The following is a 49,020-nucleotide window of genomic DNA, read 5'->3' as shown; positions in this document are numbered from 1 at the left end:
ACGCGATCGGCAAGGCGGCCCCGGTGGGCCTGTTCGTGGAGACGTTCGGCACCGAGCACGTCGACCCGCTGAAGATCCAGGCCGCCATCACCGAGGTGTTCGACCTGCGCCCGGCGGCGATCATCCGCGACCTCGACCTCCTGCGGCCGATCTACGCGCAGACCTCGGCGTACGGGCACTTCGGCCGTCCCGAGCTCGACCTCCCGTGGGAGCGCACCGACCGCGCGGACGCCCTCCGGAGCGCCGTGGGCGCCTGACCCGGTGCCCGCCCCGGTGGTCGGCTACTGACGGGTTTCCTTTAGGCTTCCGATCTCGTGGTGGACACTCAGGACGTCGCGGCGTCGCCAAGGGCCGGGGAACAGACCGCCGGGGCGGCGAAGCCCAAGAGCACGCGGCACATCAGCTGGGATGCCATCCGTGTCCTGGGAATCGTGGCCGTGCTGGCCTTCCACGCGACGTTCCTCGCGCCGCACACCCTGCCCGGCTTCGACATGCCGCCGGGGTCGCTGCAGATGGACTTCCCGTTCGGCGCGTCCATCCTGATCGTCATCTCCGGCTACTTCGCGGCGATGACGATCGGCAGGGGGACGCCGCTGCGCTGGTGGCTGCGGCGGCTCGCCCGCCTGCTGCCCGCGTTCTGGGTAGCCGTCGTGGTGATCTTCCTGGTCAGCATCGTGCTGCATCCCGAGGGCTTCCCCCGCCCGTCCTACGGCGACCTGGTCGGCAACCTGGCGCTCGTGCACACGCTGCTGCCGTCGGTCGAGTACATCGACCTGTCGCACTGGACCGTGCCGGTGCAGGTGTGCGGGTTCACCGCCATCGCGCTGCTCGCCTGGAAAGGCAAGGTGCGGGGACGGAACGCGACCCTGGTGATGTGGGCGGTGCTGCTGGTCCCGCTCGCCGTGCGATACCTGTTCATGCGGCCCGGCGAGGTCGCGCCGTGGGCGAGCATGATGATGGACGGCACCGGGCTCAACCGTGCGCACCTGCTGATCGCCGGCGTGGCGATCTACCGCTGGTCCAAGGGGCGCATGAGCTTCGCGCAGCTGTACTGCATGCTCGGCGTGGTCATCGTCGCGCACGACAAGCACCCGCCGCCCGGCGACTCGGTGATCGCGTTCGCGGTGGCGCTCGTGCTGATCTGCGTGGCCGCCTACCAGCCCGCGTGGGACCTGCCCGGCCTCAACCGGCTCGCGAAGCCCATCAGCTGGCTCGCCGGGATCTCCTACGGCGTGTACCTCATGCACTACGTGATCGGCACGATCGTCGCCAGGCACCTCGCCGACCTCGGCGTGCCGTGGTGGGGCTGGGTGCCCGCGTTCGTCGTCACCGCGATCCTGCTGGGCTGGGCGCTGACGCGGTGGGTCGAGCAGCCCATGTTCACGTTGCTCACCCGGTGCCTCGACGCGAAGCAGCCCCGCTGAACCGCTCTGGTAGAGAAGACGGCGTGAGCCGTCCCGAGACCACCCCGCTGTGGGAGCTGCCGCAGCCCAAGCCCGCCAAGGGCAAGCGCGCGGCGGCCTCGCGCAAGGGCCGCCGGGAGCCCGCGGAGACCGCGCCGGTCGCGAGGGTGATCGTCGACGTGCCGCTAGCGCACCTCGACCGGACCTTCGACTACCACGTGCCCAAGGAGCTCGACGAGGCCGCCGTGCCCGGCTGCCGGGTGCGCGTGCGGTTCGCCGGCCAGCTCGTCGACGGCTTCCTGCTCGAACGCGGCGACACCACCGAGCACCAGGGCCGGCTCGCGTTCCTCGAGCGCGTCACCTCCAGCGAGCGGGTACTGCCCCCGGAACTGGCCGCGCTGTGCCGGTCGGTGGCGGAGCGCTACGGCGGCACGCTCATCGACGTGCTGCGGCTGGCCCTGCCGCCCCGGCACGCCAAGGTCGAGGCGGAACCGCCGCGGGAGCCCGCGCCCGCGCCCGAACCGCCGGACGTCGCGGGCTGGCGGCGTTACCCGTGGGGCCCCGGGTTCACCGGCGCGCTGAGCGCGGGCCGGGTCGGCCACGCCGTGTGGCAGGCGCTGCCGGGCGAGGACTGGCCGGCGCGGCTGGCGGAGCTGGCGGCCACCGTCGCCGCGCGGGGCAGGGGCGCCGTGCTGGTGGTGCCCGACCACCGCGACGTCGCCCGGCTGCGGGCGGCCTGTGCCGCGCTCGCCGGGGAGGACGCCGTCGTCGCGCTGTCGGCCGACCTCGGCCCGGCCGAGCGCTACCGCCGCTGGCTCGCCGTGCTGCGCGGCGCGGTGCGCATCGTCGTGGGCACGCGTGCAGCGATGTTCGCCCCGGTCACCGATCCGGGGCTGTTCGTGGTGTGGGACGACGGCGACGACCTGCACGCCGACCCGCACATGCCCTACCCGCAGGTGCGGGACGTGCTGATCCTGCGCGCCCACGCGAGCAGGGCGTCGTTCCTCGCCGCCGGGTACGCGAGGACCGCAGAGGCGCAGCTGCTGGTGGAGTCCGGGTGGGCGCACCCGATCGTCGCCGCGCGGGAGGAGCTGCGGGCGTGCGCCCCGCGCGTGACGCCCACGGGTGAGGACTTCGACGTCGCCCGCGACGAGGCGGCCCGCGCCGCCCGGTTGCCCGCCGTCGCGTTCGAGGCCGCTCGCGCGGGCCTGGCGGCAGGCGCGCCCGTGCTCGTGCAGGTACCGAGGCGGGGCTACGTGCCCGGCCTGGCGTGCGGGCACTGCCGCTCGCCGGCGCGGTGCCGCCGCTGTGCGGGGCCGCTCATGCTCCCGGGCGGCGGCGAGGCCGGGACGCCCCGTTGCCGGTGGTGCGGGGTGGCCGACGCGAGCTTCCGCTGCGCGACGTGCGGTTCCGGGCGGCTGCGGGCCGTCGTGGTGGGCGCCAAGCGGACCGCCGAGGAGCTGGGCAGGGCGTTTCCCGGCGTGCCGGTGCGGACCTCCGGCGCGGGCGAGGTGCTGCCCGAGGTGCCCGGTGAGCCCTCGCTCGTGGTCGCGACGCCCGGCGCCGAGCCGGTGGCCGAGGGCGGCTACGGCGCCGCGCTGCTGCTCGACGGCTGGGCGTTGCTGGGCAGGCAGGACCTGCGCGCGGCGGAGGAGACGCTGCGGCGGTGGATGACGGCCGCAGCGCTCGTGCGGTCCGCCCGTGAGGGCGGCCGGGTGGTGGTGGGCGCCGACGCCGGGATCGCTCCGGTGCAGGCGCTCGTGCGCTGGGACCCCGGCTGGCACGCGGAGCTGGAGCTGGCCGAGCGCAAGGAGCTGGGCTTCCCGCCAGCGGTGCGGATGGCGAGCTTCGAGGGCACCCCGGAGGCGGTCGCGGCGCTGCTCGACGAGATCACCCTGCCCGAGCAGGCCGAGGTGCTCGGCCCGGTGCCGGTGGGGGAGGTCGACGAGGACGGCCGCGCCGAGCGGGAACGGGCGCTCGTGCGGGTGCCGCGCGCCCACGGCCGGGGACTCGCCGCGGCGGCGCACGCCGTGAACGCGCTGCGCAACGCCCGCAAGGAAGCCGACCCCGTCCGCATCCAGCTGGACCCGCTGACCCTGATCTGACCGGAACCGGCGTTCGCGAGTCGTGCACTCCCGCTCGCGCGAGTCCCCCGCTCGAGCCTGCGAGTTCCCCGCTCGAGCCTGCGAGTTCCCCGCTCGAGCCTGCGAGTTCCCCGTTCGAGCCTGCGAGTTCCCCGTTCGAGCCTGCGAGTTGCCCGTTCGAGCCTGCGAGTCCCCGCTTTTTGACCGCGAGTTGCCCGTTCGGCACCGCTGAGCGCGCAACTCGCGTGCGGGAGCGGGGGACTCGCGTGCGGGAGTGGGGGACTCGCGTGTGGGAGTGGGGGACTCGCGTGTGGGAGTGGGGGACTCGCGTGCGGGAGCGGGGGACTCGCGCGTCGCGGCAATGTCCTAGTGCGGTCGGGCGCGGGGACGTGCGGGTGTGCGGCTTAGACTGGCCGGCGATGTTGTTCTCGCTCACCGCCCCGGATCGCCGATGAGGCTCGTGTTCGCGGGCACCCCCGAACCCGCCGTGCCGTCGCTCCGCGCACTGCTGGAGTCCCCTCGGCACGAGGTGGTCGCCGTCGTCACGCGCCCCGACGCCCCCGCTGGGCGGGGCCGCAGGCTCGTGCGCTCACCCGTCGGCGCGCTCGCCGACGAACACGGCATCGAGGTGCTCACGCCGGCGAAGGCCGGCGATCCCGGGTTCCTCGCGCGCCTGACCGAGCTGGCGCCCGACGCGTGCCCCGTCGTGGCCTACGGCGCGCTGCTGCCCCAGCGCGCGCTGGACATCCCGCGCCACGGCTGGGTCAACCTGCACTTCTCGCTGCTGCCCGCGTGGCGGGGCGCCGCGCCCGTGCAGGCGGCCATCCGGGCGGGGGACGAGATCACCGGCGCGTCGACGTTCCGCATCGTCAAGGAGCTCGACGCGGGGCCGGTCTACGGCGTGGTCACCGAGAAGATCGGCCGCACCGACACCGCGGGCGAGCTGCTCGGCAGGCTGGCGGTCTCCGGGGCCACGCTGCTGACCTCCACGATGGACGGCATCGAGGACGGTTCCCTGCGACCCGTGGCCCAGCCCGCCGACGGGATCACCTACGCGCCCAAGGTGACCGTCGACGACGCGAAGGTCTCCTTCACCGACCCGGCCGCGGCGATCGACCGGCACATCCGCGCGGTGACGCCCGACCCCGGCGCCTGGGCGCTGTTCCGCGGCGAGCGGTTCAAGCTCGGCCCCGTGACGCCGGTCGAGGGACCCGGACTGGAGCCGGGCGTGGTGCTCGCCGAGCGCAAGCGGGTGCTCGTGGGCACCGCTACCACGCCGGTGCAGCTGGGCGAGGTCCAGGCACAGGGCAAGAAACGCATGGCGGCGACCGACTGGGCGCGCGGCACGAGGATCGACAACGAGGAGCGCCTGACATGAACCCCGGCAGGCAACGCAAGCCGGACCGGAACCGGCGGCCCGCGCCGCGTAAGCAGGGTCCGCGCAAACCACCCGTGGAGGACCCGGCCCGGCGGGTCGCGTTCGACGCACTGCGCGCGGTCAGCGAACGCGACGCGTACGTGAACCTCGTCCTGCCCGAGATGCTGCGCGAGCGCAGGATCACCGGCCGCGACGCCGCGCTGGCCACGGAGCTCACCTACGGCACCGCGCGGGCGCAGGGCCTGCTCGACGAGGTCATCGCCGCGTGCCTCGACCGGGAGCTGTCCAAGGTGGACAAGGCGGTGCTCGACGCGCTGCGGCTCGGCGCGTACCAGCTGCTGCGCACCCGGATCCCCGCGCACGCCGCGGTGGCGTCCACAGTGGACCTCGTGCGCGAGGAGGCGGGCTCGCACGTCGGCGGGTTCGCCAACGCCGTGCTGCGCAACGTGTCCGAGAAGGACGAGGCGGCGTGGCTCGAACAGCTCACGCCCGACCGCGACAGCGACCCCATCGGCTACCTCGCTCTGCACACGGCGCACCCGAGGTGGGTCGCGCGCTCGTTCGCGGAGGCGCTGGGCGACAAGGGCGCCGAGCTGGAGGCGGCGCTGCGCGCCGACGACGCCAGGCCGGCCGTGCACCTGCTCGCCAAGCCCGGCGAGATCAGCGCCGAGGAGCTGGCCGCCATCACCGGCGGCGACGAGGCGCCCTACTCGCCGTACGGCGTGCACCTGCCAACCGGGACCGGCGACCTCGCCGAGTCCGAGCCGATCCGCGAGCGCCTTGCGGTGGTGCAGGACGAGGGCAGCCAGCTCGTGGCGCTCGCCGCCGTCAACGCACCCGTCGACGGCGAGGACAGCCGCTGGCTCGACCTGTGCGCGGGCCCCGGCGGCAAGGCCGTGCTGCTCGGCTCGCTGGCCGCGATCTCGGGGGCGACGCTCGACGCCGTCGAGGTCACCCCGCACCGCGCGAAGCTGGTGAAGCAGGCGATCGACGGGCTGCCCGTGACGGTGCACACCGTCGACGGCCGCGACCCCGGGCTGGAGGGCGGCTACGACCGGGTGCTGCTCGACGCGCCCTGCAGCGGCCTCGGCTCACTGCGCAGGCGGCCCGAATCGCGGTGGCGCAGGCAGCCATCGGACGTGCCGGGCCTGACGAAGCTGCAGAGTGAGCTGCTCGCCTCGGCGTTCCGGCTCGTGCGGCCCGGCGGGATCGTGGCGTACGTGGTGTGCTCGCCGCACCTGGCCGAGACCGAGGGTGTGTTCGGTGACGGCGTGCGCAGGGCGAAGGCCGAGGTGCTGGACGCGCGGGAGCTCTTCCCCGGTGTTCCGGACCTGGGCGACGGGCCGTACGTGCAGCTGTGGCCGCACCGGCACGGCACCGACGCCATGTTCTGCGCGCTCGCCAGGGCGCGGTGAGCCGGGTTCTTGGGCTCGTCGCCGGCTCGTGCGGCGGCGTGGAGACCCGGTTGCGCGCCGAGCTCGCCCTTCCGGCCACGGAGCGTGGCTGGCGGCTGGCGGTCACGCTCACGCCCACGGCCGAGCGCTGGCTCGCCGCGAGCGGTGAGCTGGACCGGCTGCGGGAGCTCACCGACCTGGAGGTCCGCAGCGGCTCGCGGCTGCCGGGCGAGCCGCGCCCCCATCCCGATCCCGAGGTGTTCCTCTTCGCGCCCGCGACGGCGGGTTCGGTGGCCAAGCTCGCACTGGGCATCGCCGACAACCAGGCACTGACCGTCCTCGGTGACGCGCTGGGCGACCCGGCCGTGTCGATCGTGGTCGGCTACCAGGTGCGCGACACCCGCTCCGGCCATCCGGCCTGGCAGGGCCACCTCGACGCGCTCGCCTCCGCGGGTGTGCGCACCCACCGGCTGGACTGGACCGCGCCGTGGACGGACGTGCTCGACCTCCTGCCGTGACCGCCAGGGGAGGGTGCGCACCGATCGGGGCCGCGCGCGCCCCTCTACACTCGCGCGCGTGGCCCATCAACCGCTGATCGCACCAAGCATCCTGTCCGCCGACTTCGCCCGGCTCGGCGAAGAGATCGACGCCGTCGCGAAAGCCGGGGACACCCGCGCCGACTGGGTACACGTGGACGTGATGGACGCCCACTTCGTCCCCAACCTGACGCTGGGCCTTCCCGTGGTGCAGTCACTGCTCAAGGCCACCGACATCCCGCTCGACTGCCACCTGATGATCGAGGACCCGGACCGGTGGGCCCCCGGGTACGCCGAAGCGGGCGCCTACAACGTCACCGTGCACGTCGAGGCCGCCAACGACCCCGTGATGCTCGCCAAGAACCTGCGCGCCGCCGGAGCGAAGGCCGGCCTCTCGATCAAGCCGGGCACGCCGCTCGAGGACCACCTCGACACGCTCAGGCACTACGACACGTTGCTGGTGATGTCGGTGGAGCCGGGCTTCGGCGGCCAGTCGTTCATCCCCGAGGTGCTGGAGAAGGTCCGCACCGCCCGCCGCCTCGTCGACACCGGCCACTTGCAGGTGCTGGTGGAGATCGACGGCGGCATCAACGCCGACACCATCGAGCAGGCCGCCGAGGCGGGCGTCGACTGCTTCGTCGCGGGCTCCGCCGTCTACGGCGCGCAGGACCCCGGACAGGCCGTCGCCGCGCTGCGCGCGCAGGCCGCGGCCGCCAGGGTGGCGCACTGAGGTGACCTTCCCCGCACGCGAGCACGACACCATGGCGGTGGCGCTCGCGCTGAGCGAGACCGTGCGCGGCACCACGAGCCCGAACCCGCCGGTCGGCGCGGTCGTCCTCGACGCCGAAGGCAACGTCGCGGGCCAGGGCGCCACCCAGCCGCCCGGCGGGCCGCACGCCGAGGTCATGGCACTGCGCGAGGCGGGGGAGCGGGCCAGGGGCGGCACGGCGTTCGTGACACTGGAGCCGTGCTCGCACCACGGCCGCACGCCTCCGTGCACGGGCGCGCTGCTGGCCGCCGGGGTCACGACCGTGCGCTACGCGGTGGCCGACCCGCATCCGCTCGGCGGCGGGGGCGCCGACGTGCTCAGGGCCGCCGGGGTGGACGTCGAGGGCGGGCTGCTGGCCGCCGAGGTCGCGAGCGGTCCGCTGCGGGCGTGGCTGCACTTCGTGCGCACCGGACGCCCGCACGTGACGTGGAAGTACGCGGCCACGCTCGACGGCAGGGTCGCCGCCGCCGACCGGACGAGCCGGTGGATCTCCGGCCCCGTCTCGCGCGCTGAGGTCCACGCCATCCGGTCCGCGGCCGACGCGATCGTGGTGGGCACGGGCACGGTGCGCGCCGACGACGCGTGGCTCACCGTGCGCGACGCCGACGGCGTGCTCGCGCCCCGCCAGCCGCTGCGCGTGGTGGTGGGCACGGGCGGCATACCGGAGGGCGCGCGGGTGTTGGACGATTCGGCGGAGACGCTGCTCGCCAGGACCCGCGAGCCCGACGAGGTGCTCATGGCACTGGCCGAGCGCGGCGTGGTGGACGTGTTGCTCGAGGGCGGGCCGACGCTCGCGGGCGCGTTCGTGCGTGCCGGCCGGGTCGACCGCATCCTGGCCTACGTCGCGCCGATGCTCCTGGGTGCCGGGCCCGCCGCGCTCGGGCCTTCCGGAGTGTCAACCATCACCGAAGCACACCGTTGGCGGGTCGAAGGGGTCACCATGAGCGGTGACGACGTGCGGGTCGCCGCCGTCCCGCTCACCGGCGAGGGAGGCAGCTAGTGTTCACCGGGATTGTCGAGGAGCTCGGCGAGATCGCGCGCGTCGAGCCGTTGTCCGACGCGGCGCGCCTCACGGTGCGTGGTCCGCTGGTGACCAGCGACGCGCGGCACGGTGACTCGATCGCGGTGAACGGCGTGTGCCTGACCGTCGTCGAGGTCTCCGGCGACGAGTTCACCGTGGACGTCGTGCACGAGACGCTGAAGCGGTCGAGCCTCGGCCGGGCCGAGGCGGGCCGGCAGGTGAACCTCGAGCGCGCGATGCCCGCGAACGGCCGCTTCGGCGGGCACGTCATGCAGGGCCACGTCGACGGCACCGCCACGTTCCTGTCCCGGGACCCGGACGGGCTCACGCACTTCGCCTTCCCGGCCCCGCTCGGCCGCTACATCGTGGAGAAGGGTTCGATCGCGGTCGACGGCATCTCGCTCACCGTGGCCGCCGTGTCCAGGGAGGAGTTCTCGATCGCGCTCATCCCCACGACGCTGGAGCTGACCACGCTCGGCCGCACCGAGCCTGGCGACGTGGTGAACATCGAGGTCGACGTCCTCGCCAAGTACGTCGAGAAGCTGACTGCCGTCCACCTGCCCGGCGCCGGGGTGGACAATGGCAAGGGCAAGGAGGACGCGTGACCATGACAGATGCCAGTCCCTCGCTGGACGTCGAGACCATCGAGCGGGCGATCCAGGACATCGCCGACGGCCGGCCGGTCGTCGTGGTCGACGACGAGGACAGGGAGAACGAGGGCGACCTGATCTTCGCGGCCGAGAAGGCCACCCCGGAACTGCTGGCCTTCATGGTCCGCTACACCTCCGGCTACGTGTGCGTGCCGCTCACCGAGCAGGACTGCGACCGGCTCGATCTGCCGCCGATGTACCACACGAACCAGGACATGCGCGGCACCGCGTACACGGTGACCGTCGACGCGTCGGAGGGCGTGAGCACCGGCATCTCGGCCGCCGACCGCGCACACACCATCCGGCTGCTCGCCGATCCGAACTCCCAGCCGGGCGACTTCCGCAGGCCGGGCCATGTGGTGCCGCTGCGCGCCAAGGAGGGCGGCGTGCTGCGCAGGCCCGGCCACACCGAGGCCGCCGTGGACCTGGCGCGGATGGCCGGGCTCGCCCCGGCCGGCGTGCTCTGCGAGATCGTGTCGCAGAAGAACGAGGGCGACATGGCACGGCGTGACGAGCTCGAGGTGTTCGCCGCCGACCACGACCTGCGGCTGATCACGATCGCCGACCTGATCGCCTACCGCAGGCGCAAGGAGAAGCAGGTCGAGCGCGTCGCCGAGGCCCGCATCCCGCTCGCGGCGGGAACGTTCCGCGCGATCGGCTACGACAGCCTGATCGACGGCATCGAGCATGTCGCCTTCGTCTACGGCGAGATCGGTGACGGCGAGGACATCCTCGTGCGCGTGCACTCGGAATGCCTCACCGGCGACGTCTTCGGCTCGCTGCGCTGCGACTGCGGCCCGCAGCTGCAGGCGGCGCTCGAGACGGTGGCCGGCGAGGGCAGGGGCGTCGTGCTCTACGTCCGGGGCCACGAGGGCAGGGGCATCGGGCTGCTGCACAAGCTGCAGGCGTACCAGCTCCAGGACGCCGGGGCCGACACCGTCGACGCGAACCTCGCGCTCGGCGTGCCCGCCGACGCCCGCGACTACGGCACCGGCGCGCAGATCCTGGGCGACCTCGGGGTGCGCTCGATGCGGCTGCTCACCAACAACCCGGCCAAGCGGGTCGGCCTCGAGGGCTACGGGCTGCGCGTCACCGGGCGCGTTCCGCTGCCGATCTCGCCGAACCCGGAGAACCTGCGCTACCTGCGCACCAAGCGCGACCGGATGGGCCACGACCTGTCGCAGCTGGAGCATTTCGACGAGGTGGGAGCGGAGGTCGGCGACGTCCGCAACGGTGGAGGACAGGCGTGAGCGGAGAGGGACGGCCCGACGACGCAGGGCTGGAGCTGGCGGAGTGCGAGAATCTGAGGCTCGCTATCGTCGCGACGCGCTGGCACACGAAGATCACCGACAGCCTGCTGGAGAACGCGCTCAAGGCGGCGGGCGAGGTCAAGCTCGCCGACGAGCCGACGGTGGTGCGCGTGGCGGGCGCGGTCGAGCTGCCGGTGGTGGCGCAGGAGCTCGCGCGCAGGCACGACGCCGTGGTGGCCCTCGGCGTGGTGATCAGGGGCGGCACGCCCCACTTCGACTACGTGTGCGACGCGGTGACCGCGGGGCTGACGCGGGTCGCGCTCGACGAGAGCACCCCCGTGGGCAACGGCGTGCTGACGTGTGACACCGAGGAACAGGCGCTGGACCGGGCCGGGCTGCCCGGCTCCGCGGAGGACAAGGGCAGGGAGGCGACGGTCGCGGCGCTCACCGCGGCGCACGCCCTGCGTGGCCTGCGCCAGCCGTGGACGGAACGAGGATTCGGGTGAGTAGTGGCACCGTGACCGAACAGACGACCGTGCTGATCCGGCCGAGGCGGGCCGCGTGGATGGCCGGCGCCCTCGCCCTGCTGCTGCTCGTGGTGTTCACGGTGGTCGCCGTGCTGCTGCGCAGTTCGGACACGGGCGTGATCTTCCAGGTGAGCGACCAGGTCGCGATGATCGGCGTCGGCGTGCTGCTGGCGGGGGCCTCGCTGCTGTTCGCCATGCCGAGGGTGAAGGCCGACACCGAGGGCATCGAGGTGCGCAACGTGGTGGTGAGCCGCCGCTTCGCGTGGGGCGAGGTGCTGTCGGTGAGCTTCCCGGACGGCGCGTCGTTCGCCCGCCTCGAGCTGCCCGACGACGAGTACTACTCGGTGCTCGCCATCCAGGCCGTCGACCGGGACCGCGCCGTCGAGGCCGTGCGCGCCCTCCGCAAGCTCCACAAGGCCGCCCGCGGCGAGTAGACCCAACCAACTGCAGTGAAGGCCACCTTCAGTGCGTTCAACGCAGTGAAGGTGGCCTTCACTGCGGTCGGCGAGGGCGCTAGACGGTCAGGTCGACCACTACCGGGGCGTGGTCGCTCGCGCCCTTGCCCTTGCGTTCCTCACGGTCGACGTAGGCGTCGCTCACGGCGTCCGCGAACGCCGGGTTGGCGTAGACCAGGTCGATGCGCATGCCGTTGTTCTTCGGGAACGCGAGCTGCCGGTAGTCCCAGTACGTGTACGGGCGGTCGTACTTGAGCGCCCTCGGCACCACGTCGGTCAGCCCGGTCTCCCGCAGCATCGCGAGCGCCTTTCGCTCGGGCTCGGTGACGTGGGTCGACTCGGTGAACAGCGAGATGTCCCAGACGTCGTCGTCGGCCGGCGCGATGTTGAAGTCGCCCAGCACCGCGAACGGGCGGTCGGCGCCGGACTCGGCGAGCACCGTCGTCTGCAGGGCCTCCAGCCAGCGCAGCTTGTAGGCGTAGTGCGCGTGGCCGGGCTCGCGGCCGTTGGGCACGTACACGGACCACACCCGCACCCCGCCGCACGTGGCGCCGATCGCCCTGGGTTCGGTGACGTCCTCGTACGCCGGCTGGTCGACGAGCCCGCGCGTGACGTCGTCGAGGCCCACCTTCGACAGCACCGCCACGCCGTTCCACCGGCCCGTGCCGTGGCACGCCACGTCGTAGCCGAGCTCGGCGATCTCGGCTCGGGGGAACGCCTCGTCGGCGCACTTCAGCTCCTGCACGCACAGCACGTCGGGCTGCGCCGACGTCAGCCAGCCGAGCAGCCGCGGCAGGCGAGCGGTGACCGAGTTGACGTTCCACGTGGCGATCCGCATGCGGAAACCTTCGCACACATGTTCTGCGTATAACGACCTATACAGCGTGGCCCTGCGCCGTACCCTTGGCTCATGGCACGCGCGACGGCGAGGAAGCCCGAGGTGGTCCTGTTCGACGTGTTCGAGACACTCGTGCGCCTCGACCCGCTGCGGGAACGGTTCCTCGAGGCGGGCAGGCCAGGCCACGAGCTGGAGCTGTTCTTCGCCCGCACGCTGCGGGACGGCATGGCGTTCACGCTCGCCGGCGAGGCGCCTCCCTTTCGTGAGGTCGCGCGGGCGCAGCTGGCCGCCACGAGCGGCTACACCCTCAGCGACGCGTGGCTCACCCACATCCTCGACGGGTTCGCCGAGCTGCCGCTGCACCCGGACGCCGAGCCCGCGTTCGACCTGCTGGCCGGCGCCGGGGTGCCCGCCTACGGCTTCACACACGGCTCCGCCGCGGTCCTCGAGTCCATTGCGGACAGACACGGGATCCGGCACAAGCTCAGGGAAGTCCTGTCGACGGAGGCGATCCGCTCGTTCAAACCACCCGCGAAGGTCTACGACTGGGCGTGCGGGCGGACCGGCTCGGCGCCAGGGGCGACCGCGCTCGTCGCCGTGCACTCCTGGGACACCCACGGCGCGGTGCGCGCGGGCCTGCTCGCCGGGTTCGCCACGCGGCTGGAGGGCCGCCTGCCCGAGGTGGTCGAGCGCCCGCACGTGGTGGCCGAGCGGGTCGACCAGGTGGTGGCCGGGTTACTGGCGCTCTAACGGGGCCCCGGCGGGATGTCGGAGGCTCGCCATAGGCTTGAAGCGTGGCTGACCCCTCGACCTACCGCCCCTCGCCCGGCAGCATCCCGGACGCACCCGGCGTCTACAAGTTCCGCGACGCCACCAAGCGGGTCATCTACGTCGGCAAGGCCAAGAGCCTGCGCAGCAGGCTGAACTCCTACTTCGCCGACCTCGCCGGCCTGCACCCCCGGACCAGGCAGATGGTCACCAACGCGGCGAGCGTCGAGTGGACGGTCGTGTCCACCGAGGTCGAGGCGCTGCAGCTCGAGTACAACTGGATCAAGGAGTTCGACCCCCGGTTCAACGTCCGCTACCGCGACGACAAGTCCTACCCCGTGCTGGCGGTGACGCTGCACGAGGAGTTCCCGCGCCTGCACGTCTACCGGGGCCCGCGCAAGAAGGGCGTGCGCTACTTCGGCCCGTACGCCCACGCCTGGGCGATCCGCGAGACGCTCGACCTGCTGCTGCGCGTGTTCCCCGCGCGGACGTGCTCAGCCGGTGTCTTCCGCAGGCACGGTCAGATAGGCAGGCCCTGCCTGCTCGGCTACATCGACAAGTGCTCGGCGCCGTGCGTCGGCCGGGTCACCGCCGAGGAGCACCGCGACATCGTCGACGACTTCTGCGACTTTCTCGCCGGCCGCACCGACACCATGATCCGCAGGCTGGAGAAGGAGATGGCGCAGGCGGCGGAGTCGCTGGAGTTCGAGCGGGCCGCCCGCCTCCGCGACGACCTCGGCGCGCTGCGCAGGGCCATGGAGAAGCAGGCCGTGGTGTTCGGCGACGGCACGGACGCCGACGTGATCGCCTTCGCCCACGACGAGCTGGAAGCCGCCGTGCAGATCTTCCACGTGCGCGGCGGGCGGGTGCGCGGCCAGCGCGGCTGGGTGATCGACAAGATCGAGGAGATGGACGTCCCGGCTCTGGTGGAGCAGTTCCTCAGCCAGTTCTACGCCGAGCAGGCCGAGCTGGCGCAGGACGCGCCGAACGGCGGCGGCGTGGTCGTACCCCGCGAGGTGCTGGTGCCCGAGCTGCCCGCCGACGCCGACGCGCTCGCCGAGTGGCTGAGCGGACTGCGCGGCGCCCGCGTGCAGCTGCGTGTCCCGCAGCGTGGTGACAAGCGGGCGCTGGCCGAGACCGTGGCGCGCAACGCGCAGGAGGCGTTCGCCCAGCACAAGCTGCGCAGGGCGGGCGACCTCACCGCCCGCTCGGCTGCGCTGTCGGAGCTGCAGGAGAACCTCGGGCTCGACACGGCGCCACTGCGCATCGAGTGCGTCGACATCAGTCACATCGCGGGCAGCGACGTCGTGGCCTCGCTCGTGGTGTTCGAGGACGGCGTGCCCCGCAAGTCCGAGTACCGCCGGTTCGCGCTGCGCGAGGCCGCCACCGAGGGCGACGTCGCCGCGATCGCGGAGGTCGTGCGCCGCCGGTTCGCCCGCTACCTCAAGGAGACCGAGGGCAGCGGCGAGCAGGAGCAGCCCGAGACCACGCCCGGCATCGACCCGGAGACGGGCAAGCCGCGCAAGTTCGCCTACCCGCCGAACCTGCTCGTCGTCGACGGCGCGGGGCCGCAGGCGACCGCCGCCGCGGACGTGCTCGGCGACCTCGGCATCACCGACGTCGCCGTGGTCGGGCTCGCCAAGCGCCTCGAGGAGGTATGGCTGCCCGCCGACCCGGACCCGGTCATCCTCCCGAGGACTTCCGACGCGCTGTACCTTCTCCAGCGGGTACGCGACGAGGCGCACCGCTTCGCCATCCGGTACCACCGGGAGAAGCGGTCCAAGCGCGTGCAGGCCTCGGCGCTCGACGGGGTGCCGGGGCTCGGGCAGGCGCGCAAGGCCGCGCTGATCAAGCACTTCGGCTCCGTGAAGAGACTGAGGCAGGCCAGCGTGGACGACATCGCGGGCGTACCCGGGTTCGGCAGGCGCACGGCGGAGGTCGTGCACGCCGCGCTCGCCGAGGGGGCAACAGTGAAGAACGAGGGGAGTCACGGACGTGACTGACGAAGACGCCAGGACCTCGGGCATCGAGGTCGCAGTGGTGAGCGGCCTGTCCGGAGCCGGCCGCAGCACGGCGGCCAAGTGCCTCGAGGACCTCGGCTGGTTCGTGGTGGACAACCTGCCGCCGGAGCTGATCTCCACCATGGTGGAGCTCGGCGCGCAGGCCCGCGGCGCGATCACCAAGGTGGCCGTGGTGATGGACGTGCGCTCGCGGGCGTTCACCGACGACCTCGCGTCCGTGATCAAGGATCTCGACGCGCGCGGCTACAAGCCGAGGGTGCTGTTCCTCGAGGCGACCGACGCGGTGCTGATCCGCCGCTTCGAGCAGGTCCGCCGGGGCCACCCGATGCAGGGTGACGGCAGGCTGGTCGACGGCATCGCCGCCGAGCGTGCGCTGCTGGCCCCGCTGCGTGAGGAGGCCGACCTGCTGCTCGACACGTCCGCGCTGTCGGTGCACGACCTGCGCGCCAAGATCGAGGACGCGTTCGGCACCGAGGCCAGCAGCCAGACGCGGGTCACGGTGCTCTCCTTCGGGTACAAGTACGGTCTCCCGATGGACTCCGACCTCGTGATGGACGTGCGCTTCCTGCCCAACCCGTTCTGGATCCCCGAGCTGCGCGACCACAGCGGGCTCGACGGCGACGTCCGCAACTACGTGCTCACACAGGAGGGCGCCGAGGAGTTCCTGGACCGCTACCACGAGCTGCTGCGGCTGATCGGCGCCGGGTACAAGCGCGAGGGCAAGCGGTACCTGACGCTCGCGGTGGGCTGCACGGGTGGAAAGCACCGCAGCGTAGCCATTTCCGAGGAGCTCGCCGCTCGTCTGTCCAAAGAGGACGGCATGGCCGTGAAGGTGGTGCACAGGGACCTGGGCAGGGAGTGAGCTCGGGCATGCGGGCCGTCGCACTCGGTGGTGGGCACGGACTGCACGCGACGCTGACGGCGTTGCGCCGCATCACGACGGACGTCACCGCCGTGGTCACCGTCGCCGACGACGGGGGCTCGTCGGGACGGCTGCGCCGCGAGCTGGGCCTGCTGCCGCCGGGCGACCTGCGGCAGGCGCTGGCGGCGCTGTCGGAGGCCGAGGACGGCGGCGCGCTGTGGGCCGAGGTGTTCCAGCACCGCTTCGGCGGCACCGGTGCGCTCACCGGGCACGCGGTGGGGAACCTGCTGCTGGCGGGACTCTTCGAGGTGCTCGGCGATCCGGTCGCGGGGCTCGACGAGGCGGGCAGGCTGCTCGGGCTGTCGGGCCGGGTGCTGCCCATGTCGGCCGATCCCCTCGACATCGAGGCCGAGGTCACCGGGCTGGAACCCGGCGGCGAGGTCAGCCGCATCCGCGGCCAGGTCGCCGTGGCCAGCACCCCCGGGCAGGTCCGGCGCATCACCCTGCACACGGCGGGCAGGCCGGGCAAACCGCCCATGGCGTGCCCTGAGGCGGTCGAGGCCGTGCTCGGAGCCGATGCGGTGTTCCTCGGTCCCGGTTCGTGGTTCACGAGCGTGCTGCCGCACCTGCTGGTGCCCGAGCTGCACGACGCTCTCGTGCGCACGCCCGCCACCAAGATCGTCATACTGAACCTCGTTCCGCAGCCGGGAGAGACGGCTGGCTTCTCACCCGAACGGCACTTGGACGTACTCTTCGAGCACGCTCCCCGGCTGCGGGTCGACGCGGTGATCGCCGACCGTGACTCCGTGCCGACGCCGGCGCGCCTTCGCCGCGCCGCGGCCGCGCTGGGCGGGCGTGCGCATCTGGCGTCGGTGGCTGACCCGAGCGTGGTGGGACGCCATGATCCGGATGCCCTGGCTGGCTGTGTGCGAGAGGCTCTCGGTCTGACCGAGAGCGAGAGGGAGGGGCAGTAATGGCCATGACGGCTGCGGTCAAGGACGAACTGAGCAGGCTGGAGATCACCAAGACCGCCCCGCGCCGCTCCGAGGTCGCGTCGATGCTGCGGTTCGCGGGCGGTCTGCACATCGTCGCGGGCCGGGTGGTCGTGGAGGCCGAGCTGGACACCGGCTCGGTGGCACGGCGGCTGCGCAAGGAGATCCACGACCTGTACGGCCACCAGGCCGACGTGCACATGATCACCTCCGGCGGGCTGCGCAAGGGGACGCGCTACGTCGTGCGGGTCGTCAAGGACGGCGAGGGCCTCGCCCGGCAGACCGGGCTCATCGACCAGCGGGGACGTCCGGTGCGCGGGTTGCCCGCCGCGGTGGTGTCCGGGGGCATCGCCGACGCGGAGGCCGCGTGGCGGGGCGCGTTCCTCGCGCACGGCTCGCTGACCGAACCGGGCCGGTCGTCGTCGCTCGAGGTGACCTGCCCCGGCCCCGAGGCCGCGCTCGCGCTCGTCGGCGCCGCGCGCCGCCTCGGCATCCAGGCGAAGTCCCGTGAGGTGCGTGGCGCCGACCGCGTCGTGGTGCGTGACGGCGACGCCATCGGCGCGCTGCTCACCCGGCTCGGCGCCCACGAGAGCGTGCTGGCGTGGGAGGAACGCCGGATGCGCCGCGAGGTGCGTGCCACCGCCAACCGGCTCGCCAACTTCGACGACGCGAACCTGCGCCGCTCCGCCCGCGCCGCCGTGGCCGCGGCCGCGAGGGTCGAGCGGGCGATGGACATCCTCGGCGACACCGCGCCCGATCATCTGCTGGCCGCGGGCAAGCTGCGGCTGACCAACCGGCAGGCGTCGCTGGAGGAGCTCGGGCAGCTCTCCGACCCGCCGATGACGAAGGACGCCGTGGCGGGCCGCATCCGGCGGCTGCTGGCGATGGCCGACAAGCGGGCGGGTGAGCTGGGCATCCCCGACACCGAGTCGGCGGTCACGCCGGACATGCTCGAGGAGGAGGCCTGAGGCCGGTGTGAACGCGGTCCGTTACGTGGGCCCGGCACTCCGGTGATCTCGTAACGCAGCGGTTTCACGCGCGCGCCCCGGCTCGAAACGCGGCGGGCCAACTCTCGATCTCGGCAGCACAGCCGGTTCGAAGAAAGGGGCCCTCGTGCACGCGACAGGGACTGGGGTGGACACCGCCGAGGACGCCGTACCGGCGACGATCGGCACCTGGCTGCGTCGGCGCTCCGCCCGCGCCGACGACTGGACGGCGGCCGAACTGGTGGCCGCCAAACGGGGGAGCACCGTGAGCGTGGTGATCCCGGCGCGGGACGAGCAGGAGACGGTGGGCGAGATCGTGCGGACCATCCGCACGGCGCTCGTCGAGGAACACCCGCTGGTGGACGAGGTGCTGGTGGTGGACTCGCACTCGTCCGACGCCACGGCCGAGGTCGCCGCGGCTGCCGGGGCGACCGTGGTCGCGCAGGATGCCGTGCTGTACCCGCTGCCGGGCGTGCGCGGCAAGGGGGAGGCGTTGTGGAAGGGCCTCGCGGCCACCACCGGCGACCTCGTTGTGTTCGTCGACGGCGACCTCTGCGACTTCACGGCGGGGTACGTGATCGGGCTGCTGGGGCCGTTGCTGACCGACCCGGGCGTGGACTACGTGAAGGGCTTCTATCACCGGCCGCTGGTCGGCGCGGGGCACACCGACGCCGACGGTGGCGGGCGGGTCACGGAGCTCGTGGCGAGGCCGCTGCTGAACATGTACTGGCCGCGGCTGGCCGGGTTCGTGCAGCCGCTGGCCGGCGAGTACGCGGGCAGGCGGGAGGTGCTGGAGGGCATCCCGTTCGTGACGCACTACGGCGTCGAGGTGGGTCACCTGATCGACCTGGTCGAGTGGCGGGGTCTCGACGCGCTCGCGCAGGTGGACCTCGGGATCCGCACCCACCGGCACCAGGGCACGCACGCGCTGGGACGGATGTCGGGCCAGATCATGCTGACGATCATGGACCGGCTCAGCGCACACGGGCGGCTGGTGTCGGCCGAGGCCCCTGGCACGCTGCTCGCCCAGTTCCGGCGCGGCGAGCCCACCCACGGCGTCGAACGAGAGCTGGTCCTGACCGATTTGGCACTCACCCAGCGCCCGCCGCTGTCGACCTTCCGCGACAGGGAGCCCCTCCGCGACACGGCGTAGCCCGACTGCCCCCAAGGCCACCTTTGTTGCGTTCAACGCAACAAAGGTGGCCTTGGGGAGCGATCAGGCGGCCATGTCGGCGATGGCGATCACCTTGGTGATCTTGGCGCGGACCAGTAGCTCGCCCTCGACGGCGTTGCGCCTGCCGAACGCCTCAGCCTGGTCCTCACCCATGTACCTGGCGCCGATCTTCGTGGACCACGGGAGCATCTCCTCGAGGTCCTCCGAGGTCCGCGCCTCGGCCGTGAACTGCACGAAGTGGTACGGCGGCCGCTGGTCGTCGACGGTCACCGAGATGCGCGGGTCCCGGCGCAGCGCCTGGCCCTTCACCGTGTCGGCGCCGGTGTTGAAGATCAGCTCGTCGCCGTCGGATCCCTCGTCGAGCACGAACCAGATCGGCGTGACGTGCGGGGAGCCGTCGGCCCGCACCACGGCGAGCTTGCCCGTGAGCGTGCCGGTGCCCGCGAACTTCCACCACTCGTCTCTCGTCATCTCGCGCATGAGCTGAAAGCTACCTTCCTCGCAGGCGAGCCCGGGACGCCTCACCGCCCAAGAGGACACGCTCCGCGTGGCTCGCCTACTCTTCTCCGCTGTGCGTGTTGACGAGATGGCCGGACTGGGGGAGCCCGACGAGGGGCTGGCCCGCAGGCTCAAGGCGCTCGCCTGCACCGCGCCCCTGCACGACCTCGACGCGCGCAAGTCGAAGCTGGACTGGGCCGACGCGACGGTCTACCAGATGGCCGAGATCGGATTGCACACGATCGACCAGGTCACCATCGCCATGGACTTCGACACCGGGGCGGACCACCAGCAGGTGGTCAACCGGCTCCTGCCGTTCATCGCGGCACAGGCACCCGGCCGGGGGCCCGCCGAGCACACCCGCGTCGCGCGCTGGGTGCTGGACAACCTGATCAACGTCGGCACCACCGACCGCGGCTTCCGGCGCGTGTACGGCTCGGTCGACGCCGACGGGCGGTACCGGCGCCGCGCGTTCGACTTCAAGCTCCTCGTCGAGCTGGCCGCCCCGGACGGCGAGGTGTACCTGCGCGCCACGGACGAGGCCATCAACGTGCTCGTCGGCGCGCTCGACACCGACGTGGAGTCCGCGCAGATCGCCGCCGAGGTGAAGCTGGAGAACCTGATCACCAGGGGCAGGCTCGCCGACGCGAAGCTCGCCGCCGAGCAGGCGCGCTACCGCACCGTGCAGTACGGCGAGACGCTGCGCGCCAAGCTCGACGCCACCCGCCGCGACGTGCGCTCCGTCGACTGGGAGCGGGAGGTGCCGGAGCTGCTGGACTCGGCGCTGTCGCACATCGAGTCCCGGTTCCGCGCCGAGACCGCGATCCTCAAGAACATCACCGCCGCCCGCGACGAGGCCGAGGACCCCGACCGCAAACGACGCGCGGCGGAGCTCGTCGAGATCGTCGGCGACTGCATCCGCAGGCACACCCAGCTCCAGTCGCGCCTGCAGGCCGCGGGCGCGGTGTTCCGGGCCGAGCAGGACCGCCAGCAGTTCTCCGGCCCGCCGCAGCGGGCCGCGATCGACGTGTTCGGGCAACTGCTCACGCCGACGCTGGAGCTGCCGCTGGCCGACGCGGTCACGCCGACGCAGGCGTTCTTCCACGCCGCCACGGGCATCGCGGTGCCCACGGTGCCGTCGCTGCCCTCGCTCGTGTCACTGCTGCTGCGACCCGCGCCGGAACGGGAGCAGCTCGTCGGTGAGATCCCGGAGCCCGAGCTGGCGCCCGCCGAGGTGACCGACAGCTACAGCGACGAGCAGTGGCGCCTGGCCGACGAGCTGCTCGACCTGCCCGAGGTGCCGCGCAGGCTCTCCGGGCTGCTCGCCGAGGCGCGGGAGACTGACGCCGGTGTGGCCCGGCTGGTGGCACTGCGCGCGCTGCACGCCTACGGTCCCGAGGTGGGTGCCGCGATCAGGCAGGGGGAGCGGCGGGTGCTGCTCGCGTTCGACGACGGCACCACGCTGGACGATCCGGAGTTCGGTGGTGCGGACCTCTTGCTGATGTCCGCGGGCGTCGAGGGCGGCGACGGCACGGAGACCGAGGAGGTGGCGTGAGCACAGGGCATTCGTCGGCGGACGCGGAGGCCGCGGCGCGGCTGGTGTCGTTCGGCATGCGGCCGAAGCTGCTGCCCGGCCGTGACGTGGTGTACGGCGAGCTCGTGCGCCGCTACGGCGAGGACAGCGCCTTCAAGCAGCTCACGCACGCGGTCGCCGCGGGGCTCGGCCTCATGGTGCTGGAGGTCAGCACCCAGGCGGGCGCGGTGCTCGCCGCCACCGACGAGTCGATCTTCGAGATCAAGATGGACAGCTACGCGCGGCAGAGCAAGATCCGCGAGCGGCGCGACACCGAGAAGGTGCTGCACGGGCTGATCCACCTCGCCACGGCCGCGCTCGGCTACCCGCGGCCCGACGACCTCGCCAACGACACCTACATCGGCCGCGTGAGCGTGGAGCAGGTCGACGGCGTGGTGCGTGAGGCGTGCCGGATCCTCGACGAGCGGGCCAGCGGCAACAAGGACCCGCTCGCCGACGCGCCCGAGCTGGAGCAGGCGTGGCGGGCTTACGCGCGCAGACCGGCCGCCGCCGCGACCAAGGACGGCAGGCTCGCCTCGGACACCACGCGGGGGATGGTGGCCAGAGCGTTGCGGTTCCTGTCCGAGCAGGGGTTCCTGGTGCACGTGAGCGGCGAACAGGGCGGCACCTACCGCACGACGCCGCGCTACCAGGTGCAGGTGCGCGAGCTGGCCGCCGACGCCGCGTTCGACGAGCTGCTGACACTGGGAGTCGTGTCGGTGCCCGGCGGCGAAGGCAGCCTGCGGGCGACCGCGTCGGACACGCTGTAGGGACGAGACGGATGAGGGACCAGGCGGCACCCGAGCGGGCCACCGAGCGCGCGCGGGGCCGCCGAAGGTAGGGGGAAGTACATGTACGAGCTGTCGCGGGTGCGGCTGCACTCCGTGGGGCCGAGCGGTGCCCGCTACCAGGATGTGGTGCTGGACTTCAGCGGCGTCGGCGAGGTGATCACCGCGCCGAAGCAGGACGCGCTGTTCGGCGCGGGCATTCACAGCGCCGAACAGGGCCTGCCACGCAGGCCGTCGCCCGCCAGCGTGCTGTTCCTGGAGAACGGCGGCGGCAAGTCGGTGCTGATCAAGCTGATCTTCTCCGTGATGCTGCCGGGCAGGCGGCAGGTGGTCGGTACCACCAACACGCGCGTGCTGGAGAAGTTCGTCGGCGCAAAGGATGTCGCCCATGTGGTGCTCGAGTGGCAGCACACCGAGACCGGCGAGCGCGTGATCACCGGCAAGGCGTCGGAGTGGCGCGGTCACGTCGCGTCCTCCGATCCGGCGAACCTGATCGACTCCTGGTACTGCTTCCGGCCCAGCACGTCGGTGGGCCTCGACACGCTGCCGCTGACGGCCGACGGCAGGCTGCTCACGATGTCCGGCTTCCACGACCGGCTGAACGAGCTGCACGCCGAAGTGCCCGAGCTGGAGCTGTTCTGGACGCGCAGGCACCACGAGTGGACCGAGCGCCTCGACCTGCTGGGCCTCGACACCGAGCTGTTCCGCTACCAGCGGGCGATGAACGCGGGGGAGGGCGAGGCCGCCGACGCGTTCGCGTTCAACACCGACGAGGCGTTCGTCGAGTTCCTGCTGCGGGCCGTGGTGACCGAGGACGAGCCGAAGGACCTCGCCGAGGTGGTGGCCACCTACGCGCACAATCTCGCCCAGCGCGGCGACCTGATGTCCGAACGCGACTTCGTGGCCGGGGCGCTGGACCTGCTGACGCCGCTGACCGACGAGGATCGCCTCGCCGCCGCCTCCCGCAAGCTCGCGGCCTCCGCGCGCGGCGAGCTGGAGACGCTCGCCGGGCGGATCGCCGCGCGGGACCGCATCGAGAACGAGCGGCTCGCGGGGCTGGAGGCGCACGTCGAGGAGGTCGGCGACGCGGAGAAGCTCGCCGAGGGCGACCACCGCCGCCTCTCCGCCGTGGTGACCGAGCTGCGGCGTACGGTCGCGAGCCTGCTGCTCGACGAGGCGCGGGCGAGCAAGGAGCGCGTCGACGCCGAGTTGGCCGAGGCGAAGACCCTCGCCGAGGCGTGGCGCGAGACCGGCACCGTGCTCACCCACCTCAACGCCACTCGCAGGGCCCGCGACATCCGTGAGCTCGTGGGCAGCCGTGAGCAGAAGGCCCAGCCCGCGCTGGAGGCCAAGAACGCCGCCGCTCTCGCGCTCGCCAGGGGACTGCTGGGCCTTGCTCGTGAGGCGCAGGCGCAGGCCGACGAGGCCGAGACCGCCGCCGAGGCGGCGCGGGCCGAGGCCGAGCAGGCGCAGCGCGAGCGGGACGAGGCGACCGGCACCGCGGCCAACCGGCGTGCCGAGGCCGACGGGCTCGCCGCCCGCATCGAGGAGGTCCGCGCCGAGATCGCCCGCGCGAGCAAGGACGGACTGCTGGCCTCCGGCGCCGACGTCGCCGAGGCCGCCAGGATCGCGAGCGCCGCCGCCGAGACCGCCACCGCGGAGCTGGCGCGCAGGGAGGCCGAGCTGGAGCGGGTCGCCGAGGAGTTCGGCGCCGCGCAGGCCGCCGTCAACGAGGCGCACCGCACGGCCGGGTCGGCGCGCGACCGCGCGGAGCGCGCCGCCGAGGAGCTGGAGCGCGCGCAACGGCGCACCGACAGCCTCGCCGCGGAGGCCCGGCTCGGCGAGCTGCTCGGCACCGGCGACGTCGCGCTGGAGACCGATACCCCGGCGCTGCTGGACCGGTTGCGCGAGGCCCGTGCCACCGCGGAGAGCGAGCAGACCGCCTTGCGCATCGAGGAGTCACTCGACGAGCGCGCGTTGGGCGCGCTCGGCTCGGGCGGCCTGCTGCCGCCGCCACAGGAGGTGCAGGCGGCGCTCGACGCGCTGGAGGCCGCGGGCATCACGGCGTGGTCCGGCTGGCGCTATCTGTCCAAACTGGACTCCGAGCGGCGGGCGGAGGCACTGCGCCTGGCGCCGCAGCTGGTGTCGGGCGTGCTGCTCAACGACGCCGGGCACCTGCCGAGGGCGCGTGAGGTGCTGACCGAGCAGCGGCTGCTGCCGAGCGCGGCGATCGCGGTCGGGGTCACGGCCGCGTTGGCGGACGCGGACCTGGACGCCGCGCCGGGCGTGGAGTTCCTCGTACCGCCCAACCCGGCGATGTACGACGAGGAGGCCGCCGACAGCGAACGCGAGGCCATCGCGCGCAGGCAGGCCGAGCGGCACCGGCGGCTCGCGCGGCTGGAGGAGTCGATCGGCGCCGACGCCGCGCTGTCGTGGAAGCTCACCACGTGGCGCGAGGACTACCCGCCCGGCAGCATCGCGGTGCTTGCCGAGCAGGCGCAGGCCGCCGTCGCCGCGCGTGACGCCGCGGACGCCGCCGTCGCCGAGGCCGAGGCACGGCTGGAGCGGCTGACGTCCATTCGCGACACGGCGCGCGAGCGCGTCCCGGCGCTGCGGGCAACCCTGCGGGAGGCCGAGGAGAAGGCCCGCAGGCTGGAGGAGCTCGCGGGCCGGGCGGCACGGGTTCCACAGTGGACCGAGGAGACCGGGCACGCGCGGGAGATCGCCGACCGCGCCGAGGCGAGGGCCCTGGAGGCGGGCGCCAAGGCCGCGCGGCTGCGTGAACGCGCCGCCGAGCATCAGCGCACCGCCGACGGTCACCGCAGGACCGCGAGCACCGCGAGGGCGGAGCTCGCCGAAGTGCCCGGCGGCGGCTCGGTGTCCGAAGAGGACGCCGCACCCGCCGAGCCGGTGGACGCGCTTCGCCGGGCCTTCGCCTCGGCCGCGGAGGCGTACGCGAAGGTGGAGGTGGGCAGCGACCTGCGCGCCGAGCTGGAACAGGCCGAGAGCGCGGAGTCCTCGGCGAGGGCCGCGCTGGAGAACCTGCCCGAGGCCGTGCGGGCACTGGCCGGGGAGCTGCTGGAGACCCCGGACGGCTCGGACGCCTCGGCGAGGGCCGCGGCGCAGGCGAGGACGGCTAGGACCGTGTCGGCTCTGGAGGACGAGCGCGCCGAGGTGATCGGCCTGCTCGCCACGCGAAGGGCCGAGCTGGACCAGTTGCCCCGGCAGCACGGACCGCTCGACTCCTTCGACAAGCCCCGCGACGTCGAGCACGGCCGGGAGCTGATCGACGCCGCGGCGGCCGAGGTCTCCGCCGCCGCCCGCAAGTGGGAGGAGCTGCGGGAGCAGCGGGCCGCCGCGCAGGCCTCGCTGGACTCGGCGCGCCACTCGGCGTCCGGTTTCCGGCTGCTCGCCGAGTCGCTGGCCCCGTATCTGCCCTCCGGCGAGCCGGACCAGGTCTACGACGCCGACGTGGACACCGCCCGTGCGCGCTATGGCGAGCTGAGCGCGAGCCTCGCGCGTGCGCAGGAGACCGTCGACGAGTCGGAGAGGCGGGTGCGCGCGGCGGCCGACACGCTAGCCCAGTACGCGACGGAGAAGCGGTTCGAGAAGCTCACGACGCCGGTGCGCCAGCAGGTGATCTCCGTGCGCCGCGACAACCTGCCGCAGCACGCGGAGGAGTGGGCGCGGGCGCTGCGGCCCCGGCTGCGCACGCTGACCGACGACCTGGCCCAGATCGACCGGCACCGTTCCGGGATCATCACCCGGCTGCAGAGCATGGTCGAGGGTGCGCTGCGCACCCTGCGCTCCGCGCAGCGCGTGTCGCGCCTGCCGGACGGGCTCGGCGACTGGTCGGGCCAGGAGTTCCTGCGGATCCGGTTCACCGAGCTGGAGGGCACCGAGCTCGCCGAGCGGCTCGGAGAGGTGGTGGACGAGGCCGCGGCCGGCAAGACCAGCGACGGCAGGGACGTCAAGCGCGACGGCATGTCCCTGCTGCTGCGTGGCGTGCAGGCCGCGGTGCCGAAGGGCTACCGCGTCGACATGCTCAAGCCGGACTCGGTGCTGCGGACCGAACGGCAGCGGGTGTCGGAGATCCGCGACGTCTTCTCGGGCGGCCAGCAGCTCACCGCGGCGATCATCCTGTACTGCACGCTCGCGGCGCTGCGGGCCAACAACCGGGGCAAGATGCGCAACCCGCACTCGGGAGTGCTCTTCCTGGACAACCCGATCGGCCGTGCCTCGGCGGGCTACCTGCTGGAACTGCAGCGGGCCGTCGCGAAGGCCCTCGGCGTGCAGCTGATCTACACGACTGGGCTGTTCGACGCCGGGGCGCTCAGCGAGTTCCCGCTCATCATCCGCCTGCGCAACGACGCCGACCTGCGGGCGGGCCGCAAGTACCTGTCCGTGGAGGCGACGCTGCGGCAGCAGCTCGACGAGCTGGCTGAGCCGGACGGCGTGGCCCGCCTCTCGGCGACCCGCCTCTACGCCAAGCCCGCCGCCACCGGCTGACCACACAGGTGCTGGTCAGTCCTTGCGGCCCGTGAAGGCGAGGGTGGCGCCGAGGCCGATCATCGTGAGGCCGCCCGCGCCGCCGACCAGCTCCAGCCTGCGCGGCGAGCGGGCGAACCAGTCCCGCGCCGTGCCCGCGACGAACGCCCACGCGCTGTCCGACAGCACCGCGATCACCGGCAGCAGGATGCCCAGCACCAGGATCTGGGCCGGCACAGACCCGGCCTGCTGGTTCACGAACTGCGGCAGCACGGCGGCCAGGAACACGATCGACTTCGGGTTGAGGAAACCCACCAGGAACCCGTCGCGCAGCACCCGCAGTGTGTGTCCCCGCGTGGCCTCGATCCCAGCGCGGAACACGTCGGCGAGCGAGCGGCGGTGCCGCCATGCCTGCACCCCCAGGTACACCAGGTAGGCCGCGCCGGCGAGCTTGACGATCGTGAACACCGTCGCCGAGCGCTCGACGAGCGTGCCCAGTCCGAAGGCCACGGCGACGACCTGCGCGTACACCCCGGTGGCGTTGCCGAGCACGGTGAGCAGCGCATCGCGCCGCCCGACGGTGAGCGCGCGGCTGATCGTGAACAGCACGCTCGGCCCGGGGACGACGACCATGACGAACGTGAGGGCGGCGAAGGCGGCCAGCTGGCTCGCGGAGACCATGCGTCAGAGGCTACGGCCATTGTCGGGGGGCGGTGGTAGGAAAGCGCCGTGACACGGAACGTGAGCGTCGCCGAGCGGCGGGCGCGGCTGGGCGTGCGGCACCGGCTCGCGCGATCGGCGCGCGCGGGCACTCCCGAGGACGTCGCGGAGAGCCTCCTCGCGCTGCACGCGACCGACCCGGCGAGCGTGTACCTCGCGGCGGCGGCGAGGATGGCCGAGCCGGAGGTGCGCGCGGTCGAGCACGCGCTGTACGAACGGCGCTCGCTGGTGCGGATGCTGGGCATGCGGCGCACGATGTTCGTCGTGCCCGCGGAGGTGGCTCCGCTGGTGCAGGCGGGCTGCGCCGTCGACATCGAGCGCAAGCAGCGGCGGCTGCTCCTGCAGCACCTCGAGCAGACGGGCATCCCCGGCCTCGACGCGTGGCTGCGCGACGTCGAGGACGCCACCGTGCGCGCCCTCGAGACGCGGGGCACCGCGCACGCCACGCAGCTGGCCGAGGACGAGCCGAGGCTGCGCACGGAGATCGTCATGGCACAGGGCAAGCCGTACGAGTCGCGGGGCTACGTCACGAACCGGGTGCTGTTCCTGCTCGCCGTGAGCGGGCGGATCGTGCGCGGGCGCCCGCGTGGCACGTGGCTGTCGACGCAGTACGAGTGGGCGCCGGCGGAGAAGTGGCTGCCGGGCGGGCTCGGCGACCTCGACCCCGCCGCGGCGCGGGTGGAACTGGTGCGGCGCTGGCTAGCGGTCTTCGGTCCCGCGCAGGTGAGCGACCTGGTGTGGTGGACGGGCTGGACGGCGCGACAGGCCAAGCAGGCGCTGGCCGCGCTGGACACCGTCGCCGTCGACATGGACGGCATCCCGGGCATCGTGCTGGCCGACGACGCCGGGCCGGTCCCGGAACCGGAGCCGTGGGTCGCGCTGCTGCCCGCGCTCGACCCCACCGCGATGGGCTGGGCCGAGCGCGGCTGGTTCGTCGGCGAGCACCGGGCGGCGCTGTTCGACCGCACCGGCAACATCGGGCCCACGGTGTGGAGCGACGGCCGGATCGTCGGCGGCTGGGCGCAACGCCCGGACGGCGAGGTCGTGGTCCGGCTGCTGGAGGATCCCGGAGCCGAGGCGGCCGCCGCGATCGAGGCCGAGGCGGCCCGGCTGACGGCGTGGCTCGGCGACGTCGTGGTGGTCCCGAGATTCCGCACACCGGTCGAGAAAGAGCTGTCTTCTTGATCGATTCGCTGAATGCTTCGAGGTGGGGGACGTCTCGGTCGGGGGATGAGGGTCCGCCCTGGCCAGGCACGCTAGGGTGGCGGTTGAACCCGAAGATGTGTAGCCCCGGCTGCGGCCGGGTCGAACCCTTGAGGAGAGAAGAGCAGTGACGGTTCGCGTAGGCGTCAACGGCTTCGGCCGCATCGGCCGCAACTTCTTCCGCGCGGTGCAGGCCAGCGGCCACGACATCGAGGTCGTCGCGTTCAACGACCTGGGCGACGTCGCCACGATGGCCCACCTGCTCAAGTACGACAGCGTCCTCGGCCGCTACCCGGAGGAGGTCAGCGTCTCCGACGAGGGCATCGTCGTCGGCGGCAAGACCATCAAGGCGCTCGCCGAGCGCGACCCGGCCAACCTCCCGTGGGGTGACCTCGGCGTGGACGTGGTCGTGGAGTCCACCGGCTTCTTCACCAACGCCGACGCCGCCAAGGCCCACATCGCGGGCGGCGCGAAGAAGGTCATCATCTCGGCGCCCGCCAAGGGCGAGGACCTGACCGTCGTGCTCGGCGCCAACGACAAGCTCTACGACGGCTCGCAGACGATCATCTCCAACGCTTCCTGCACCACCAACTGCCTGGCCCCGCTCGCCAAGGTGCTGCACGACACGTTCGGCATCGAAAAGGGCCTGATGACCACCATCCACGCCTACACGCAGGACCAGAACCTGCAGGACGGCCCGCACAAGGACCCGCGCCGCGCTCGCGCCGCCGCGCTGAACGTCGTGCCGACCTCCACCGGCGCCGCGAAGGCCATCGGCCTGGTGCTGCCGGAGCTCAACGGCAAGCTGGACGGCTACTCGCTGCGCGTCCCCGTGCCCACCGGCTCGATCACCGACCTCACGGTCAACCTGACCAAGAAGGCCACGGTCGAAGAGATCAACGAGGCCTACAAGGCAGCCGCGGAGGGCCCGCTCAAGGGCATCCTGCGCTACAGCGAGGACCCGATCGTCTCGTCCGACATCGTCAACGACCCGGCCTCGTGCATCTACGACGCGCCGCTGACGAAGGTCATCGACGACCAGGTCAAGGTGTTCGGCTGGTACGACAACGAGTGGGGCTACTCCAACCGCCTCGTGGACCTCGTCGGCCTCGTCGGCTCCAAGCTGTCCTGACCGATGGCGCTCAAGTCACTCGACGACCTGTTGTCCGAGGGTGTCTCCGGGCGGTACGTGCTGGTGCGTTCGGACCTGAACGTGCCGCTCGACGGCGCCACCATCACCGATGACGGCCGCGTGCGGGCCGCCCTGCCGACCATTGAGCGCCTCGCCGACGCGGGCGCGAAGGTGGTCGTCACGGCCCACCTCGGCAGGCCGAAGGGCGCACCCGACGAGAAGTACTCGCTGCGCCCGGTCGCCGCGCGGCTCGGTGAGCTGCTCAGGGCCGAGGTCCAGCTGGCCGGTGACGTCGTCGGCCAGCAGGCGAAGGCCGTCACCGGCTCGCTCGCCGACGGCCAGGTGGCCCTGCTGGAGAACGTGCGCTTCGACCCGCGCGAGACGAGCAAGGACGAGGGCGAGCGGGCCGGGCTGGCCCGCGAGCTCGCCGGGCTCGTCCCCGGCGCCGCGTTCGTCTCCGACGGCTTCGGCGTGGTGCACCGCAAGCAGGCCTCCGTCTATGACGTGGCCCGCGTGCTGCCCGCCTACGCGGGCGGCCTGGTGCTCGCCGAGCTGGAGGTGCTCGCGAAGCTCACGGGTGACCCGCGGCGGCCCTACGCGGTGGTACTCGGCGGCTCGAAGGTCTCCGACAAGCTCGCCGTGATCGAGGCGCTGCTGCCGAAGGTCGACCGGCTGCTCGTGGGCGGGGGCATGTGCTTCACGTTCCTCGCCGCGCAGGGCCACGGCGTCGGCAGCTCGCTGCTGGAGACCGACATGGTCGACACGTGCAAGCGGCTGCTGGCGGAGGCGGGCGGCAAGCTCGTGCTGCCGGTCGACGTCGTCGCCGCGGACAGGTTCGCCGCCGACGCCGCCACCCGCACCGTGGCCGCCACGGAGATCGAGGACGGCTGGATGGGCCTCGACATCGGCCCGGAGACCACCACCGCGTTCGCGGCCGCCATCACCGGAGCGGAGACGATCTTCTGGAACGGGCCCATGGGCGTGTTCGAGATGGCGCCCTTCGCCGAGGGCACCCGCGGGGTCGCGCAGGCGATCGCCGGCTCGTCGGCGTTCAGCGTCGTCGGCGGTGGCGACTCGGCCGCCGCGGTGCGCCTGCTGGGCCTGCCCGAGGACGGCTTCTCGCACATCTCCACCGGCGGCGGCGCGTCGCTGGAGTACCTCGAAGGCAAGGAGCTGCCCGGCGTGGCGGTCCTGAGTGAAGGAGCCTGATGGCGCGCAAGCCGCTGATCGCGGGCAACTGGAAGATGAACCTCAACCACCTCGAGGCCATCGCCCTGGTGCAGAAGATCGCCTTCTCGCTGCCCGAGAAGTACTACGCCAAGGTCGACGTCACCGTCCTCCCGCCGTTCACCGACATCCGCAGCGTGCAGACGCTGGTCGACGGCGACAAGCTCCTGCTCACCTACGGCGCGCAGGACCTCGCGCCGCAGGACTCCGGGGCCTACACCGGTGACGTGTCGGGCCCGATGCTCGCCAAGCTCGGCTGCACCTACGTCGTTGTCGGTCACTCCGAGCGGCGCGAGTACCACGCCGAGACCGACGAGATCGTGAACAAGAAGGTGCGGGCCGCCCACAAGCACGGGCTCTCGCCGATCCTCTGCGTCGGCGAGCAGCTGGAGGTGCGCGAGGCCGGCGGGCACATCGAGCACACGACCGCGCAGCTCATCGCCGGGTTGAAGGGGCTCAAGGCCGAGCAGGTGCAGAACACGGTCATCGCCTACGAACCCGTGTGGGCGATCGGCACCGGCCGTGTGGCGACCCCGGCGGACGCCGAGGAGGTGTGCGCGGCCCTGCGGACGGCGCTCACCGAGAAGTACGGCGCCGAGGTGGCCGAGCAGGTCCGCGTGCTCTACGGCGGTTCGGTGAAGTCGGGCAACATCGCCGACCTGATCAAGTGCGACAATGTCGACGGCGCGCTCGTGGGCGGCGCCAGCCTCGACGGTGAAGAGTTCACGAAACTGTGCGCTCTCGCCGCCGGAGGGCCTCTACCCTGATCTCAGTGGGGACCCGCTACTCTGGGTACCCCCGCCACCCGCAGTACACAGAGGATGACATGAAGCTTTTCCTGCAGATCCTGTTGATCGCGACCAGCGTGCTGCTGATCGTTGCGGTGTTGCTGCACCGTGGCCGCGGTGGCGGGCTGTCCTCCCTGTTCGGTGGTGGTATGCAGTCGAGCCTGGCCGGGTCGAGCGTGGCCGAGAAGAACCTCGACCGCATCACGCTCGGCCTCGGCGCCGTATGGATCATCTCCATCATCGGTCTCGGTCTGCTGCTGAAGATCTGATCGGAATCGGCGTGCCTGGCGGGGTACGTCAACTTCACTGGTGGGTGTGAGGAAGCATGGTTGGCGGTAACGCGATTCGAGGCACGAGAGTCGGGGCGGGTCCCTCCGGCGAGTCGGAGCGTGGGGAGGCCGCTCCGAGGCGCCGGGTGTCCTACTGGTGTGCCAACGGGCATGAATCCCGGCCGTCGTTCGCGATGGATGCCGAGGTTCCGGAGGAGTGGGACTGCCCTCGGTGCGGGCTGCCGGGCGGACAGGACGAGCAGAACCCGCCCGCGGCTCCGCGCACGGAGCCGTACAAGACTCACCTGGCGTACGTGAAGGAGCGGCGCAGCGACGCCGACGGTGAGGCCATCCTCGCCGAGGCGCTGGAGCGGCTGCGGCAGCGCCGCCAGATCTGAGAGTCGGCTCGACGACGGCCGCCGGGCACCCGCCCGGCGGCCGCCGTCGTGCCCAGAGTCAGAACGACACGGGGTACTTCGCGGCCACCCGCCAGCCGCCGTCCGGCGTCGGCGTGGTCTCGAAGGTGCCGCCGAGCAGGCGCGCCCGCTCCGCGAGGCCCGTGAGCCCGTAGCCGCCGGAGGGGAACTCGTCGGCGCCGCCGTGCGGCTCGTCCGGCCGGTCGTTGCTCACCTCGACCGAGAGGCCCTCCTGGTCGCCGCGCAGGCGCACGAACGCCGTCGCGCCCGGTGCGTGCTTGCGGACGTTCGTCAGGCACTCCTGCACGGTCCGGTACGCCGCCGCGGACACCTTCGGCGGCAGGTCCTCCGGCACCCGCTCGACGGCGAGCTGCACGGGCACGTCCGCGGCCCTGATGAGCTCCGAGAGGTCCGCGAGGTCGGGCTGTGGGCCGTCGTCCTCGGTGCCGGAGCGCAGCACGCCCACGAGCGCACGCAACTCCTCCAGAGTGCGCGTGGACAGCTGGCGGATCGTGCGGGCCGTGCGCTCCGCGTCGCCGCTCGGGCTGATGGCGGCCAGCGCGCCCGCCTGCATGGCGATGAGGGTGATGTCGTGGGAGACGACGTCGTGCATCTCCCTCGCCAGCCGGGCCCGCTCGTCCGCGCGCACGGTCTCGGCGTACAGCTTGCGTTCCCGGTCGCGGCTGGCCGCCAGTTCCGCGAGCCGGGCGGCCAACTCCTGCCGCGCCCCGATGAGCAGGCCGATCGCCACCGGCATCCCGGCGACGATCACGCCGTAGATGGCCGAGAGGGCGTGCTCGCGCCACGTGAGCGCGACGAAGTCCGGCAGCGGCCACAGCACGAACCTGGACAGCCACACGAGCCCCGCGCCGACCCAGGTCTGCCAGTGCATCTGCTTGCGGGTCGCCAGGTAGCCCAGCGCGATCATCGCGGCCAGCTGCGCCCACCCGGCGATGAACCCGGGGAACGTCAGCAGCACGACCGTGAACGGCAGCCAGCGGCGCGCCACCAGCGCCACGCAGCTCGCCGCGGAGAGCCAGACGGAGTACTTTTCGGCGCCTTCCGGGATCACCAGCCAGACGTCGAGTACGGCGATGAGGATGACGGCCGCGTCGACCGCGACCTTGCGCACGCCAGGGTGGTTCCACAGTGCTGTCGTCGCTCTCGGGACGGTCGTCCGGCGCGACCGCGCGCGGTCGGCGGCCCCCGCGCCTGGGCCGCCGACCGAAACCCCGGGGATGGTCATTCCCTCTGTGGTCATGGCTTGGACCTCTCGTCTTGTGGACTCGACAATGAGAGGTCATGAGGACGGGTTTGGGACGCGAAAACCTGAAAAAGTGTGCGGAAGTTAACGCCCCGCACACACGGTGTCACGCGTCCGTGTGTGCGGGGCCAGGGGAAACGGTGGCGTGTGCCGGTGAAAACCGCCTACACGCGAGGCGATGTCGGCACGTCGCCGAGCTTGCCCGCGGCGGCCTTGTCCAGCAGCCACAGCGTGCGGCGCCTGCCCCGCGCGCCCGCCACCGGCAGCTGCACCTCGCCCGCACCCGAGAGCGCCAGCGCCACGGCGTCGGCCTTGGCCTCGCCCGTGGTCACCAGCCACACTTCGGCCGCGCTGCGGATCGCCGGGAACGTCAGCGAGACGCGGGTGGGCGGCGGCTTCGGGCAGTTGCGCACCGCCACCACCGACCGCTCGTTCTCGTACGCGGCGGGCGACTCGGGGAAGATCGACGCCGTGTGGCCCTCACCGCCGAGGCCGAGCAGCATGACGTCGAACGTCGGCACCGGGCCGTGGTCCTCCGGCCGCGCGTTCGCGGCCAGCACGTCGGCGTAGGCGGCCGCCGCCGCGTCCGGGTCGTCGCCGAACTCGCCGTCTGACGGCGCCATCGCGTGCACCCGTGCCGGGTCCACCGGCACGTGGTCCAGCAGCGCCTCGCGCGCTTGCTTCTCGTTGCGCTCCGGGTCGTCCGCGGGCACGAACCGCTCGTCGCCCCAGTACAGGTCGAGCCGCGCCCAGTCGATCGCGTCCCGTGCGGGGGAGTGGCGCAGCTGCTCCAGGATCGCGATCCCGGTGCCCCCTCCGGTCAGCACGAGCGACGCCGACCCCCTGGCGGCCTGCAGGTCCACCAGCTTCGTCACCAGCCGGGCCGCGCACGCGGCCGCGAGCAGACCGGGGTTGGCGTAGACCACCACCTCCGAGGCCGGGTTCATGCCTTCGCCTTCGTCTTCGTCGCGGCGGCCTTGCCGGCCGCCGGCTTCTTGCGGGCCGCCGACAGCTTGCCGAGTCCCAGCAGCGCGGCCTCGTAGATCTCGTCCGGATCCAGCCTGCGCAGCTCCTCGATCAAGCAGTCGCGGTTGTCCCTGCGGTGCAGCGAGATCCGCCGGGTCGGCTGGCCCGGCTGGGTCAGCGTGCCGGTGCGGCCGTCGGGCCGGTAGATCTCGATCGCGCCGGAGGGGCGCTCCAGCGACACCGCCACGATGCCCTGAGCCGTGGTGGTCTTGACCCGCTTCACCGGCACCTTCAGGTACTCGGCGAGCCAGCCCGCCAGCAGCTCGGTGGACGGCGAGTCGGCCTCCCCGGTCACCGACGCCGCGGTGACCCGCTCGTACGGCGGCAGGTCCAGCGCCGAGACGAGCTGCGCCCGCCAGTTGGTGAGCCTGGTCCAGGCCAGGTCGGTGTCACCGTCGACATAGGACTTCGCCCGCGTCATCAGCGCCCTGATCGGGTTCTTCTCCGCGGCCGAGTCGGTGATCCGCCGCTGGGCGAGCTCGCCCAGCGGGTCCCTCGCCGGTGCCTTCGGCCCGCTTCCCGGCCACCACGTGACGATCGGGGCGTCGGGCAGCAGCAGCGGCACCACCGCGCTCTGGCCCTGGCTCGCGAGCGCGCCGTAGAGCCGGAGCACGATCACCTCGCTGGCCCCCGCGTCGCCACCGACGCGGATCTGGCCGTCGATGCGCGGCGCCGCCGTGCGGGCGCCCTTGGCCACCACGATCACCCGCGACGGGTGCTCGCGGCTGGCCTCGTTCGCCGCGTCGATGGCATCCTCGAGCTGCTCGTCGTCCTCCGCGGCGATCACCAGCGTGAGCACGCGGCCGAGCGCGATCGCGCCACCGCGCTCGCGCAGCTCGACCAGCTTCTTGTTGAGCTGGGACGTCGTGGTCGATGGCAGATCGATGATCACGGCCGCCTCCAGTGCCTACCCGAACGCTCCAGCATCGCCTCCGCCGACGGCGGCCCCCACGAGCCCGGCTGGTACGGCTCGGGCGCCCCGCGCTTGGCCCAGTGCTCCAGAACCGGGTCCAGGATCTGCCAGGACAGCTCGACCTCCTCGTTCACGGGGAACAGCGACGGCTCGCCCAGCAGCACGTCCAGGATCAGCCGCTCGTACGCCTCCGGCGAGGTCTCGGTGAACGCGTGGCCGTAGCCGAAGTCCATCGTGACGTCGCGGACCTCCATCGTGGTGCCGGGCACCTTGGAGCCGAACCGCATCGTGATGCCCTCGTCCGGCTGCACCCGGATCACCAGCGCGTTCTCGCCCAGCTCCTCGGTTGCCGTGTAGTCGAACGGCAGGTGCGGCGCCCGCTTGAACACCACGGCGACCTCGGTGACCCTGCGGCCGAGGCGCTTGCCGGTGCGCAGGTAGAAGGGCACCCCGGCCCAGCGCCGGTTCTGTACCTCCAGCGTCACCGCGGCGTAGGTCTCGGTGGTCGACTCCTTCGAGAAGCCGCCTTCCTGCAGCAGGCCCGGCACCTTCTTGCCGCCCTGCCAGCCGCCCGCGTACTGGCCCCGCGCCGTGGTCTCGTCGAACGGCCCGACGGGCTTGGTGGCGCTGAGCACCTTGACCTTCTCGGCGCGCAGCGCTCTCGGGTGGAAGGAGACCGGCTCCTCCATCGCCGTGAGGGCAAGCAACTGCAGCAGGTGGTTCTGGATCACGTCCCGCGCGGCGCCGATGCCGTCGTAGTAACCGGCGCGGCCGCCGAGGCCGATGTCCTCGGCCATCGTGATCTGCACGTGGTCGACGAAGTTGGCGTTCCAGATCGGCTCGAACATCTGGTTGGCGAAGCGCAGCGCCAGGATGTTCTGCACCGTCTCCTTGCCGAGGTAGTGGTCGATGCGGAACACCGACTCCTCGGGGAACACGTCGTTGACGACCGCGTTGAGCTCCTTGGCGCTCGTGAGGTCGTGGCCGAACGGCTTCTCGATGACGACCCTGCGCCACACGTCCTCGCTGGACTCCGCGAGCCCGCAGCGCGCCAGCTGCTTGGTGACCACGGGGAACGCCCACGGCGGGATGGAGAGGTAGAACGCGGTGTTGCCGCCCGTGCCGCGCGCCTCGTCGAGGTCGTGCACGGTCTGGGCGAGCCGGTCGAACGCGTCGTCGTCGTCGAACGTGCCCTGAACGAAGCGGATGCCCTCGGCGAGCCGGTTCCACACCGACTCGCGGAACGGCGTCCTGGCGTGCTCGGCCACCGAGTCGTGCACGAGCTCGCCGAAGTCCTGGTCCTCCCAGTCCCGCCGCGCGAACCCGACGAGCGAGAACCCGGCCGGCAGGAGGCCACGGTGCGCGAGGTCGTAGATGGCGGGCATGAGCTTCTTGCGCGAGAGGTCCCCGGTGACGCCGAAGATCACCAGGCCCGAGGGCCCGGCGATCCTCGGCAGCCGCTTGTCGCGGGGATCCCGCAGCGGGTTGGTCCACCCTCGTTTCATGAAGCGAGCTCCTGTACGGCGCGCATCAGTTCGGCCAGCCCCGCGGCCCGGTCGGTGAGGTGCAGCCGCAGCACGGGCCTGCCGCCCGCGGCGAGCACCTGACCGTCACCCAGCGCCTGCGCCCGCTGCAGCTGGCCCAGCGTGTACGGCCGGTCCGGCACCTCGAGGTCGTTCTCCGGCGTGCCGGTGAGCTGCAGGAAGACGCCGTTCGGGTGGCCGCCCTTGTGGTACTGGCCGGTGGAGTGCAGGAACCGGGGTCCCCAGCCGAACGTCGTCTGCAGCCCGGTCCGCTTGGCCAGCTCGGGGCGCAGCAGCGAGGCCGACGCGTCGTCGAGCCGGTCGAGGTAGGCCTGCACGGCCACGTAGCCGCCCTCGGGGGCGCTGTCGAGGAACTCCCGCAGGACGTCGGTCAGCGAACCCTCTCCGGTGGTTCCCGCGCCGCCGTACACCTCGACGGAGCCGAGCACCGCCGACGGCTCGGCGGAGCCGGTGAGCGCTGCCGGGTCGTCCAGCAGCGACCTGGCCGCCTTCTTCGCTGCCTCCACGTCGGGCTGGTCGAACGGGTTGATCCCGAGCAGCCTGCCCGCGATCGCCACCGCGAACTCCCACAGCAGGAACTGGGCGCCGAGCGGGCCCGTGACGGCGACCTTGGCCTCACCCGACGCGGGGCCGACGGCGACCGGGGTCGCGTCGGAACCCGCGCTCGTGAAGCCGGGTGCGGTGTGGCCCTCGACGACGACGGGCAGCAGGCCGGTGCCCTGCTTGCCCGTGGACTCGGCGATGAGCTGCTCGGCCCAGTCGCCGAGGCCCGTGATGCCGGAGCCGGTGTCGGCGAGCACGACCTTCTCGGCGCCGTCGGCGTGCGCGGCGCCGAGCGCCGCCGCGAGCCGCAGTGCCGGGTTGTCCGTCGAGTCGGCCGTGAGCGTGTCGGCGACGCCGGCCGCCTGGTCGAGCAGCCGCGCCACGTCGGCGCCGGCGAGCCCGGCCGGGACGAGCCCGAACGCGGTGAGCGCCGAGTAGCGGCCGCCGACGTTCGGGTCGGCGAGGAACACCTTGCGGTAGCCCTCGGTCTCGCCCAGCTCCGCCAGCGGTGAGCCGGGATCGGTGACCACGACGATGCGCCGGGCCGCGTCGATGCCCGCGTCGGCGAACGCCTTCGCGAAGATCCGCCGGTGGCTGTCGGTCTCCACCGTGGTGCCGGATTTGGACGACACCACGATCACCGTGCGGTCCAGGTCGCCGGCGAGCGCGTCGGCGACCTGGCCGGGGTCGGTGGTGTCCAGCACCGTCAGCGCGACGCCCTCGGTGCCGGTGATCACCTCCGGCGCCAGTGACGAGCCGCCCATCCCGGCGAGCACGACGCGGTCGACGCCCTCGGAGCGCAGCTCGGTGCGCAGGGCCTCGATCTCGCCGATCAGCGGGCGGGAGCTCCTGTGCAGGGTGGTCCAGGACAGCCGGATGGACGCCTCGGACTCCGCCTCGGCGCCCCACAGCGTGGCGTCCTGGGCGCCGACCTTGCTCGCCACCCCGTCGCTGACGAGCTTGTCGAGCAGCGGCGCGGCCGCGGTGTCGAGTGCGGTGTCTTCGATCGTGACTGAAGTCCGTTCTCCAGCCATCGCCGGCTCAGCCCTTCGCCTTGTCGAGCTGGCCGGTGACGGTGTCCAGCAGCTCGGCCCAGGACTTGTCGAACTTCTCGACGCCCTCGTTCTCCAGAGTGAGGAACACGTCGGTCACGTCGATGCCGATGGCACGCAGCTTGTCGAACACCTCCTGCGCCCGCGCGCCGGTGCCGCTCACCTTGTCGCCCACGATCTCGGCGTGGTCGGCGGCGGCGAAGAGCGTCTTCTCCGGCATCGTGTTCACCGTGCCGGCCACCACGAGCTCGTCGACGTAGCGCGTGTCGGAGTACTCCGGGTTCTTCACGCCGGTGGAGGCCCACAGCGGGCGCTGCGGGTTCGCGCCCTCGGCCTTGAGCGCGGCCCACCGCTGCGAGGCGAACAGCTCCTCGTACGCCGCGTAGGCGAGGCGGGCGTTGGCGATCGCGGCCTCTCCGCGAAGGGCCAGCGCCTCGTCGGTGCCGATGGCCTCCAGCCGCTTGTCGACCTCGGCGTCCACCCGGGACACGAAGAACGACGCGACGGACTGGATGCCCCTGAGATCGTGGCCGTTGGCCTTGGCCTGCTCCAGCCCGGCGAAGAACGCCTCGATGACGGCGCGGTACCGCTCGACGGAGAAGATCAGCGTGACGTTGACGCTGATGCCCTCGGCGAGCGTCCGCGTGATCGCGGGCAGACCCTGCTCGGTGGCCGGGATCTTCACCAGGATGTTCGGGCGGTCGACCGTCTTCCACAGGTCCTGCGCCTCGGCGACGGTCTTCTCGGTGTCCCGCGCGAGGCCGGGGTCGACCTCGATGGAGACGCGGCCGTCGACCCCGTTCGTGGCGGTGTAGACGTCGCGGAAGAGGTCCGCGGCGTTGCGCACGTCGGTGGTGGTCAGCTCGCGCACCGCGGCGTGCAGGTCGGCGCCGCGCTCGGCGAGCTCGCGCACCTGCTCGTCGTAGGCCTCGCCCTTGGACAGCGCGCCCGCGAAGATCGTCGGGTTGGTGGTGACACCCACGACGTGCTTGTCGCGGATGAGCTCGGCGAGGTTGCCCGAGGTGAGCCGCTCCCTCGACAGGTCGTCGAGCCAGATCGACACGCCTGCCTGCGAGAGCTGGGCCAGCCGGTCGGTGTTGCTCATGACGTGTTCCCCTTTGATAGTCGGGAGTTGTTTGTCAGGAGTTCTTCTCCAGCGAGCGGCGGGCCGCGGCGACCACGGCCTCCGCCGTGAAGCCGAACTCGCGGAACAGGGTCTTGAAGTCCGCCGAGGCGCCGAAGTGCTCGATGGACACGATCTCGCCGCCGTCGCCGACGAAGCGGTGCCACGGCTGTGCGATGCCGGCCTCGACGGCCACGCGGGCCTTGACGGTCGGCGGGATCACGGCGTCGCGGTAGCTCTGCTCCTGCGCGTCGAACCACTCGACACACGGCATGGACACCACACTCGTGGCAACGCCGTCGGCCTCGAGGACCTTCCTGGCCTCGACGGCCAGCTGTACCTCGGAGCCCGTGGCGATGAGCACGACCTCGGGGTTGCCGTTGGAGGCCTCGGCCAGCACGTAGCCGCCCCTGGCGACGCCCTCGGCGTTCGTGCCCTCCAGCACCGGCACGTTCTGCCGGGTCAGCGCGAGGCCGGACGGCGCGTCGGTGTCCTCCAGCACGGCCTTCCACGCGGCGGCGGTCTCGTTGGCGTCGGCGGGGCGCACGACGTTGAGGCCGGGGATGGCGCGCAGCGAGGCCAGCTGCTCGATCGGCTGGTGGGTGGGGCCGTCCTCGCCGAGGCCGATCGAGTCGTGCGTCCACACGTAGACGACCGGCGCCTTCATCAGCGCGGCGAGCCGCACCGCGGGACGCATGTAGTCGCTGAAGATCAGGAACGTGGCGCCGTAGGGCCGGGTGCCGCCGTGCAGCGCGATGCCGTTGAGGATCGAGCCCATCGCGTGCTCGCGGACGCCGAAGTGCAGCGTGCGGCCGTACGGGTTGGCCTTCCACATGTCGGTGGAGGCGCTCTCGGGGCCGAACGAGTCGGCGCCCTTCATCGTGGTGTTGTTGCTCTCGGCGAGGTCGGCGGAGCCGCCCCACAGCTCGGGCAGCACGTCGGCGACGGCCGACAGCACCTCACCGGAGGCCTTGCGGGTGGCGATGCCCTTCTCGTCCGGCTCCCAGCTCGGCAGCTTCTCGGCCCAGCCGGCCGGCAGCGAGCGGGTGGCCAGGCGGTCGGCCAGCTCCTTGCGCTCCGGGTTGGCCTCGGCCCAGGACTCCCACAACTGGAGCCACTTGGTGTGCTCGGCCTTGCCGCGGTCGAGCGCCTTGCGGGTGTGGGCGAGGACCTCGTTCTCGATCTGGAAGCTCTTCTCCGGGTCGAAGCCCAGGATCTCCTTGACGGCGGACACCTCGTCGGCGCCGAGCGCGGCGCCGTGGGCCTTGCCGGTGCCCATCTTCTTCGGCGCCGGGTAGCCGATCACGGTGCGCAGCAGGATGAACGACGGGCGCGTGGTCTCGGCCTTGGCGGCCTCGATGGCCTGCTCGAACGCCACGACGTCCTCGCCGCCGTCGACGATCTGCACGTGCCAGCCGTAGGACTCGTAGCGCTTGGCGGTGTCCTCCGACAGCGCGATGTTGGTGTCGTCCTCGATGGAGATCTTGTTGTCGTCGTAGATCACCACGAGGTTGCCGAGCTCCTGGCGGCCCGCGAGCGAGGAGGCCTCGGAGGTGACGCCCTCCTCGATGTCGCCGTCGGAGGCGATCACGTAGACGTGGTGGTCGAACAGGCTCTCGCCCTGCGGCGCGTCGGGGTCGAGCAGGCCGCGTTCGCGCCGGGCGGCCATCGCCATGCCCACGGCGTTGGCCAGGCCCTGGCCGAGCGGTCCGGTGGTGGTCTCGATGCCGGGGGTGTGCCGGTACTCGGGGTGGCCAGGGGTCTTCGAGCCCCACTTGCGCAGCTGCTCGAGGTCCTCCATCTCGAGGCCGTAGCCGGCGAGGAAGAGCTGGATGTAGAGCGTCAGGCTGCTGTGCCCCGCCGAGAGGATGAACCGGTCACGGGCCGGCCACTCCGGGTCGCTCGGGTCGTGCCGCATCACGCGCTGGAACAGCGAGTAGGCCACCGGCGCCAGGCTCATGGCGGTGCCGGGGTGACCGCTGCCGCAGTTCTCCACCGCGTCGGCGGCCAGTACGCGGACGGTGTCCACCGCGCGGGTGTCCAGCTCGGTCCAGTCGGCCGGGTAGTTCCGGCGCAGTAGGGGGTTGTTCTCGGCGGTCGTGGCGTTTTCCGACACTGAACTCGGCTCCTGAGTCGATTGCGCGTAGTAGCTCTTCGTGGTTACCCGGTGGCGCCCGGCCGCCACCCACCTTAATCGATCCGGAGCCCGTTATCCTGCAATCTTGCGAGGTGACCCGGGATCCGCGATCGACGAGGGCCAGCCTAGTAGGTACCCGGTTTGCTCGCGGGGGCACCAACGGGCGGCCCCGCATGCGACGCACGTCTCTTCCGCGCGATGCCGCCACGGGGCCCCGGAACGCCTTCTACTACGATCTGTCAAGGCAGTGGCCGCTGAGCAGTGGCAGGGCTGCCGACCCCGATCTGACGCAGGGAGCGAAATGTCGTTGGTGCACGCTGCGCACGGTCGCAGTGAGAACACCAGCGCCGTGCATCCCACCGGTGAGTCCCCAGCCGGTGGCCGGCGAGGTTTCCGCCAGGTGGTCGGCGCGTACGCCGCGCTCGCCAAGCCGAGGGTCATCGAGCTGCTGCTCGTGACCACGATCCCCGCGATGTTCCTCGCGGGGCGCGAGATCCCCTCGCCGTGGCTGGTGCTCGCCACGCTTCTCGGCGGCACGATGGCGGCGGGCAGCGCCAACGCGCTCAACTGCGTGATCGACGCCGACATCGACAAGGTGATGAACCGGACCAAGCGGCGCCCGCTGGTTCGCGACTCCGTGCCGAGGCGCGGCGCGCTGATCTTCGGGCTCGCGCTCGGCGGCGCCTCGTTCGCGGTGCTCTATCTCACCGTGAACCTGCTGGCGGCGCTGCTCGCGATCGCCACGATCCTCTTCTACATCTTCGTCTACACGCTCGTGCTGAAGCGGCGCACGCCGCAGAACGTCGTGTGGGGCGGTGCCGCCGGCTGCATGCCGGTGGTGATCGGCTGGGCCGCGGTGGAGGGCACCGTGCAGTGGCCGGCCTTCGTGATGTTCGGCGTGATTTTCTTCTGGACGCCGCCCCACACGTGGGCGCTCGCCATGAAGTACCGCGAGGACTACGAGCGGGCCGGCGTGCCGATGCTGCCCGTGGTGGCCACGCCGCAGCACGTGGCCAAGCAGATCGTCATCTACTCGTGGGTGATGGTCGGCTGGACGCTCCTGCTCGCCCCGGCGACGAGCTGGCTCTACGCGTCCTTCGCGGCGCTGGCCGGCGCGTGGTTCCTGTTCTACGCCCACCGCCTGTACTCCTCCGTGAGGCGCGGGGTGGAGACCAAGCCGATGGCCCTGTTCCACCGGTCCAACACCTACCTGATGATCGTGTTCTGCGCGCTGGCCGTCGACTCCGCGATCGGCCTGCCGGTGCTGGGCCTGCCCTTCTGAGTCCGGCGCCGCCCGGCGGGGCGGGGAATTCTCGCGAGCCGGTGTTCGTTATGACTCGGCCACCGATTCCCGTCGTTCGAAAGCAGGCTGCCCTTGTCCGTGTCCCCGTCCGACGACGGCAAGTCCGCCGACATCGCCGCCGAGCAGGAGTACCTCTCGCTCCTCTACGCCAAGCTCGACACCGAGCGGGAGCTGGCCTCGCGCAGGCTGACCGAGGCGCTGCGCTCGGGCGGCAGCGGCCCGCAGGCACAGGCCGAGCGGGAGGCCGCGACGGCGACGCACAGCGACCGGCTGGCACAGCTCAGCTCGGTGGAGCAGGGCCTGTGCTTCGGCAGGCTCGACTTCGCCGAGGGCCACGACGGTGACTCGCCCATCTACATCGGCAGGCTGGGGCTGTTCGACGAGGACGACGACTATCAGCCGCTGCTGATCGACTGGCGTGCGCCCGTGTCGCGCCCGTTCTACCTGGCGACGGCAGCCTCGCCCGACGGCGTGCGGCGCAGACGCCACATCCGCACGCTGACCCGGCGGGTCGTGGGCGTCGACGACGAGATCCTCGACCTCGGCTCCGCCGAGAGCAGCGACCACCTGGGGCTCGCGGGCGAGGCGGCGCTGCTGGCGGCGCTGGAGAAGCGGCGCACTGGCGCGATGTCCGACATCGTCGCCACCATCCAGGCCGAGCAGGACCGCATCATCCGCGCCGACCTCGGCGGCGTCATGGTGGTCCAGGGCGGCCCTGGCACCGGCAAGACCGCCGTCGCGCTGCACCGGGCCGCGTACCTGCTCTACACCTACCGGCGTCAGCTCGACACGCGTGGCGTGCTCGTGGTGGGCCCCAACAGCACGTTCCTGCGCTACATCGGCCAGGTGCTGCCGTCGCTGGGCGAGACGGGCGTGCTGCTCTCGACCGTCGGAGAGCTGTTCCCCGGCCTCGCGGCCACGGGCGCCGACTCGCCGGAGGCGGCCGAGATCAAGGGCAGGCTCACGATGGTCGATGTGCTCACCCAGGCCGTCCGCGACCGCCAGACCGTGCCCGAGGACGTGCTGGAGATCGAGGTCGAGGGCGAGACGCTGACCCTCGACCGGGCCACGTGCGAGCGGGCGAGGGAGCGGGCGAGGAACACCCTCAAGCCGCACAACCTCGCGCGCCGCGGCTTCGTCGACGAGCTGCTCGACGCGCTGGCCGCGCAGTCGGCGCAGCGGCTGGAGTCCGTTGTGCTCGACAACGTGCCCGACATCCCGCTCGCCGAGGACGAGACCGACGACGGCGAGCTGCTCGACGCTCGCGACCTCGCCACCATCCGGCAGGAGCTGGCCGAGGACCCGGCCGTGCTGGCCGCGCTGAACGGGCTGTGGCCGAAGCTCACGCCGCAGGAGCTGCTGGCCGACCTGCTGACCTCGCCTGCCCGGCTCGACTCCGCCACGCGCGGGCACCTCACCGACGACGAGCGCGACGTGCTGCTGCGCCTGCCCGGCTCGCTGTGGACGCCGGCCGACGTCCCGCTGCTGGACGAGCTCGCCGAGCTGCTCGGCGAGGACGACACGGAGATCCGCGCCCGCAGGGCCAAGCGCGAACGCGAGGAGAAGGCCTACGCCGAGGGCGTGCTCGACATCCTCGAACAGGACGAGGAGATCTTCGACGAGGAGCGCATCCGGGTCTCCGACGTGCTGGACGCCGAGCTGCTGGCCGAGCGGCAGGACGCCGCGAGCGTGCTGACCGCCGCCCAGCGTGCCGCCCAGGACCGGACGTGGACCTTCGGGCACGTGATCGTGGACGAGGCACAGGAGCTCTCCGCGATGGACTGGCGCATCCTCATGCGCCGGTGCCCCAGCCGGTCGATGACGATCGTGGGCGACGTGTCGCAGACCGGCTCGCCAGCGGGCACGTCGTCGTGGGCGGACGTGCTCACGCCCTACGTCACCGACCGGTGGCGGCTGCGGGAGCTGACGGTGAACTACCGCACGCCCGCCGAGATCATGAACCTCGCAGCCGGGGTGCTCGCCGAGATCGCCCCGGAGCTGCGCGCGCCGACATCGGTGCGCGAGACCGGGATGGAGCCGTGGCAGCGCGAGCTGCCCCGCGACGCCGTCGTGGGCGAAGCCCGGTCCATTGTGGACCAGGAGTTGGCCGAGGTGGAGGGCGGCACGGTGGCCGTGCTGGTGCCAGCCGGCCTGGAGGGACCGCTGTCGGCGGAGCTGGCCGGCGCCGGGGGCACCACGGCAGAGGACGACAACCCGAGGGTGTCGGTGCTCACGGTCGACCGGGCCAAGGGGCTGGAGTTCGACGCCGTCGTGGTGGTCGCCCCCGACGAGGTGGTCGCGGAGTCCCGGCGCGGACTCAACGATCTCTACGTCGCGCTGACGCGAGCCACGAAACGCCTCGGCATCGTCCACACCGGACCACGCATCCCCGCACTGTCAGGTGCGCAAAGCGCCCGGTAGACGCCCAGCTAGGGTGTCCACATGCGCAATGCTGGCAAGATCATGATCGTGGCTGCCGCCGCCACGGCACTCGCGGCGTGCTCGCCGTCTCTCGAGGAGCCGACCGACCTGCAGCCTGGCGAGCAGCCGACGCACACCCCGGCCCCGGTGTCCGTGTCCGCCTCGGCCTCCGCGTCCGAGTCGCACGCCGCCGGGCACGCGATGGAGTGCACGGCCGCCGACCTCACCGTCGACACCGCCGGTGAGCAGCCGCGCGTGCAGATCCCGAGGGACTGCGCGGCGCCGACGACCGTGCTGACGCGTGACCTGGCGGAGGGTTCCGGCGCCGGCGCCGAGCCCGGCGACACCGTCGACGTGAACCTGCAGGTCGTCGCCTGGTCGAACGGCGAGGTCGGGCAGAACACGTTCGCCCAGGAACGGCCGGTGTCCGTCCGGCTTGGCGAGCCGCAGGACATCGAGGGCCTCACCGAGGGCCTTACCGGCATCATGCAGGGCGGCAGCAAGGTGTTCGTGCTGCCGCCGGACCTCGGCTACGCCGAGCAGAGCGGCAACCCGCTCGCCGGCGAGACCCTCGTGGTCGTCGCCGAGGCCGTCCGGGTGACCACCGGCAGCTGAGCTCCCTGATCACCCCGCAGTGAAGGCCACCATGCCTGCGTTCAACGCAGTGAAGGCCACCATGCCTGCGTTCAACGCAGTGATGGTGGCCTTCACTGCAGGAGGCGCCTAGGGGAGTAGCAGCACCTTGCCCGTGGTGCGGCGGCCCTGGAGGTCCTCGTGGGCCTGGCGGGCCTGCGCGAGCGGGTACCTCGCCCCGATGCGGATGCCGAGCGATCCCTCCGCGACGGCGTCGAACAGCTCGCGGGTGCGCCACTCCAGCTCCTCCCGAGTGACCACGTGGTCGTCGGTCTTCGGCCGCGTGAGGAACAGGGAGCCGCCCGCGTTGAGCCGCTGCGGGTCGATCGGCGGCACCGGCCCGCTCGCGGCGCCGAACAGCGCCAGCAGGCCGCGCCTGCGGAGGCTCTTGAGGCTGCCCTCGTAGGTCGACGCGCCGACCCCGTCGTAGACCACGTCCACGCCCTCGCCACCGGTGAGCCGCCTCGCCGCCTCGGCGAAGTCCTCCTCGGTGTAGCGGATCACCTCGTCGGCGCCGGCCTCGCGCGCGAGCCGCTCCTTCTCCTCCGTGGACACCGTGCCGATCACCCGCGCGCCCTTCGCCTTCGCGAGCTGGACCAGCAGTAGCCCCACCCCGCCCGCGGCGGCGTGGACCAGTACCGTCTCGCCCTCGGTCACCGGATGGGTCGAGTTCAGCAGGTAGTGCGCCGTGATGCCCTGCAGCATCGTGGCCGCGGCCGTCTCGGCGGACACGGCGTCCGGCACGCGGACCACGATCCCCGCGGGTACCAGCGCCTGCTGGGCGTATCCGCCGGGATGACCCTGCCACGCGACGCGGTCACCCACCGTGACCTCGGTGACCTCGGCGCCCACCGCCGACACGGTGCCCGCGCCCTCCAGTCCCGGCGTGTAGGGCAGCGTCATCGGGTAGATCCCGCTGCGCTGGTAGGTGTCGATGTAGTTCACCCCCGCGGCGGCGACATCGACGACGACCTCTCTCGGCCCGGGCGGGCCGATCTCGACATCGGCGACCTCCAGCACCTCTGGACCGCCGGTCTGCTGGATTCGAATCGCCGTGGGCATGCCAATCTCCGTTTCTCGAGCACGATCGTGTTCGCCGTTGAAGAATCCTTCACGCCTGGTAGACGCCTCCGCACGGGGGCCGGTGTAGTCTGCGTGAACCACCACAACGGGGGCATTTCACCGATACAGCCGGAATCCTTTCCCGGCGCGGAGTGCTGGTAATAGATGTGTTAGCGCCTGTCTTCCTCGGCTTCGGCGCGGCGTTCTTCTTCGCCGCGTCGGCCGCGTTGCAGCGGCGCGCGGTGCTGCGGGCCGCGGACAGCGACACCGAACACCGCGCCAGCAGGCACCAGATCCCCGTGGTGTGGCTCGTGCGCAGGCTGCTGCGGCAGCGCCTCTGGCTCATCGGCTGGGCCACCAACCTCCTCGGCTTCTTCTGCCAGGCCATCGCGCTCCACCTCGGCTCCATCGCCCTCGTCCAGCCGCTGCTGGTGACCCAGCTGCTGTTCGCGCTGCCGATGGCGTCGGCGGCGATCCGCAAGTGGCCCCCGCTGCGGGACTGGCTGGCCGCGCTCGCCGTCAGCGGCGGCGTCGCGCTCATCCTGACGGTCGAGGGCGCCGCGCCGCTGGAGGGCACGCCGAACCGCGACCGGCTCCTCATCGCCGTGCTCATCGCCGCGGCGACCGTCGTGACGCTGGTGCAGCTCGCCCAGCGCGGCGGACCCCTGTTCTACGGTGGGCTGATCGCCGCATCGGCCGGGATCTGCTACGCGATCAGCGCCGCGATGATGAAGCTCACCGCCGACAGTCTGATCGCCGAGGGCGTGCTCGCCACCGCACTCGACTGGCCCGGCTACGTGCTCGCCGCGTCGACCCTGTGCGGGCTGCTGCTCGGGCAGCAGGCCTACGGCTCCGGATCGCTGCCCGAGGCGATCGCGATCATGTCCATCGTCAATCCGGGCGCGAGCTACGCGCTGGGTCTGCTCGCCTTCCACGCACATCTCTCGACCGCTCCCGCCGCCCTCGCCGCGACGGCCGGAGCCGCGTTGTTGCTGATCATCGGGGTGATCGGGCTCGCGCACTCGCCGACCGTTCGGGAGGAGACCTCGCGCACGACGACACGCGGGATTTACCCCGCACGGGGTAAAGTCTCAAGAACGGCCGCCACGCGGGCACCTAATCACGGTTCCGACACCTGCCCGCAGGAGTGAGCGCCGGAGTGAGCCAGGACCCCCTGGAGGCGTAACCCGTGCACCATAGATCGTCGCACCCGGAGCGACATCATCTGGTCATCGAGATCCCGCATTTGCGGAGCACCGTCGGCAGAGCGCTGGTCATCGCGCTCGAGACCGCGGTCATCCCCACGGTGCTGCTCATGCTGCTGCTGCACTACGTCGGCCTGGTGGCCGGCCTGTGCGCGGTGCTCGGCTGGTGCGCCTTCGTGCTCGGCACCCGGCGTGCCCTCGGCAAGGAGATGCCGCGCACGCTCCTGCTCTGCACCGGGATGCTCGCGGGCAAGGCGGCCTTCGCGCTCGTCACGTCGAGTGCCGTGGTCTACGTCCTGCAGCCCGCGGTCGGCTCGGTGCTCATGTTCCTGCTCTTCGTCGGTAGCGCGGCCCTCGGCAAACCCATCACGGAACGACTCGCGAAGGACTTCGTGCACCTGCCCGCCGAGGTCTTCGCCAACAAGGCCGTCCGCCGCGTCTTCATCAACGTCGCCCTGCTGTGGGGCGGGTCGCGGCTCATCGACGCGGCGATGACCCTCGGGTTCCTGCACTGGAGCGTCGAGGCCGGGCTGTTCTCCCGCGGCGTGCTCAGCGGCCTGCTCACGGCGCTCACCATCGCGGTC

43 protein-coding genes (1 of these 43 cut by a window edge) are annotated in these 49,020 nt (G+C 72.3%); 32 read left to right on the top strand and 11 right to left on the bottom strand.

Annotation, left to right across the window (positions count from 1 at the left end):
- From DI005_RS19995 to DI005_RS19940, 12 genes are all read left to right on the top strand, one after another.
- Window positions 1–257: methionine adenosyltransferase domain-containing protein (locus tag DI005_RS19995; protein ID WP_158559841.1), on the top strand; the 257-nt coding region annotated here is incomplete at its 5' end.
- Window positions 258–314: 57 nt separating this feature from the next.
- A complete protein-coding gene (locus DI005_RS19990) occupies window positions 315–1,424 on the top strand; it encodes an acyltransferase (RefSeq protein ID WP_113643084.1) in 1,110 nt (369 codons plus the stop codon).
- 23 nt (window positions 1,425–1,447) lie between these two features.
- Entirely contained in the window at window positions 1,448–3,508 is a 2,061-nt protein-coding gene (locus DI005_RS19985; protein ID WP_113643083.1) for a primosomal protein N', read from the top strand.
- 430 nt (window positions 3,509–3,938) lie between these two features.
- Window positions 3,939–4,865, top strand: a complete 927-nt coding sequence (gene fmt / locus DI005_RS19980) for a methionyl-tRNA formyltransferase (protein ID WP_113643082.1) — start codon at window positions 3,939–3,941, stop codon at window positions 4,863–4,865.
- Window positions 4,862–6,280, top strand: coding sequence for an RsmB/NOP family class I SAM-dependent RNA methyltransferase (locus DI005_RS19975; RefSeq protein WP_113643081.1), 1,419 nt, complete (start codon window positions 4,862–4,864; stop codon window positions 6,278–6,280). Before fmt ends, DI005_RS19975 begins: the two co-directional genes overlap by 4 nt.
- Window positions 6,277–6,777, top strand: a complete 501-nt coding sequence (locus DI005_RS19970; RefSeq protein ID WP_113643080.1) for a flavoprotein — start codon at window positions 6,277–6,279, stop codon at window positions 6,775–6,777. Before DI005_RS19975 ends, DI005_RS19970 begins: the two co-directional genes overlap by 4 nt.
- A gap of 73 nt (window positions 6,778–6,850) precedes the next feature.
- Window positions 6,851–7,525: a ribulose-phosphate 3-epimerase gene (gene rpe / locus DI005_RS19965; protein WP_199543017.1), complete on the top strand. Its 675-nt coding sequence runs from the start codon at window positions 6,851–6,853 to the stop codon at window positions 7,523–7,525.
- 31 nt (window positions 7,526–7,556) lie between these two features.
- Window positions 7,557–8,564, top strand: a complete 1,008-nt coding sequence (gene ribD / locus DI005_RS19960) for a bifunctional diaminohydroxyphosphoribosylaminopyrimidine deaminase/5-amino-6-(5-phosphoribosylamino)uracil reductase RibD (protein WP_113643090.1) — start codon at window positions 7,557–7,559, stop codon at window positions 8,562–8,564.
- Window positions 8,564–9,190: a riboflavin synthase gene (locus tag DI005_RS19955; RefSeq protein WP_112274467.1), complete on the top strand. Its 627-nt coding sequence runs from the start codon at window positions 8,564–8,566 to the stop codon at window positions 9,188–9,190. The genes ribD and DI005_RS19955 overlap by 1 nt, the downstream gene beginning before the upstream one ends.
- Before the next feature lie 2 nt (window positions 9,191–9,192).
- Window positions 9,193–10,485, top strand: a complete 1,293-nt coding sequence (locus DI005_RS19950) for a bifunctional 3,4-dihydroxy-2-butanone-4-phosphate synthase/GTP cyclohydrolase II (protein WP_112274466.1) — start codon at window positions 9,193–9,195, stop codon at window positions 10,483–10,485.
- Window positions 10,482–10,991 (top strand): 6,7-dimethyl-8-ribityllumazine synthase, encoded by a 510-nt coding sequence (gene ribH, locus DI005_RS19945; protein ID WP_112274464.1) that lies wholly within the window; start codon window positions 10,482–10,484, stop codon window positions 10,989–10,991. Before DI005_RS19950 ends, ribH begins: the two co-directional genes overlap by 4 nt.
- A gap of 59 nt (window positions 10,992–11,050) precedes the next feature.
- Complete coding sequence (locus tag DI005_RS19940) at window positions 11,051–11,446, top strand: PH domain-containing protein (protein WP_112274869.1); 396 nt, start codon at window positions 11,051–11,053, stop codon at window positions 11,444–11,446.
- A gap of 79 nt (window positions 11,447–11,525) precedes the next feature.
- Here DI005_RS19940 and DI005_RS19935 read toward each other — a convergent pair whose 3' ends face one another.
- On the bottom strand, window positions 11,526–12,305 hold the full coding sequence (locus DI005_RS19935) for an exodeoxyribonuclease III (RefSeq protein WP_113643079.1): 780 nt from the start codon (window positions 12,303–12,305) through the stop codon (window positions 11,526–11,528).
- A 72-nt stretch (window positions 12,306–12,377) separates the two neighbouring features.
- Between DI005_RS19935 and DI005_RS19930 the strand changes: the two genes are divergently transcribed.
- The 6 genes from DI005_RS19930 (at window position 12,378) to DI005_RS19905 (ending at window position 19,087) form a co-directional block, all read left to right on the top strand.
- Window positions 12,378–13,055: a haloacid dehalogenase gene (locus DI005_RS19930; RefSeq protein WP_112274460.1), complete on the top strand. Its 678-nt coding sequence runs from the start codon at window positions 12,378–12,380 to the stop codon at window positions 13,053–13,055.
- A 44-nt stretch (window positions 13,056–13,099) separates the two neighbouring features.
- Window positions 13,100–15,076, top strand: coding sequence for an excinuclease ABC subunit UvrC (gene uvrC, locus DI005_RS19925; protein ID WP_112274458.1), 1,977 nt, complete (start codon window positions 13,100–13,102; stop codon window positions 15,074–15,076).
- On the top strand, window positions 15,069–15,956 hold the full coding sequence (gene rapZ, locus DI005_RS19920; RefSeq protein WP_228713987.1) for an RNase adapter RapZ: 888 nt from the start codon (window positions 15,069–15,071) through the stop codon (window positions 15,954–15,956). Before uvrC ends, rapZ begins: the two co-directional genes overlap by 8 nt.
- Before the next feature lie 8 nt (window positions 15,957–15,964).
- Window positions 15,965–16,930, top strand: a complete 966-nt coding sequence (gene yvcK, locus DI005_RS19915; RefSeq protein WP_112274865.1) for a uridine diphosphate-N-acetylglucosamine-binding protein YvcK — start codon at window positions 15,965–15,967, stop codon at window positions 16,928–16,930.
- Window positions 16,930–17,916: a DNA-binding protein WhiA gene (gene whiA / locus DI005_RS19910; RefSeq protein WP_112274456.1), complete on the top strand. Its 987-nt coding sequence runs from the start codon at window positions 16,930–16,932 to the stop codon at window positions 17,914–17,916. The genes yvcK and whiA overlap by 1 nt, the downstream gene beginning before the upstream one ends.
- Before the next feature lie 166 nt (window positions 17,917–18,082).
- Window positions 18,083–19,087 carry a glucosyl-3-phosphoglycerate synthase gene (locus DI005_RS19905; protein WP_233520209.1) on the top strand — a complete coding sequence of 335 codons (1,005 nt, stop codon included), beginning with the start codon at window positions 18,083–18,085 and terminating at the stop codon, window positions 19,085–19,087.
- Between the two features lie 63 nt (window positions 19,088–19,150).
- On the opposite strand, the gene DI005_RS19900 is transcribed toward DI005_RS19905, so the two are convergent.
- Window positions 19,151–19,588 (bottom strand): PPOX class F420-dependent oxidoreductase, encoded by a 438-nt coding sequence (locus DI005_RS19900; protein ID WP_113643077.1) that lies wholly within the window; start codon window positions 19,586–19,588, stop codon window positions 19,151–19,153.
- Window positions 19,589–19,694: 106 nt separating this feature from the next.
- On the opposite strand from DI005_RS19900, the gene DI005_RS19895 reads away from it, so the two are divergent.
- The 3 genes from DI005_RS19895 (at window position 19,695) to DI005_RS19885 (ending at window position 26,476) form a co-directional block, all read left to right on the top strand.
- A complete protein-coding gene (locus DI005_RS19895; protein WP_369973602.1) occupies window positions 19,695–21,161 on the top strand; it encodes a hypothetical protein in 1,467 nt (488 codons plus the stop codon).
- A complete protein-coding gene (locus tag DI005_RS19890) occupies window positions 21,158–21,949 on the top strand; it encodes a hypothetical protein (protein WP_112274450.1) in 792 nt (263 codons plus the stop codon). The genes DI005_RS19895 and DI005_RS19890 overlap by 4 nt, the downstream gene beginning before the upstream one ends.
- 81 nt (window positions 21,950–22,030) lie before the next feature.
- The gene (locus DI005_RS19885) at window positions 22,031–26,476 is read left to right on the top strand and encodes a hypothetical protein (RefSeq protein ID WP_113643076.1); all 4,446 of its coding nucleotides are present in this window, start codon (window positions 22,031–22,033) and stop codon (window positions 26,474–26,476) included.
- Window positions 26,477–26,491: 15 nt separating this feature from the next.
- On the opposite strand, the gene DI005_RS19880 is transcribed toward DI005_RS19885, so the two are convergent.
- Window positions 26,492–27,136, bottom strand: a complete 645-nt coding sequence (locus DI005_RS19880; protein ID WP_113643075.1) for a LysE family translocator — start codon at window positions 27,134–27,136, stop codon at window positions 26,492–26,494.
- 48 nt (window positions 27,137–27,184) lie between these two features.
- Here DI005_RS19880 and DI005_RS19875 point away from each other — a divergent pair, with 48 nt between their 5' ends.
- The 6 genes from DI005_RS19875 to DI005_RS19850 all read left to right on the top strand — a co-directional run bounded on the left by DI005_RS19875 (window position 27,185) and on the right by DI005_RS19850 (window position 32,192).
- Window positions 27,185–28,360 (top strand): winged helix DNA-binding domain-containing protein, encoded by a 1,176-nt coding sequence (locus DI005_RS19875; RefSeq protein ID WP_113643074.1) that lies wholly within the window; start codon window positions 27,185–27,187, stop codon window positions 28,358–28,360.
- Between the two features lie 145 nt (window positions 28,361–28,505).
- A complete protein-coding gene (gap, locus tag DI005_RS19870; protein WP_112274442.1) occupies window positions 28,506–29,510 on the top strand; it encodes a type I glyceraldehyde-3-phosphate dehydrogenase in 1,005 nt (334 codons plus the stop codon).
- 3 nt (window positions 29,511–29,513) lie between these two features.
- The gene (gene pgk / locus DI005_RS19865) at window positions 29,514–30,719 is read left to right on the top strand and encodes a phosphoglycerate kinase (protein WP_112274440.1); all 1,206 of its coding nucleotides are present in this window, start codon (window positions 29,514–29,516) and stop codon (window positions 30,717–30,719) included.
- Window positions 30,719–31,504 (top strand): triose-phosphate isomerase, encoded by a 786-nt coding sequence (gene tpiA, locus DI005_RS19860; protein WP_113643073.1) that lies wholly within the window; start codon window positions 30,719–30,721, stop codon window positions 31,502–31,504. Before pgk ends, tpiA begins: the two co-directional genes overlap by 1 nt.
- Before the next feature lie 59 nt (window positions 31,505–31,563).
- On the top strand, window positions 31,564–31,794 hold the full coding sequence (gene secG / locus DI005_RS19855; protein WP_112274436.1) for a preprotein translocase subunit SecG: 231 nt from the start codon (window positions 31,564–31,566) through the stop codon (window positions 31,792–31,794).
- A gap of 56 nt (window positions 31,795–31,850) precedes the next feature.
- Complete coding sequence (locus DI005_RS19850; RefSeq protein ID WP_110339356.1) at window positions 31,851–32,192, top strand: RNA polymerase-binding protein RbpA; 342 nt, start codon at window positions 31,851–31,853, stop codon at window positions 32,190–32,192.
- A gap of 58 nt (window positions 32,193–32,250) precedes the next feature.
- On the opposite strand, the gene DI005_RS19845 is transcribed toward DI005_RS19850, so the two are convergent.
- The 7 genes from DI005_RS19845 to tkt all read right to left on the bottom strand — a co-directional run bounded on the left by DI005_RS19845 (window position 32,251) and on the right by tkt (window position 41,791).
- A complete protein-coding gene (locus DI005_RS19845) occupies window positions 32,251–33,471 on the bottom strand; it encodes a sensor histidine kinase (protein WP_113643072.1) in 1,221 nt (406 codons plus the stop codon).
- A gap of 167 nt (window positions 33,472–33,638) precedes the next feature.
- Window positions 33,639–34,421: a 6-phosphogluconolactonase gene (pgl, locus tag DI005_RS19840; RefSeq protein ID WP_112274432.1), complete on the bottom strand. Its 783-nt coding sequence runs from the start codon at window positions 34,419–34,421 to the stop codon at window positions 33,639–33,641.
- Window positions 34,418–35,392, bottom strand: a complete 975-nt coding sequence (gene opcA / locus DI005_RS19835) for a glucose-6-phosphate dehydrogenase assembly protein OpcA (protein ID WP_112274430.1) — start codon at window positions 35,390–35,392, stop codon at window positions 34,418–34,420. The genes pgl and opcA overlap by 4 nt, the downstream gene beginning before the upstream one ends.
- Window positions 35,389–36,918, bottom strand: coding sequence for a glucose-6-phosphate dehydrogenase (zwf, locus tag DI005_RS19830; protein WP_112274428.1), 1,530 nt, complete (start codon window positions 36,916–36,918; stop codon window positions 35,389–35,391). The genes opcA and zwf overlap by 4 nt, the downstream gene beginning before the upstream one ends.
- Window positions 36,915–38,534, bottom strand: a complete 1,620-nt coding sequence (locus DI005_RS19825; protein ID WP_112274426.1) for a glucose-6-phosphate isomerase — start codon at window positions 38,532–38,534, stop codon at window positions 36,915–36,917. Before DI005_RS19825 ends, zwf begins: the two co-directional genes overlap by 4 nt.
- Before the next feature lie 7 nt (window positions 38,535–38,541).
- Complete coding sequence (gene tal / locus DI005_RS19820; protein WP_112274425.1) at window positions 38,542–39,657, bottom strand: transaldolase; 1,116 nt, start codon at window positions 39,655–39,657, stop codon at window positions 38,542–38,544.
- A 34-nt stretch (window positions 39,658–39,691) separates the two neighbouring features.
- The gene (tkt, locus tag DI005_RS19815) at window positions 39,692–41,791 is read right to left on the bottom strand and encodes a transketolase (protein WP_113643071.1); all 2,100 of its coding nucleotides are present in this window, start codon (window positions 41,789–41,791) and stop codon (window positions 39,692–39,694) included.
- 322 nt (window positions 41,792–42,113) lie between these two features.
- Here tkt and DI005_RS19810 point away from each other — a divergent pair, with 322 nt between their 5' ends.
- The 3 genes from DI005_RS19810 (at window position 42,114) to DI005_RS19800 (ending at window position 46,151) form a co-directional block, all read left to right on the top strand.
- Window positions 42,114–43,094: a heme o synthase gene (locus DI005_RS19810; protein ID WP_112274421.1), complete on the top strand. Its 981-nt coding sequence runs from the start codon at window positions 42,114–42,116 to the stop codon at window positions 43,092–43,094.
- A 93-nt stretch (window positions 43,095–43,187) separates the two neighbouring features.
- Complete coding sequence (locus DI005_RS19805) at window positions 43,188–45,536, top strand: ATP-binding domain-containing protein (protein ID WP_199543015.1); 2,349 nt, start codon at window positions 43,188–43,190, stop codon at window positions 45,534–45,536.
- Between the two features lie 21 nt (window positions 45,537–45,557).
- Window positions 45,558–46,151 (top strand): FKBP-type peptidyl-prolyl cis-trans isomerase, encoded by a 594-nt coding sequence (locus tag DI005_RS19800; protein WP_113643069.1) that lies wholly within the window; start codon window positions 45,558–45,560, stop codon window positions 46,149–46,151.
- Between the two features lie 108 nt (window positions 46,152–46,259).
- Here the strand turns inward: DI005_RS19800 and DI005_RS19795 are convergent, their stop codons facing one another.
- Entirely contained in the window at window positions 46,260–47,231 is a 972-nt protein-coding gene (locus tag DI005_RS19795; protein WP_113643068.1) for a quinone oxidoreductase, read from the bottom strand.
- Window positions 47,232–47,398: 167 nt separating this feature from the next.
- Here DI005_RS19795 and DI005_RS19790 point away from each other — a divergent pair, with 167 nt between their 5' ends.
- Complete coding sequence (locus DI005_RS19790; RefSeq protein ID WP_112274413.1) at window positions 47,399–48,382, top strand: DMT family transporter; 984 nt, start codon at window positions 47,399–47,401, stop codon at window positions 48,380–48,382.
- A gap of 38 nt (window positions 48,383–48,420) precedes the next feature.
- Window positions 48,421–49,020 carry the 5' portion of a hypothetical protein gene (locus tag DI005_RS19785; protein ID WP_112274411.1) on the top strand. The gene runs 81 nt beyond the window's last position, so 600 of the gene's 681 nt are visible here — the first part of the coding sequence; the start codon lies at window positions 48,421–48,423; the stop codon falls past the right edge of the window.

Source organism: Prauserella sp. PE36 (genome assembly GCF_003311655.1).
Taxonomy (GTDB): Bacteria; Actinomycetota; Actinomycetes; order Mycobacteriales; family Pseudonocardiaceae; genus Prauserella_A; species Prauserella_A endophytica.
This window is presented reverse-complemented; position numbering and strand designations above follow the sequence as displayed.

Excerpts from the sequence above, each read along its gene's own strand:
- secG (WP_112274436.1), top strand. The coding sequence starts at position 31,564 with ATGAAGCTTTTCCTGCAGATCCTGTTGATCGCGACCAGCGTGCTGCTG.
- DI005_RS19850 (WP_110339356.1), top strand. The coding sequence starts at position 31,851 with ATGGTTGGCGGTAACGCGATTCGAGGCACGAGAGTCGGGGCGGGTCCC.
- DI005_RS19935 (WP_113643079.1), bottom strand. The coding sequence starts at position 12,305 with ATGCGGATCGCCACGTGGAACGTCAACTCGGTCACCGCTCGCCTGCCG.
- pgk (WP_112274440.1), top strand. The coding sequence starts at position 29,514 with ATGGCGCTCAAGTCACTCGACGACCTGTTGTCCGAGGGTGTCTCCGGG.
- DI005_RS19795 (WP_113643068.1), bottom strand. The coding sequence starts at position 47,231 with ATGCCCACGGCGATTCGAATCCAGCAGACCGGCGGTCCAGAGGTGCTG.
- DI005_RS19845 (WP_113643072.1), bottom strand. The coding sequence starts at position 33,471 with ATGACCACAGAGGGAATGACCATCCCCGGGGTTTCGGTCGGCGGCCCA.
- DI005_RS19930 (WP_112274460.1), top strand. The coding sequence starts at position 12,378 with ATGGCACGCGCGACGGCGAGGAAGCCCGAGGTGGTCCTGTTCGACGTG.
- DI005_RS19880 (WP_113643075.1), bottom strand. The coding sequence starts at position 27,136 with ATGGTCTCCGCGAGCCAGCTGGCCGCCTTCGCCGCCCTCACGTTCGTC.
- DI005_RS19800 (WP_113643069.1), top strand. The coding sequence starts at position 45,558 with ATGCGCAATGCTGGCAAGATCATGATCGTGGCTGCCGCCGCCACGGCA.
- DI005_RS19940 (WP_112274869.1), top strand. The coding sequence starts at position 11,051 with ATGGCCGGCGCCCTCGCCCTGCTGCTGCTCGTGGTGTTCACGGTGGTC.
- DI005_RS19900 (WP_113643077.1), bottom strand. The coding sequence starts at position 19,588 with ATGCGCGAGATGACGAGAGACGAGTGGTGGAAGTTCGCGGGCACCGGC.
- pgl (WP_112274432.1), bottom strand. The coding sequence starts at position 34,421 with ATGAACCCGGCCTCGGAGGTGGTGGTCTACGCCAACCCCGGTCTGCTC.
- ribD (WP_113643090.1), top strand. The coding sequence starts at position 7,557 with ATGGCGGTGGCGCTCGCGCTGAGCGAGACCGTGCGCGGCACCACGAGC.
- tal (WP_112274425.1), bottom strand. The coding sequence starts at position 39,657 with ATGAGCAACACCGACCGGCTGGCCCAGCTCTCGCAGGCAGGCGTGTCG.
- DI005_RS19810 (WP_112274421.1), top strand. The coding sequence starts at position 42,114 with ATGTCGTTGGTGCACGCTGCGCACGGTCGCAGTGAGAACACCAGCGCC.
- DI005_RS19975 (WP_113643081.1), top strand. The coding sequence starts at position 4,862 with ATGAACCCCGGCAGGCAACGCAAGCCGGACCGGAACCGGCGGCCCGCG.
- whiA (WP_112274456.1), top strand. The coding sequence starts at position 16,930 with ATGGCCATGACGGCTGCGGTCAAGGACGAACTGAGCAGGCTGGAGATC.
- yvcK (WP_112274865.1), top strand. The coding sequence starts at position 15,965 with ATGCGGGCCGTCGCACTCGGTGGTGGGCACGGACTGCACGCGACGCTG.
- DI005_RS19825 (WP_112274426.1), bottom strand. The coding sequence starts at position 38,534 with ATGGCTGGAGAACGGACTTCAGTCACGATCGAAGACACCGCACTCGAC.
- DI005_RS19895 (WP_369973602.1), top strand. The coding sequence starts at position 19,695 with ATGGCCGGACTGGGGGAGCCCGACGAGGGGCTGGCCCGCAGGCTCAAG.
- zwf (WP_112274428.1), bottom strand. The coding sequence starts at position 36,918 with ATGAAACGAGGGTGGACCAACCCGCTGCGGGATCCCCGCGACAAGCGG.
- tpiA (WP_113643073.1), top strand. The coding sequence starts at position 30,719 with ATGGCGCGCAAGCCGCTGATCGCGGGCAACTGGAAGATGAACCTCAAC.
- fmt (WP_113643082.1), top strand. The coding sequence starts at position 3,939 with ATGAGGCTCGTGTTCGCGGGCACCCCCGAACCCGCCGTGCCGTCGCTC.
- DI005_RS19950 (WP_112274466.1), top strand. The coding sequence starts at position 9,193 with ATGACAGATGCCAGTCCCTCGCTGGACGTCGAGACCATCGAGCGGGCG.
- DI005_RS19885 (WP_113643076.1), top strand. The coding sequence starts at position 22,031 with ATGTACGAGCTGTCGCGGGTGCGGCTGCACTCCGTGGGGCCGAGCGGT.